This is a genomic window from Chryseobacterium sp. MMO-72, assembly GCF_037146035.1.
Lineage (GTDB): Bacteria > Bacteroidota > Bacteroidia > Flavobacteriales > Weeksellaceae > Chryseobacterium > Chryseobacterium indicum.
The window spans coordinates 57,672-114,234 of the sequence record NZ_JBBCWG010000012.1; the positions used below are offsets into that span (position 1 = coordinate 57,672).

The window sequence follows — 56,563 nt, forward strand, 5'->3', positions numbered from 1 at the left end:
ACACAAAATGCAGACCGAAAATGCGTTTTTTGTTTTGGATGAATTGGATGAAGAATTTTTAAACAATTATTCAGCACAGCTTTTAGAGTCAGGAAAGGCAGATAAAGTATTGTGCGGCTGGGTAGAACTATATCAGGAAAGTTACAAAGCTTTTGTATATTTGCTGACATTATAAATTTGATAATTTGAAAATGTGCTGATTTGAAAATGTAAAATCATATCAATAAGGCATAACATTTAATACATTTTCAAATTGTCTCATTAACATATTTTCAAATTAATTTTATGGAAAACTTAAGAGAAGAATTAAAACACAAAATCATCGAAGTTCTTAATTTAGAAGACGTTGCAGTAGAAGAAATCAAAGACACAGATCCTTTATTTGGAGGAGGTCTTGGTTTGGATTCTATTGACGCTCTGGAGCTGATCGTGCTTTTGGATAAAGAATACGGAATAAAATTAGCCGATCCGAAAAAAGGAAAGGAGATTTTTACGTCCATCGAAACCATGGCAAAATTCATTGAAGAAAACAGAACAAAATAATTCAATCTAACAATGTATCAATTTAGCAATGTACCAATATTGTTATGCTGTTAAACTGATACATTGATACATTTTGTAAAGATGGGTCAAAAAATTGCCATAACAGGAATGGGCATCATTTCCGCCATTGGAAACAATGTAGAGGAAAATCTGAGTTCGCTGACTTCCGGAAAGCACGGTATTTCAGACATTACTTTGTTTGAAACGCGCCATAAAGGAAATATCAAAACAGGCGAAATCAAATTGTCTAATAAGGAACTTGCCGCAAAACTTCAGCTTCAGGAAGATCATCATGCAACGAGAACCGCTCTTTTGGGGATGATGGCTGCGAAAGAAGCCGTAGAAAGTGCCGGAATTTCGGATATTAATGAATATAAAACGGGACTGATTTCTTCAACCAGTGTTGGCGGAATGGATGTTACCGAAAAATATTTCTATTCCTACGAAGATTTTCCTGAAAAGCAAAAATACATTGACTCACACGACGCAGGAAATTCATCCTTCCTAATTGCAGATTATCTTGGATTAAAAGGTATGATTTCCACCATCAGTACAGCCTGCTCATCGGCAGCAAACGCTATTATGATGGGGGCAAAACTGATTAAAAACGGCGTTTTAGACCGTGTAATTGTCGGCGGAACAGATTCTCTTTCAAAATTTACTTTGAACGGTTTCAATACGTTGATGATTCTTACAGATTCTTACAATACGCCTTTCGACAACGACAGAAAAGGTCTGAATCTGGGTGAAGCTGCCGCTTTTATCGTTCTGGAATCGGATGAAGTCGTAAAAAAAGAAAATAAAAAAATCTTAGGATATCTTTCAGGATACGGAAATGCCAATGATGCACATCACCAAACTGCTTCTTCGGAAAACGGACAGGGAGCTTATTTAGCGATGGAAAAGGCATTAAAAGTTTCGGGCTTAGATAAAGAAAACATCGATTACATCAACGTTCACGGAACGGCAACGCCCAATAACGATTTATCGGAAGGAATTGCGATGATCCGGATTTTCGGGGAAAACAATGTTCCGGAATTCAGTTCTACAAAAGCGTTTACCGGTCATACGCTCGCTGCGGCGGCAGGAATTGAAGCCGTGTATTCTCTTTTGGCGATTCAAAATAATATCATTTTCCCGAATCTGAACTTTAAAACAAAAATGGCAGAGTTTGATTTAACGCCTGTAACGGAGCTTAAAGAGAAAAACATCAATCACGTTCTTTCCAATTCGTTTGGTTTTGGAGGAAATTGTTCCACTTTAATTTTCTCAAAATCATGAGTGCCGTTTACATCAACAGTGCAGCCTGTATTTCAGCTCAGGACACTTTAAATGAAAATTTTTTCCGGAATCTCAAGCCTGAAAATTCAATTCAGGTTTTAAAAGCTATTGAACCCAATTACAAGGAATTCATTCCGCCAGCAGCAAGCAGAAGAATGTCTAAAACGGTAAAAATGAGTTCCGTAGCTTCTCAATACGCTTTAAAAGAAGCAGGAATTGAAAACCCAGATGCGATCATCACAGGAACCGGAATGGGCTGTTCTCAGGATTCGGAAAAGTTTCTGAAAAATGTTCTGGATAATCATGAAGAGTTTCTGACTCCGACTTATTTTATTCAGTCTACTCATAATACAGTTGCAGGACAAATCGCTCTAGGATTGCAGTGTCATGCGTACAATTTCACCTATGTGAATACTTCCTCATCTCTGGAATTTTCATTTTTGGATGGAAAATTACAAATCAATGATGGTGAAGCTGAAAACGTTTTGGTGGGTTCCACCGACGAACAGACCGAAAGAGTAATGGAACTGTACAAATTAAACAAAACCATTAAAAAAGAAGAAAATCTTCCCGTTGATTTTCTGAATTCTGAAACAGAAGGTGTCATTTGGGGAGAAGGTGCCAGTTTTTTTGTCTTAGGAAAGGAAAAAACAGAAAGCTCTTATGCTCAATTAACGGATATTCAGATCACTAACAAATTAGATTTAGAAGAAACTCAGCAGTTTATTGAAGATTTTCTGGCTAAAAATAATTTAACGAATAATGATATCGATGCGGTTATTTTAGGTTTCAGCGGAGATTCAGAATCGGATATTTATTATAAAAATGCAATGGGTCTGTTTGAAAATTCGGCTTTGCTGTATTACAAACATTTAAGCGGAGAATTTAATACGGCGAGTAGTTTTTCGACGTTTATGGCTTGTCATATTCTTAAAAATCAGGAGATTCCGGAAGTGATGATGATTAACGATCTTAAACAAGAAGAAATTAAAAATATTCTGCTTTACAATCATTTAGGAGGAAATGATCACAGTCTGGTTTTGTTGGGGAAAGCTTAAAATTAAAACCTCACAGGTTTTTAAAACCTGTGAGGTTTGGAACTTAAAAAAGTAGAACAAATCTTGCTTTACAAGTATTTAAAAGAAAATAATCGCTGTCTGATTTTGTTGGGAAAGCATAAAATTAAAACCTCACAGGTTTTTAAAACCTGTGAGGTTTAGAACTTAAAAAATAAAGTAGAACAAATATTGCTTTACAAGTATTGAAGAGGAAATAAACATAGCTTGGTTTCGTTGGGGAAAGCTTAAAATTAAAACCTCCCAGGTTTTAAAAACCTGGGAGGTTTAGAGTTAAAGCTCTTCATTCCGCTTAGCTTCATTCAGAATGACAGCATGGATACAGATTGTGAATATTTTAAACCAACAATTCAAAAACAATAAAAGATGAAACATTATTTATTTATCCTATTTTATCTTTTCTGCAACGTTTTTATTTTTGCGTTTCAAGGAAGTTTTTGGGTGTATCTGTTTTGTTTTTTGCTGTTTTCTGCCCTTGTAATCTGGGGTTCTTTCGATATTGAACTGGGATATTTTGTCAACAGCATTACCCATAAAAGAACGAAAATCAGAGAAGTAGCGCTGACTTTTGATGACGGTCCGACTGAATTCACCCCAAAATTTTTAGATCTTTTAAAAGAAAACGAGGTAAAAGCAACCTTTTTCTGTATCGGAAAACAGATTGAAAAATATCCTGAAACTTTTCAACGAATCATTGCGGAAGGTCATACCGTTGGAAATCATACTTTATCGCACTCCAACAACACCGGTTTTTTATCGACATCAAAAATGACGGAAGAAATTGAAAAATGTGATGAAGTCATGCTGAACACCGCAAATATAAAGACGAATTTGTACAGACCGCCTTTCGGAGTGACCAATCCGAATATTGCCAAAGCCATCAAAAAAACCGGCAAAAAAAGCATCGGATGGAACGTCCGTTCTCTTGATACGATTACGGAAGATGAAAAAAAAATATACCAGAAAGTAACGAAAAATTTAAAAAAAGGAAGCATTGTACTTCTTCACGATACTTCACAAAAAACGTACAATGTTTTGGAGGATTTATTAGTATTTTTGAAACAGAAAAATTATTCAACTTTTAAAATTGATAAATTTGAAAACCACTAAGTCCAAAAGGATTTCACCAGGAAGACAAAAATTATTAATAAATATTCTTTAATAGTCTCCTTTGTGAAACCCTTGTCATCCTTGTGGTTAAATTTAAAGACGTTAAACAATGACTAAAAATATAGCTTTAAGCACTCTTTTGTTAATTTCGACTTTTGTCTTTGCTCAAAACACGGCAATGTCATCAATGGAAGCGAAAGCATTTGTAACTAAAGTTTCATCGGAAACCAAAGAAATAAAAACGTTACAAGCAGATTTTACCCAAACAAAAAAGATGGATTTTTTGGATAAAAACATTGTCACCTACGGAAGAATGTCTCTGAAAACGCCGAATATGCTTGCATGGAAATATACAAAACCCTATCAATACAGCATTGTTTTTAAAGACAACAAAATATTGATTAATGATCAGGGTAAAAAATCTTCAGTGGATGCAAAAAGCAAAACATTTGAAAAAATCAACAAACTTATTGTCGGAAGCTCAAACGGACAGATGTTTAGCGATCAGGAATTCTCAGTTTCTTACCTGAAGAACGCGACTTCGAATATCGCCAAATTTACTCCGAAATCTGCTCAGCTTTTAAAATATATCAAGCAGATCGAGCTGCATTTTCCGAAAAATCAATCTACGGTTTCACAGGTTAATATGACGGAAGCTTCCGGAGATACCACGAATATTGTTTTCAAAAACACCAAGATCAATGCGCCTGTTGCAGCTTCGGAATTTAGCTTATAGTCTGATTTTCATCATTTTTGCTTCGTGCAAAACATACAGGCTTACTGATGCAAAACCGATTCCGTCTTCTGAAAAAACGGTGGAAAATTTATATTTTTCATCCAAAGAAGATTATGTGTATAAATGTCAGATGGATATTTATAAAAATCATGTGAGCGGAATTTTAATTATCAAAAAAATCAGCGAAACAACACATCGTGTGGTTCTGACTTCTGATTTTGGGAATAAACTGATTGATTTTGAGATTTCTGAGGATGATTTTAAGCTTAATTATGTTCTTCCGGATCTGGATAAGAAAATCGTAATTAATTTTTTGAGGAATGATTTTCAGCAGCTTCTGAAGCAGAAATATCCGGTAACAGAAAGTTTTGAAAACGAAAATTCAAAAATTTATCTTTCTAAAATGGACAAAAAAGGGTATTATTTATTCTTTAACAAAGAAAATAATCTGTTAAAACAAATCGTTTACACGAAAAACAAGAAGGAAAAGATCGATTTTACATTTGATGCAAAGAAAAATACGTTTGCAGACAGTCTTAATTTACAACATAAAGATTTTAAAATCAATATAAAACTATTCCAGATCACCGAAAACCAATAACCTTACATGAAAACAAAGATTTTTGCCTTGCTGGTTCTGATCTCCGGATTTTTATCAGCTCAGGTTACTTTCAATCCCGGAATAAGAGCGGGAATAAATTTTGCCAATCTTACGAACCGAAGCAATGAAACCTTTTATCTCCATGAAGATGAAAACCCGGAAAAAGTACTTCACACAAGTCTGAAAACGGTAACCGATTTTTATATTGGATTACAGGGAAACATTAGATTTACAGAACGTTATGCTTTGCAACCGGAAGTTAACTATTCCAGACAGGGAACCAATTTACAGTACACTACAGAAAACGGAGTTCTTCCGGAAAAAAGACTGCATTACAACTTTATCGGAGTACAGCTTACAAACAAAATTTATATCAAAAATTTCAGTGTTTTTGCCGGTCCGTTTCTGGATCTGGCTGTCGGCGAAAACAATTCCGGACTCGATCTTGGTTTTTCGGGGGGGCTTGGTTATGATATTTTTAAAAATCTGGGGGTTGAAGTAAGAATTAAAAAAGGTTTTGCATCAATGCTGGGTCACGAAAATTCCTCCTTCCTGTTTTCCAATTCCAATATGGTTTTTCAGATTGGCGGTTATTACACGTTCCATTTTAAGAAATAGAATTGATGTTGATGACCAAAACCATTTTCTTTTCCTTTCAAAAAAACATATCTTCGCGAAGGTTTAAATATTAATTTTTTTGAAATTTTAAAATTCAGAAAAAGATTTCAAACAACTGAAACAGAATACATCATGCAGACAATACTTACAGACTTTTATACGTTACAATCCTACGAAAAGACGGAAAACGGAAGCTTTACCGCTCAGATTTCCCTGAATAAAGATCACGATATTTTTAAGGGACATTTTCCGGGAAATCCTGTAACACCGGGAGTTTGTATGATGCAGATCGTGAAGGAACTTACGGAAGAATTCACCGGATCTTCATTATTTTTAAAAACAGCATCGAATGTAAAGTTTATGGCAATCATTAATCCTTTTGAAACGCCCGATCTTAAAATCCAGCTTGATATTACTGAAAATGAACAAGATGTAAAAGTAAAGAACACGACTTCTTTTGGCGAGACTATTGCATTAAAAATGTCGGTAAATTATCAAAAATTGACAAAATGAAATTAATTTTTTCGTTCATCACCGCTTTTATACTTTTTTTTCAGTCGGGTCTTGAATCTCTGAGAGAAAGTTATGCCAAAGCAAGCAGCTCTAATGCCAATACAGAAGCGTTCATCAGTTTAGCCGAAAAAACTTCGGGATCGGATGCGGCAATTCAGGGATATAAAGCGGCGGCGCAGATTATGGAGGCAAAAATTTCCAAAAACAACAGAAAAGCTTTGGTAAAATCCGGAGCAACCAACCTTGAAGCCGTTATTAAAAGCAATCCGAATAATGCTGAATTAAGACTGATCCGCATGAGTGTTCAGGAAAACATTCCGAAAATTGTAGGTTACAGAGGAAGTCTTAAAGATGATAAGGTATTTCTCATCAATAGTTACAGCAAACAAAATTCAGCTTTAAAAAGTTATATTAAAAAATTTGCAGCACAGTCTAAAACCATGACGGAGACTGAAAAGTCAAATTTTAAATAAAACATTATTAATCAATCATTTACATGAATCTTTCTGAAGTACGAAATGCAATCTCTGAAAAGAAAATTTGTGTTTTAATTCCTACTTATAACAATGAAAAAACTCTGAAAAGAGTAATCGACGGTGTTCTGGATTATACGGAAGACATTATTGTTGTAAATGACGGTTCTACAGATTCTACGAAAGAGATTTTAAGAAGTTATTCGCAGATCGAAGTTATTGATTTACTGGAGAACAAAGGAAAAGGAAATGGTTTAAAAATTGGCTTTAGAAAGGCTAAAGAACTGGGCTACAATTATGCAATCACGATTGATTCCGACGGACAGCATTATCCGGATGATATTCCTGTTTTTGTGGAGGCTTTGCTGAATGAAAAGGAAGATGTTTTATTGATTGGGAACCGAAATATGTCGCAGGACGGAATTCCCAAGAAAAGCAGTTTCGGAAACCGTTTCTCTAATTTCTGGTTCTGGTTTGAAACGGGAATCAAGCTTGAAGACACCCAATCCGGTTATCGATTATATCCTTTACACAAAATTCCCAAGAAATATTTTACACCAAAGTTTGAATTTGAAATTGAAATCATTGTGAGAACAGCGTGGAGACACGTTCCGGTTAAAAATGTTCCGGTGAAGGTTCTTTACGATCCCGCGGAAAGAGTTTCTCATTTCAGGCCGTTTAAAGATTTTACGAGGATCAGTATTCTGAATACTATTCTGGTTACCATTACTTTACTTTATATTATTCCGCGAAACTTCGTGAATAATTTCAAAAAAAAAAGCATTAAAAGATTCATAAAAGAAGATGTTCTGGAAAGTGACGGAAGCAACAGAATTAAAGCTTTTTCGATTGCTCTGGGCGTTTTTGTTGGCTTTTCTCCGTTCTGGGGATTTCATACGCTGATTGTAATTTCTCTGGCTGTATTATTCAAACTGAATAAAGTGCTTGCCTTTTTTGCATCCAATGTAAGTTTACCGCCTTTTATTCCGTTTATCATTGCGGCATCCCTGTTTTTAGGTTCTCCTTTTGTACATGGAGACAGCAATATTTTCAGTCAGGAATTAAATTTTGATTTGGTGAAAAATAATCTTTTGCAGTACGTTATCGGAAGTTTTATTCTGGCAACTTCAGCCTCTGCAATTTTAGGGGTAGCAACTTTTCTTTTCCTGAATAAAGTAAGTCCTGATACAGATTAAACTCTCTATTTCAGTTTTTTCACTGCCTTTCTCAGATATTTCTCCACATTTTCTCTATCCGGAACCGTGGTAATTTCTTTGGTTAAAGCCTTTTCAAATTCTGTTTTTGCTTTTGCATATTCTTTCTGACTATAATAATATTTCCCGGCATGATAATAAACAAGCCAGAAATCCGGATTTAGAGATTGATAACGGGGCAGAAAATCGTCGGTAAGCAAAACATCTCCTTCAATTCCCTTTTCCACTTCTTCACTCATCATTTTGTACTGTTCGTAATTTTTAAATTCCGGAGAGTTGAGGAAAGGATCTTTTGCAATATTCAGTTCAGATTTTGCAAACGCACCGCTTTTTAATCTTTTATCCGAAAAAATTTCATTAAGATCATAACAGACAAATTCTCCCAACTGATAAGGATTTGCAGAAACCCATACCAGTTTTTTCTGGAGTGCAAAAATTACAGCATGATGCGCAATAAGCTGATTGATGGCTTTTTCGTTTCCAAACCCGATCTTCTCTCCTTTCAAGCCGGATTTGTCCCTTAAAATCGCAGCCATTTTTTCGGGATTGAGCTTTTTATTTTCATCTAAAAGTTCCTGCAGCTTTTCGTAGCGGTATTCTGAATGGCTTTCCGCAATATGTTTTAGATTCCTTTTATCATTTTTATAAGCCTCCGACTGGAAATGATTGGTACAAAAAACACGGCTTGTATTTTTCACTTCATACACCCCGAAATTATTGGGTGAAACCTCAATAATCACTGCATTTTTATCATTCGCACTTCCGACCAGAATAGATTCCGAAACGAAAACTTTTCTCTTTTTTGCTATGACAATCGCTTCATCAATGGTTCTGGCATATTGTAAAATTTCCCTTGTTACCAATGAAATTGGTGTTTTTGCAGCCAATGGAATTTTAGATTTTCCGGCATTAATGGTAACGGTAATTCCCTCTTTGTTCATGCCCGAAACTACGCCGACCATTCCCGCCCATGTCACAGAAAGATACGGAATTCCGTCTTCCGGCTGAACGAATTCTATGATCTTATTTTTAGCAAAATCATCTCCTACGTAAAAGTCGAAATTTCTTCCAATCAATAAATCACCGTCCTCCGTATTTTCATTCCAGACCGCAAGAGAAGTGCAACCCACCATCATTAAATCCTGCATGGCATGACCAATGTCGTGCGCTCCGTGCAAATACATACTTCGCAGAAACTTTGGCGCGATGAAATTGTATTGATCCGAAGAATATTGAGACATTCCATAGATTTCTGCCTGAAAATCTTCCCTTACATTGAGATACATTTTCCGGTTATACCATTTCAGGAAACCTCTCAGTAAGTTTTGCTTAAACTTAGACGGGACAAATCCTTCAATTTTGGAAAAGAAAATTTCTTCCTGTTTCTGCATCAGACTTTGCGTTAAAGCTCCGTTATTGTACCCCAACTGCAAAGGATTTCCTTTGATATACAATTCCCAGAGCTGCTGCTTATTTTTTGTTAAATAATTCTGATTAAAACTAAAAGTGGAATCGTTGATTTTGTTAACCTTCGGAACATCAAGCGAATATTGTTTTATATCGGGAATATGTTTGATGGATTTTCTTATTCCGCAAGAGTTGAGGAAAAGGATAAGGTTTAGACTGAGAAAAATTAAGATTAGAGATCCGCTATTTCGAAAACATTGAATCTTGTCATTCTGGCGAAGGAAGAATCTCAAAAAAAACAATTTAGATTTTTCACTCCATTTCATTTCGTTCCGGATGACAACAAACGGTATATCATTTTCGCTATTTTTCACCTTTATTTTTATTAATCAGTTGTGTTAATCTTTCATCAATAAGCTCTTTTCCGAGAATTTCTGCACAGGTATTGAATGCGCCGATCGTACAGCCCAAAATTCCGTGCATATTGACGGATTGTCCCGTAAGAAAGAGATTGTCGATTTTTGTGCGTGGAGAAACCATTGTTTTCAGAGGATTTTCGGAACTTTTCATGTAGCCGTACATATTTCCGTTAAAACTTCCGATATAATCGCGATAAGACAGCGGTGAAGAGGTATAAAAACGCTTAACCGATTTTCTTAAATCAGGGAATTTCTTTTCTAAAGCATCGATCATTTTTTCAGCTTTTTCAAGCTTGAATTTTTCATACAACGCTCCTCTTTCGTTTTCGTCTGCAACAGTGTTAAAGGTTTCTTTCCACTCTTCCACTTCCTGAAAATCCATGTAGGAAATAGCGGTAAGACTTTCTGCAAAACCGGGATTATGTTTTGACTCTGTTGAAGAAAGCATATACGTTTCAGGCCATTTTTCTTTTTGATAACGATGGGCATTCCAGACCATTTCCTCATTGGCAAAATGGTAAATATTATAATTAAAATTCTGAAAAGATTGCGGTTTCATCACGAGATAAACACTGAAACATGACGGAACCGGTTCCCAGCTTACAATTCTGTTGACAAATGATTTTTTAAGCCTTTCTTCACCAAGAAGTTTCAGGGTTGTGCGAATTTCAATATTTGAGATGAATTTTTTCGCAAAATATTCCTTTCCTCCTGAAGTTTTTAATCCTGATAAAATATTGTTTTCATTAAAAATAAATTCGGAAACTTCAGCATGTTTGTGTACTTCTGCTCCATATTCACGAAGCCTGCGAATCAGCAGTTTTGAAATCTGGCTTCCTCCTTTTATGCATTTGTAAGCACTTTGAATATAAGAATTTACAGTAAGTGCATGGACATAAAACGGAACGTTTTCAGAATCTCCTGCGTATAAAAAATTAGAACCCAATAAAACTGACTGCAGCTTTTTATTCGAGGTTAAAGATTCAATAAATCTTTTGGTATTTAAGTGAAGAATTTCCTCGTTATAATTGTCTTTTCCCACAAGATTGTATCTGGGAAACTGACTGCAAACTCTCTGAATTTCTTCACAATAGTCTTCTAAATTGTCTTTTTCTTCGGGAAAGTATTTTGATAACTGTTCAACAAAATTCCTGTAGCCTTGTGCGTGAGGATATTCGGTTTCATCGTCTCCGAAAGTGATTTTGTCGTAGCCGTTCTCGTCCATCTTATGAAGCTGAAGTTCGTCCATAATTCCCAGATAGGAAAAATACTGATGAAGGTTCTGCCCTTTGGAAAGTCCGCCTAGATAGTGAACTCCGGTATCGAAGATGAGCTTGTCGCGGGAAAAGGTCTGTAAATTTCCACCATACTGATTATTTTTCTCCAAAACACATACCTTCAAGCCTTCCTTCGCCAGAACAAGCGCTGAAACAAGACCGCCCAATCCGCTGCCGATGACGAGTATGTCAAATTCTTTTTTCAAGGAGATTAATTTTATCAGTTTTTCGAAGCCTTGACAAGGCTTTATGTTGAATTATTTGCAGCCCGGCTTGAGCGGAAATCCTTTTTTTGCGAAAGCGAAAAAAGATTGAGAGCGGAAGACGGAAAAGCTGCCCTAAAAATATTTAAATTTAATTAATATCGTCCCAAAAATCAAAATAATTGAACCATTGAAGCGGATATTTTCGGATCATGGATTCGAGATTTTGGGTATAGGAATTCAAAAGTCCCTGTGCATCTCGTTTTTTGACGTTTTCGGCAACTCTTGCGTACAGGTGATAATGCAGATTTTTTTCTTTCATCACATACACATACACGACCGGAACGCCTAATCTGGAAGCAATGAGAAAAGGTCCTGCAGGAAATTTCGCTGTTTTACCCAGCAATTCGCCCTCTAAAAATTTAGAACCTTCAAAATAACGGTCTCCTGTAAAGCAAATGAGCTCGTTTTTAGACAAGGCTTCATTGATGTCGAAAATATGAGACATATCTTCTTTCACGTAGATGAATTTAATGCTGCTCGCTTTTACGGAAACACTTTCAAGGTATTCTTTGATGACTGTAACTTCCTGATCTGTTGTTACTAAGTTGATCTGACAGTCGAAATCGATATCGGCAAAGAAATGTTCGGCAATTTCAAAATTCCCGATGTGCGCACTGATGAGAACTCCTCCTTTTTTTTCGGCTAAAAGATTTCTGAGGTTTTCGATGCCATCAAATTCGTAGGTATATTTATCGCGCAATCCTGCTGAAATAGCAGTTTTATCAATAAGCACGGTTCCGAAAGTGAAATAGCTTTTGAATAAAGAAATTTTTGTTTTCCAGAAGCCATACTTCAGTCTTTCTGAAAAATAATAACGGTAGTACTTGTTGCTGTTTTTTTCGAACAAAAAATAATAGAACGCAACAAAGTAAAGCACCACATATGAACTTCTGATCCCGATATTTCTAATGCACCAGACGAAAATTTTATAGCCCAGAATCGTCCCTTTAGATTTACCTTTCCATTTGTTCATATTTTTTGTTCTTAACGCAAAGTTCGCAAGAATTTTTTAACTAGTACCTGTTTTTTAAGTTCGCAAGAGCGTTTTACTCAACAAAGAAGCAAAATCGATTATACACTTTTTTCAGTAATCTTATTTTCGATCACGGTATAAAAGTCGTCAAAAGTAACGATGTTCTTGAAATCTGCTTCGCCTAATTTCACTCCGAAATTAGATTCGATAACTACCACAAGATCAATATAATCTAAGCTGTCTAAGCCTAACGTTTTTTTAAAGTTTGCATCATTGCTTATTTCATCGCCGTCTACTTCAAATTCGTTGATTAAAAAGTCGTTGGCAACAGCAACAATTTTTTCCCTTTCCATGTTTTTAATTAAATTTTTTTACAATTAATGCGGAGTTGGTTCCCCCAAATCCGAAAGAATTCGACAAAAATACATCAATTTTTTGACTTTTTGTTTCAGCAACCAAATTTATCCTTTTCGCCTCATCATCAGGATTTTCCAGATTGATATTCGGGGCTACGAAATCATTCTGCATCATCAGAATAGAATAAATAACTTCACTCGCACCTGCCATCCAGCATTCGTGACCGGTCATGGATTTTGTTGAACTTACCGGAACTTCGCTTCCGAAAATTTCGTAAATTGCTTTTGCTTCATTGGCATCACCAATTGGTGTAGACGTCGCATGAGCATTAATATAATCAATATCTTTTGCCGATAATCCGGATTGTTTCAAAGCGCGATCCATTGCTAAAGCCGGTCCGTCTACATTTGGAGTGGAAATATGTCCTCCGTTGGAAGAAAATCCATACCCGACAATTTCCGCGATGATATTGGCTCCTCTTTTTTGGGCAGATTCTAAGCTTTCAACAATTAAAGTTGCGGCCCCTCCACTCGGAATTAATCCGTCTCTGTCTTTATCAAAAGGTCTTGATGCTTTTGTGGGTTCATTTTCCCGTACTGAGAAAACGCCCAAACCGTCAAAGCTCGCCATTGAATATTTATTGGTTTCCTGTGCTCCTCCGCAAATAATCATCTCCTGAAAACCGTTTTTAATCATCATGTAAGCCAGTCCCAAAGAGTGAGAACCGCTTGCACAGGCTGCACTGATGGTTAAATTGATTCCTCTCAGTTTAAAAATGGTCGAAAGGTTCATGGTAACGGTAGAGTTCATGGATTTAAAAATAGCTCCTGAACCCATTAACGTTGTATCTTTTTTCTCTCTCGCAATATCGATCGATTCTACTACCGCCTTGGAAACACTGTCGTTTCCGTATAAAATTCCGACTTCGTTCTTGTCTAAAAAATCCTGATCTATATTTGCCTGTTGTAAAGCATCAAGCGTTGCGATATAAGCATATTCGCTTTCTTCGCCCATGCTTACGCGCTGTCTGCGGCTGAGAAGATTTTTGAGATCCGGCTTCGGAACCACGCCCGTTAATCCCGATCTGAAACCAAATTCTTTTCTTTCGTCTACTAAATGAATTCCGGATTTTCCCTGAAATAAAGATTCTTTTACTTCTTCCAAAGAAGTTCCGATGCAGGAATAAATTCCCATTCCGGTAATGACAACCCTATTTTCCATGTAATGTTCAAGGTTTTAGGTTTTAGGTTTTGGGTTGCAGCTCACAACTGCTCCCTTTTATCTGCCACCTGATTTTATGAGTAGATTCCTCCGTTAATATTGATGACTTCGCCTGTAATGTACGATGACTTTTTAGAGGTTAAAAATGCGACTAAATCTGCCACTTCTTCCGCTTCCCCGAATCGGTTTGCAGGGATCATTGCTTTTAATTCGTCTTCATTGAATTCCTGCGTCATGTCTGTTTTTATGAATCCCGGTGCAACCGCGTTTACGGTAATATTTCTTTTCGCCACTTCCTGAGCCAGCGCTTTTGTAGCTCCTACCAAAGCACCTTTCGCCGCAGAATAATTGGTCTGTCCTGCCGTTCCTTTCACTCCGGAAACAGAAACCATATTGATGATTCTGCCGTATTTATTGCGCAGCAGTTTCTGGATAAAGAAATTCGTCACGTTGAAAAACCCATTTAAACTGGTGTTAATCACCGCGTTCCAGTCTTCACTCGGCATCCACATGAACAATCCGTCTCTTGTAATTCCGGCATTGTTTACGATCACCTCAACAACGGATTTAGGATTATTTTCCTGCCATTCTGTTAAAACTTTTTGGGTTTCTTCGGCATTTCCTACATCAAATTTCAAAATTTCTCCGGTAGATCCCAGTTCTTCCACTTTAGCTAACGTTTCTTTAGCTGCCGCTTCGTTTGAAGTGTAGTTGATTAAGATATGATAGTTTTTTTCTTCAGCCAGTTTTATACAGATCGCTCTTCCGATTCCTCTTGAGCCTCCTGTGACGATTGCACATTTCATGTGTTGCTTATGTAGTTTTAGTTTTTTGTGTATATTTTCCTTTCCTTAAGTATGACAATTAATTTCCTTAAAAAATTACATTGCCTTTAAATATTTCTTCACTTCTTCCAGATAAGGATACATTACCATATCATCAGAAAACGCAGGAATAATCTTTCTTATTTCATCGTACAGTTCTTTGGTTGCTGATGAAATTTTATCCTGAAAACCAAGATATTCTATTGCCTGAACAATGGTAATCGCTTCAATCGTCAATACCTCGAATGCATTTTCGATTACTTTTCTGCAAATTACCGCTGCATTGGTTCCCATGCTTACAATATCCTGATTGTCATTATTATTAGGAATACTGTGAACATACATCGGGTTTGATAACATCTGGCTTTCTGCCGTCGTAGAAGTTGCTGTAAACTGAACACCCTGCATCCCGAAATTGAATCCTAATTTACCTAAATTGACAAAAGGAGGCAGAATTTCGTTGATTTTAGAATTCAGTAAATAATTCAATTGTCTTTCTGCCAACATTGTTAATTTGGTAACCACAATTTTCAGCTTGTCCATTTCAAGGGAAATGTAATCGCCGTGGAAATTTCCGCCGTGGTAAACGTGCTGATCTTCCACATTGATGATCGGATTATCGTTCGCCGAATTAATCTCGTTTTCCAATACTTTTTCCGTATATTCCAACGTATCTAAAACAGGTCCCAAAATCTGAGGAACACATCGTAAAGAATAATATTCCTGAACTTTTTCTTTGAAAACCTTTTCCTGCTCTTCAAAGTGAGTATATAAATGATCTGCTCTTTTTCTGATCAATTTACTGTCGGACAAATGAGCACGCATTTTTTGTGCAATTTTCTGCTGTCCTTCATGAAGTTTGGTTCCGTTCAGTACTTCAGATAAATGATCGTCGTACGCCTGAACAATTTCGTTGATCGCACAAGATAATTTGATTGAAATATCAGTTAACTGATTCGCTTTATGCGCATTAACGACTCCAATTCCGGACATCACGGAAGTTCCGTTCATCAAAGCCAAACCTTCACGGATTTCTACCTGAATCGGCTGTAAGTTTTCTGTTTCAAAAACTTCCTTTGTTGATTTTCTTTCTCCTTTGTAGAAAACTTCTCCTTCCCCAATTAACACCAACGCAAGATGCGCCAACTGAACCAGATCTCCGCTTGCTCCAACTCCTCCATGTTCAAAAATAAGCGGCGTAATATCTCTGTTTATTAATTCTTTAAGTAAATTTACTACAGAATGATGAACGCCCGATTTTCCTAATGATAAGGTATTCAGTCTTGCCAGCATACAGGCTTTTGCTTCGTCTGCGGGAAGCGGATTTCCGATCCCCGAAGAATGGCTTCTGATTAAGTTATACTGAAGCTGATGGGTATCTTCATCGCTGATCTTGAACTGCGCCATCGGTCCGAAACCCGTGTTCACCCCATATATTACTTTATTTTTTGAAAATTCTTTTAGAAACTGAAAACTCTCATCCACTCTGGCAAGAAGTGTATCATCCAGTTCTATTTTCTCATTGTTGATGATGACTTTCTTAAAGTCACTCAGTTCTAAAAAGTTATTTATTTTCATTAATTAAAAAGTAATAAATAGATAATTTTGTAATTATTAATTAATTGTCATTAATTTTGCGGCAAAGATAGAAGTTATTATTAAAATAAAAAATCAAAGATGAGTAAAGAATTTGTTGACGTTCTTGTAATCGGCGCCGGACCGTCCGGCTGCGTATCTTCTTCATATTTAAAGAAGAACAACGTCAACGTGAAAGTTGTTGAAAAAACGAAATTTCCAAGACTGGTGGTCGGCGAAAGCCTGATTCCGCGTGTGATGGATCATTTTGATGAAGCCGGACTGTTTCCTGCTCTTGATAAAATGGGCTTTGAGAAGAAACTGGGAGCACGTTTTTTAAGAGGCAACGAGGTCTGCATTTTTGATTTCAGTAATAAATTCGGGGAAGGATGGGACTGGACGTGGCAGGTTCCGAGAGCTGATTTTGATAATGTTTTAGCTCAGGAAGTCATTAATAAAGGAATTGACCTTGAATTCGAAACGGAAGTGATCGGCATTGAGTTCAACGGAACAGATTCTGTAACGACTGTAAAAAATAAGAACGGCGAAATAAAAGAAATTCATGCCAAATTTGTGATCGATTCCAGCGGTTACGGAAGAGTTTTACCGAGACTTTTGGATTTAGAAAAACCTTCAAAACTTTCTCCTCATTCTGCGATTTTCTCTCACGTAAAAGATATTAACAGGGAAGAAGGTACGGAAGGAACTTTAATTTCTTTTGATATTATCGAAACGGAAGTCTGGCTTTGGGTAATTCCTTTCTCCAACGGAAACACGAGCGTAGGAATTGTAGGACCAACCGATTTTATTGATAAACTTTCTGAAAACGGCAATACAGCAGAAGCTCTGAGAAAAGCCATTTCCCTTTCGGATTATTATGTAAAACGTTTCGGGGATGTAGATTTTCTTTTTGAACCTCAACATCTGAAAGATTATTCGTGCTCGGTAAAAAAATTATTCGGAGACGGTTTTGCGCTTACAGGAAATGCTTCGGAATTCTTAGATCCTGTTTTCTCTTCAGGAATGGCTTTTGCCACAGAAGGCGGAATGACCGCAGCAAAATTAGCCTTACGACAACTGAACGGCGAACAAGTAGACTGGCAAAAGGAATTTGCAGACTATATTTTATACGGCGTTGATGTTTTCACAACGTATGTAAAAGAATGGTACACCGGAAATCTTCAGGAATTATTTTTCCACCAGCCGGAAAATCCTGATGTGAAGAGAAAAATCTGCGCGGTTTTAGCGGGTTATGTCTGGAATAAGAAGAATACTTTTGTGAGAATTCATGATACAGCGATTAAAAATCTGGCGGAATTTATTAAGACAGAAAAGCAACAAGCATAAAAAAACCGCTTCTGAAATGTGAAGCGGTTTTGTATTATTTTTATTTTACCTGAGTTCGGGATAAGAAATAAATTTAAATAATTGATTTATAGCATTAGATTAATTTATCGCAAAGAAAAACAAAAAATTTTTCTACTTATTTAAAGTTTGCAAGCTAAACAAAGGCACTTCGTTTATTTAAAAAACACAAAAATGGTATTACTTTGATAAGTTTTACGCCTTTGTATATCTTAAAAGCTGAATCCTTGATAATTGAATCTCTTTGTTTATCATTGCGGTTAAGAAGACTTATCCCGACTCAGATTATTTAATCTTTTTTTCAATCATATGAGCCAAAGTCTTTGCTGTTTTGGCGTATCCTTCCGAAATTCTGTCATTATTATTTGGAAGTCCCACAAAATTATCACCGGGAGCATTCTTACCTTCGATTTCCAGTAAAACATGAGAAGGATTTTCTGTTTCTACAAATTTTAAAAGGGTACTCAGTTTTGAAGGCTGGTTCATAATTCCTCCGAACCATCCCGGATAAATCCAGACAGTTTCTACAATGAGAGTATATTTTGCAGATGAATTGTTCACAGAAGTTTTAATATCTGTATTTTTATTCATGGAAGCTAAAAATTTGTCTACAAACTGGGTATTTTTAGAATATTCCCAGTCTTTCTTCCACTTTTCAAATTCTTCAGGACTTTTACCTGCTTTTTGGATCGCTTTTTCCTGTTTGGCAATGTAGCCTGCCTCATCTATGTTTTCTTTATAAAATGTTATGTGGCTGTAATCCATCTTAAGATTCAGTTCAGTCTGCCCTTTCAGGAAATCAAAATTTCCGGAAATCACTTTCATCTTTTGTGCATGTAGAACACAGGCTAAAAAAACCAGAAAGGATAAGAATGTTTTTTTCATCGTTTATTTAAATTTTAAAATCTATTTTTTGTTAATATAATGATCTACTTTTAACGCCAACATTTTAGACGTTTTTGCGTAACATTCTGCAATTCGATCATTATTATTTGGAATTCCAATCCCATTATCTCCGGTTGCTTTTATTCCTTCAACAATCATTAAAATATTCGTGGGATTATCTGATTCTACAAAGGTCATTTTAGAATTCATTTCTGCAGGAATACTGCCAATTCCTCCAAAAATACCTTGAGAAATCCATGTCGGTTCAACAATTAGAGTGTATTTTGTTCTTTTGAAACCAGTAGATGCTTCAATTTTGGTATTCTTATTCCATGAAGCTAAAAACTTATCCTGAAAAGTTTTAGATTTTGAAAATTCCCAGTCATTTTTCCATTTTTCTGCTTCTTTTTTTCCTGCCCTCTTTTCAATCTCCTGCATTCTCTCATTGATATATTGTTCTTCTGTAATTTTCTTTTTAGCAAAAGTAACACCTTCAAATTTGAAAACAACTTTAATGAATTTTTGATCTTTTAAAAAATTATAATCTCCAGTAATGAGCTTTACTCTTTGTGCCATTAAGCATGACGAGAAAGCTACTAAAAATAGAAATATCGTTTTTTTCATGGTTATTTTATTTATCCTTTATCTTAAATCCGCAAACGTTATCGGCTTTCTGCTGTTCGGGTTAAATACCGTTTTAGATAAAACATCAAAATCGACCAGTTCAATTTTCGGACTCACTCTTAGTTTTGCTCTGAAATGATCTCTTACTTCATTTACAAAACCCTCGGAATCGCTGTCTGTGCTTATTTTAATGATAATTTCATCCAACCCGATTTCGTTTGACTGAATAACAATCTGATAACAGAGAATCTTATTGAAATCATTTAAAATATCATTCATCGCAGGCGGATATAAGGTGGTTCCTTTGTATTTGATCATCTGCTGCTTTCTTCCAATGACAGGTCCGAGTCTCATCGTATTTCTTCCGCATTTACAAGGCTCATAATGTGCTTTTACAATATCTCCTGTTTTAAATCTCAACAACGGAATCGCTTCAACGCCCAAAGTAGTGATCGTTAATTCTCCGCTTTCGCCTTCTTTCGCAGGATTTCCTTCATCATCAAGAATTTCGGTGATAATTAATTCCGGATGATGATGTCCGCCGATCTGTTCTTCGCATTCTGTAAAAGCGGTGCTCATTTCCGTCGAAGCATAGGTTGAGAAAAGTTTAATATTCCACTTTTCTTTAATTTTCTGTGAAAGAATATTATCCGTAAAATCCTGATTTTTGATGCTTTCTCCGATGCACACAGCTCCATAAACACTTGAATTTTTATAATCTATCCCATGTTTTTCGGCATAATCGATCATCTTTAGCAAAAAAGACGGAACAGTGATTAAATATTTAGGCTTGTATCTGAAAATAGAATCCCATTGAAGTTCGGGAATTCCAGGACCCATTCTTACCACGCTTGCTCCCATTTTTCTGAGTCCTAAAAAGTAGGCAAGTCCCGCCATGAATCTTTTATCGATGGTGGTAATCATCTGTACTACATCCCCTTTTTTTATTCCTGCACACGCAAAAGAAATGGCTTCGTTGTAGGCTAATCTTTCAAGATCGTTATCTGATAATCCGAATGTTACAGGATCTCCCAACGTTCCTGATGTTGTGCTGTAATCCACAATTTTATCGGGTGTTACACAGAAAAAATCATCATTATGCTGCTGAATATCGTTCTTCGTGGTGGTCGGAATTTTTTGCAGATCTTCCAAAGTCTGAATATCAGCAATATTGATATTGTTTTCCTTAAATAATCTTTGATAAAATGGCGAGTAAGTTTCAAGATAAGCCAAAAGCTCCTGAAGTTTTCGCTCCTGAAACTTTTTTATTTCCTGAATGTCTGATCTTTCGATGGATGGATAAAAGTCCAATGGTTTTTATTTTTAAAGGACAAATTTATTAGTTTATTTTAATTTGCAGCAGCTTTTGCTGATTATGCAGATTTATTTTGCTGTGGATTTTGATGATGACTTGTTTTTATTATTCGTGAAAAGCATTTTGCGATAAGTGCTAACGCAAAGTTCCTGTTCTGTATTTTTTTTATTTTAGAAGGTAAAGGCAAATAATTTGCTTCGCGAAGCCTGAAAATATCGCTTATTAAATAAATTTTGCGTTTAAATTTATAACCGAAAATGTAAGTTTCGGTTAAAACCAATTTGAAATACTACTATTGAAGCGGGCTAAAGCCCGCCTCAACTTCTACATCCATGAGAAATCCACGGTATTTGTGAAAACATTCGTCCTATTTGTGTTTAAAAACCTCTTCAAAAGTTTATAATCAACCCCTGATTGTTCACAAAAAATTAATCTTTTCATTTATTTTTCTGAAACAGAAGTTTTTAATAGGAAATATCAAAATAAAACATATATTATAAACCGACAAATTTTAGTAAATTTGCCAACTTAATTAATCAACGATATTGATATATTACAATGAGCCAATTTAAAGAGTACAAAAACCTCAACCTTATTGACGTAGCCGAGAACATCGCAGAATTCTGGAAGCAGAATAAAACTTTCAATAAGAGTGTTGAGATTCGTGAGGGGCAACCTGAGTTTGTGTTTTATGAAGGTCCGCCTTCAGCAAACGGTATGCCCGGAATTCACCACGTAATGGCCAGAGCGTTGAAGGATATTTTCTGTCGTTATCAGACCCAGAACGGAAAGCAGGTTTTCCGTAAAGCGGGTTGGGATACGCACGGACTTCCGGTAGAGCTTGGTGTGGAAAAAGAATTAGGAATCACTAAAGAAGATATTGGCAGAAAAATTTCGATTGAAGATTACAACAAAGCGTGTCGTGAAGCGGTAATGCGTTATACAGATGTATGGAATAACCTTACTGAAAAAATCGGATATTGGGTAGATCTTGATGATCCGTACATCACGTACAAATCAAAATACATGGAAACGGTTTGGTGGCTTCTGAAACAATTGTACAACAAAGATCTGCTGTATAAAGGTTACACGATTCAGCCGTATTCACCAAAAGCAGGAACCGGACTTTCTTCAGCGGAGTTAAATATGCCGGGAACCTATCATGACGTTTCCGATACTACGATTGTTGCGCAGTTTAAAGTAAAAAAAGAATCTACCGATCTGTTTAATGATGTTGAAGGAGACGTAAACATTCTTGCATGGACGACAACACCATGGACTTTGCCTTCCAACACGGCTTTGGCTGTAGGAAGAGATATTGAATATGTTGTGGTTAAAACTTTTAACCAGTATACTTTTCAGCCGGTAACTGTAGTTCTGGCAAAAGTTCTTCTGAATAAAAACTTCGGAAAAAAATATGCGGAAGGAACAGATGAAGATTTCGCGAACTATACTTCGGAAAGCAAAACCATTCCTTACCAGATTTTAAAAGAATTTACGGGAGAAAAATTAACAGGAACTCAATACGAGCAGTTGGTTCCGTGGTTTACTCCAAACGACACTCCTGAAAAAGCTTTCAGAGTGATCTTGGGAGATTTTGTAACCACTGAAGACGGAACAGGTATTGTTCACATCGCGCCTACTTTTGGTGCAGATGATGCGAAAGCGGCAAAAGAAGCCGGAGTTCCGCCCATGTTGGTAAAAGATGAAAATGATAATCTTGTTCCGCTGGTAGATTTACAGGGAAGATTTATCAAAGGAGAGAATGTTCCTGAATTATTCTCAGGAAAATACATCAAGAACGAATATTACGATGAAGGAACTGCACCCGAAAAATCATGGGATGTAGAACTGGCAATTTTGCTGAAAACTGAAAACAAAGCCTTCAAAGTAGAAAAATATGTTCACAGCTATCCACATTGCTGGAGAACAGACAAGCCTGTATTGTATTATCCGCTGGATTCATGGTTTGTGAAAATGACGGCTGTAAAAGACCGTTTGGTAGATTTAAACAAAGAAATCAACTGGAAGCCGAAATCTACAGGAGAAGGACGTTTTGCGAACTGGATTGAAAATGTAAACGACTGGAATCTTTCGCGTTCAAGATATTGGGGAATTCCTTTGCCAATCTGGAGAACAGAAGATCTGAAGGAAGAAAAGATCATCGGATCTGTAGAAGAATTATACAACGAGATTGAAAAATCTGTAGAAGCAGGATTAATGACTGAAAATCCGTTTAAGGATTTCATCATCGGAGATATGTCTGAGAATAATTATGCGTCTGTGGATCTGCATAAAAACATTGTAGACAAAATCGTTCTGGTTTCAGATTCAGGAAAAGCAATGAAGCGTGAGAGCGACCTGATCGACGTTTGGTTCGATTCCGGTTCAATGCCTTATGCGCAATTGCATTATCCTTTTGAAAATAAAGAATTAATTGATAATAATAAAGCGTTCCCTGCAGATTTCATTGCGGAAGGTGTTGACCAGACAAGAGGATGGTTCTACACGCTTCATGCGATCGGAACAGCGGTTTTTGATTCTGTTGCTTATAAAAATGTAATGAGTAACGGTCTTGTTTTGGATAAAAACGGGCTGAAAATGTCAAAATCCAAAGGAAATGCAGTAGATCCGTTTGAAACTTTAGCGGTTTACGGTCCGGATGCAACACGTTGGTACATGATTTCCAATGCGAATCCTTGGGAAAACCTGAAATTCGATATCGAAGGAATTGATGAAGTGAGAAGAAAATTCTTCGGAACGTTGTACAATACGTATTCATTCTTTGCATTGTATGCGAATGTGGACGGATTTAATTATTCTGAAAAAGAAGTTGAGAACAGACCGGAAATCGACCGATGGATTCTTTCTGAACTGAATTTGTTAATTAAAGAAGTTAAAGCATTCTACGAAGATTACGAACCGACAAGAGTAGCAAGAGCGATCAATACTTTTGTAAATGACAATTTATCCAACTGGTACGTAAGACTTTGCAGAAGACGTTTCTGGAAAGGAGATTATTCGGAAGATAAAATCTCTGCTTACCAGACTTTATATACGTGTCTTGAAACGGTTGCGAAATTATCTGCACCAATCGCTCCGTTCTTTATGGATCAGTTGTATCAGGATTTAAATAAAGTAACCGGAAAAGAAACTGCGGAATCGATCCACTTAACAGATTTCCCTGTTGCTGATGAAAGTTTAATCGATCAGGATCTGGTTGAAAAAACGCACTTGGCGCAAACAATAACGAGTTTAGTTCTTTCCATCAGACGTGCAGAAAGTTTAAAAGTAAGACAGCCTCTTCAAAGAGTGTTGATTCCTGTTTTGGATAAGAAAACGGAAGAGCAGATTTCAGCGGTTGCAGATTTAATTAAGCAGGAAGTAAACGTTAAAGAATTACAGTTAATTAATGCTGAAGAAGCATCGCATTTAATTGTAAAACAGATCAAACCGAACTTCAAAGCTTTAGGTCCAAAATTAGGAAAAGACATGAAAACGGTGGGTGGAGAAATTACCAATTTCACCGCAGAACAGATCTCCACTTTGGAAAAAGAAGGAAAAATTGACGTGCAGGGTTACGAAATTACACCGGAAGATGTGGAAATCTCTACAAAAGATATTCCGGGATGGACGGTAACTTCCGACGGAAAAACCACTGTGGCATTAGATTTGACGCTAACAGATGAATTAAAATCTGAAGGTATCGCAAGAGAATTCATCAACAGAGTTCAGAATCTGCGAAAAGAGAAAGATTTCGATTTGACGGACAGAATTACGATCTCTCTGGAAGAAAATGCTCCTTTCATTGATGATATCAAGAAGAATGAAGAATATATTTCATCCGAAGTCTTGTCAAATAAAATAGAAATTGTATCTTCACTTTCAAATTTTAACGAAATCGAAATAGATGAGGTTAATTTTAAGATAAATGTTGAAAAAATTTAACTTATAGTTATTGTTTTTCAAATTCCATTTCATAATTTTATTAAAAAAGAGAAACGAACATGTCAGACGAAAGAGTAAGATACAGTGATGCTGATTTACAAGAATTTAAAGCAGTTATTAAGGAAAAAATAGAAAAAGCTGAAAAAGATTTACAACTGATCAGAGAAAGTTTTATCAACGATCAGAATAACGGGACGGATGATACTTCCCCTACTTTCAAAGCATTTGAGGAAGGCGCTGAAACGTTAAGTAAAGAACAGAATTCTATTTTAGCCGGAAGACAGGAAAAATTCGTACGTGACCTGAAGAACGCTTTGATAAGAATTGAAAACAAAACTTACGGTGTATGCAGAGTAACGGGTAAACTTATTCCGAAGGAAAGACTGTTGGCTGTTCCTCACGCTACGCTGAGCATCGAAGCGAAAAATATGCAGAAATAACCACAAGGTTAGCTACAATAAATTTGGGTTTATATCGTATTTCAAGGAATACTTTATAAACCTAATTTTTAATATCTACCCATGAGCGAATTATTAATTTTAGCAATTATCGTTGCCGTCGTATTGGCATTTTTCAACAGAGACCGGATCAAAAACAGGTTCTTTCCGGATGAAAAACGCAATTATACGATTGACGATCAGTTTAATTCTGATAAACGGGAAAGGGAAAAAGAAATCGACCGTCTTCTGAGTAAGATGGGAAAAAATGGAGTGAATGATCTGTCGGCAAAAGACAGAAAAAGACTCGATGAACTGTCTAAAAAGTAAAATTTAAATTTAAAAAAATGGAATCTATAATAGTCCACACCAAAAACGCAATGGAGCTTACTGCCCTGAAAAGTGTTTTGAAAGAAATGAACATTAAGTTCGAAAAATTCCATACCAAGAATACCCATCACAACGAGAAAACCGTAAAGAAGATCGTTGAGAAAAAGAACGAAAAAATAGGAAAACCTTACAAACCAAAAGGATTATAATGAAGAAGATAGCATTTGTAACCTTGCTTATTTTATTGATAGATCAGGCTTCAAAAATTTATGTAAAAACGCATTTTAATCTTGATGACAGTATTTCTGTGCTTCCGGGATTTAAATTAACGTTTGTTGAAAATCCGGGAATGGCTTACGGACTGCATTTCGGAGGCATTATCGGGAAATATTTTCTGGTTCTGGTAAGAATTATCCTGATCGGCGGAATGATCTATTTATTTAAAAAATGGTTACAGAAAGGAGAATCCAACTATCTTCTGATTCCCATGGCAATGATTTTTGCCGGAGCAATCGGAAATTTAATAGACGGAATGTTTTACGGACTTATTTTTGACAGCGGAACGGTTTATGATGAGAGCATCAACAGATGGATCGGATACGGAGGAATTTCGAAATTCACCAGTTTCGGGGAAGGATATTCTACTTTCATGAAAGGCTGTGTAGTCGATATGCTGCATTTTCCGCTGGTAGACTGGAATGTTCCTGAAAGCTGGCCTTTAATCGGAGGAAAACATATAGAATTTTTTAAATATATTTTCAACGTAGCCGATTCGGCGATTACAGTGGGAGCTGCTTTATTATTGATTTTCAGAAAGAAAGCATTTCCGAACGGTCTGGAATTTTAAAAGAATGTACACTTGATGAAAAAATTAATTAAAAACATTTTTAAAATTTTCCTGCTTCTTTTTGTTGCAGGAATTATTTTTATTGCATGGGCGAATTACAGTATTAAAAAAGACACTGAAGCTAATGTTTCTTATCAAATTTCTGATGTTCCCAAAATGAAAACTGCGCTGCTTCTCGGAACAGGAAAAACGCTGAGCAACGGGCAGCCCAATGCTTATTTTTATAACAGAATTCAGGCTGCTGCCGATCTTTATAAAAGCGGAAAGGTGAAATATATTATTGTAAGCGGAGACAACAGCCAGAAAAACTATAATGAACCCGAAGATATGCAGATGGCATTGATTGAGTATGGCGTTCCAAAGGACAGCATTTTTCTTGATTTTGCCGGATTCAGAACACTGGATTCTGTTGTACGCGCAAAGGAGATTTTCGGGCAAAATCAATTAATCATTGTTTCACAGAAATTCCATAATGAAAGGGCGGTATTTTTGGCTAAACAAAACGGAATGCAAGCTTTCGGTTACAATGCTCCCGATGTGAATAAATATGCCGGTCTGAAGACGAATCTGAGAGAATATCTTGCGAAAGCAAAAGCCTATCTTGATCTTCTTTTAGGAGTTGAACCGAAATTTGGAGGAGATAAGGTTTTGATTCCTTAATATTTTTTTCTTGCAGATTTACAATCAACAATTCCAAAAAGCGCGAAGCCCCTTTCGAAACTGCCGAGAAAAATATAAACCCAAAGATATAAAAAAGCAGCCACTTATTGGTGGCTGTCTTCATATCCGATCATTAACAGATCCGGTCGATATATATCTTTGACATTGGTGTCCGGTTCGAATGTACTAAACCTTTTGTCCTGCGGAGTCCTTTTGATCACGCCATTTAAAATGTCATTAAGGGCTGATTCAAAGAGTTTCACTCCCATGGGGAGCAATGTATCGCGCCAGAGTCTTGCAGCGGATTTTTGAGGGCTTAAAAAGTATTCCGGAGGAATCCAGCACCAATCCTGATAAGCAATGTCCCCTCTGTCAATCCCTGCATTAAGCCAGAATATCGTCCCTCCGGTAATTGGTTCTTTCATTCTGATTGCCCATTCAATAGAGCTGCGCCCGCGATGCCTTGGCAATAATGACGGGTGATATCCCAGCCAACCCAAACGCGGAATATATCTTGTTTTCTTGCCGATATAGTCAAACGAATGGGCGGTAATGCCTAAATCACACTCCGGCATATTGCCGGCGTTTAAACTACCTGCGGGAATAATGGGAATATTCCAACGGCGGGCAGCCTTTCCGATATACTGATCATCTAAAGGGCAAGAAACCCCGACAATTTCAATGTCTAATTTTTGACAAAGCCTGAAAACTTCTTCGGCAAAGAACTTCTGACCTGATATAAAAACTTTAAATTTTTTCATTTCCAATATATTTAAAACCCTGTACTGCCCTGAAATGCCCCCCGAAGCCTCCGGTTGTTTTCTTTTTGCCCCCGTCAAAACCTTTGCCCGTTTCGTGCATTGTTTTAATACTTCGTGCTTTGTTGTCTCCGGTAAGCTTTGCCGACACCTGTTTCCATTTTGGGGAATGTCTGAGGTATCCGCAAAGCTGCGGGTGTGAGGTATGAAAATAGGTCGGATATTTGTGGTTACACCTTCCTTTACCCTCCAGATGATACTGCATGATTTCATTTAAAAAGGCAGTTCCGACTCCCGCTCCCTGCCATTCCGGCATCACAACCAAGCGCGTCGCCCTGTACCCTTTTATTTGAAAATTTGGGCAAACGGCAACGTGGCACACCAATTCTCCGTCTACGGTTCCGATAAAATATTCGGCACAGGGCGGGTGTTTTAAATCTAAATAATAATGTGGTTTAAAAAACTTCCAGTAACTTCCGTTGACCTTCCAAATGTCGAGTTTAACAGGCGGTCGTTTTGAGGCTTTTTTTTTACTTCACCTGTCCGGGTGTCATAGACCCAGTCCGGTTGCAGCCATTCAACAATATCATAATGGCATGATAAGAGTACAATTTGTTTTCCTTTTGTTTTCCGCCAGGCTTTTGAAAAGGCAGAGGCTCCAATTTTGGCAATCTGCCTGTCTACGACCGAGGTAAATTCATCAATCACCACTTTGTCCGGGGCTTCACAAATAAGTCGTGCAAGCCCCGCGCGGAACTGTTCCCCGTTACTAAGAACCTTAAAAGGACGGAGCCAAGCCGGAACGTCCCCCAACCCAACGGCGGACAATGCACTCGTTACAGTATTCATATCTGAGCCGGGCGCAATGTCCTCAATGATCGGCAGGTCAGGGTTCCAGCCTTCGGCAAGGTTTACAATCCCATTTTCCCAAATTTGGCTGCCTATTGACGTTTTGCCACTTCCTGAAGCACCGACAATAAGCCCGATCTGCCACCCTTGCTCCTCAATCGGAAGTTCGGCAGTATGCTGCCATGTATGACCGCTTTCAGCGTTAAATAAACTTTTCACTTTTTCTGATCTGAACGAATTAAAATTTTCGCAGGTGTGTTTTACTTCAATTTTCATTTGATTTCTATTATTATATTAATTGACCAATGGAACCTAAAGATTTTATACGGATACAACTTTTAAATTTTTAAATCCCATTTTCTTTAGTTTGTCGAACAATTCTTTTTGTTCTTTTTCGCTGTCTGCCTTTATGATGACCGCGTGCTGCTCTTTGTATTTAAAATCTGCCATGTTCTTTGTTTTTATGAGGTTATGGTAATCCCATTTTCTTTTAATTTTGTTTTGAGTATCGTATTTTCTGCCTTTAACAGATTATTTTCCGCTTTCAGCTGTTCGTTGATCTGTTTCTGAAAATCGATCTGCTCCTGAAGCATCAGTACTTTTTTATCCGATAAATCCGAAAATTCCCTGAATTTGGCTTCGTAGCGGATGCCCAGATCATCCAAAGCTTCCTTGTATAGCTTAACCAGTTTATCGGCGTTTTCAATTTCCTTTCCTTCATTGTCGGCATTCATCCCGGCAACTTCCGCCCTGAGCTTTCTCTTTCCGAATATAAATCCTGCCAGTCCTGTCAAAAGGGCTCCGAGAAAGGCAATCACGGGTTCCGTTATCAATTCTTTCATTGTTATATTTCGTTAATTTCTTTATTAAAGAGTTCTGTATACAGCCCCATAAACTGCTGTAAAATATCCACCAGATGGGCGGCTTTTGTTTTGATCAGAAAGCGGATATACTGTACAGACGGAGCTTTTAGTATGGCTTCTTTTTCTTCGGTAACCTTTCCGTCATCATCCGTTGTCCTGTAAATGCCCTTTAAAAAGCCGTCCTTTCCCATGACCTGTTCCACATTTCCTTCATGGATCATCCAGTCGGGCATTTTTAACTGCTTATGGATGATATTACCGTCCTTTATGATCAGGTACTGGCGGACATTGACGTAAATACGGTCTTCCCCGCCTTCCATATCGGGCGTATTAAAACCTGTTACCACTAATTTCCTTGCAAACTGCGGATACATCGGATGATCCGGAAGCATCATTTCATGCCATGATTTACCGGTGTTTTTTATGGCGTCTAATACTGCCTGCACTTCAGGCGTTACTATTAATTCAGTATTCATGATCTTATTTATTAAAATTTATAACCTTCAATGAAACTTACACTGGATGTACACGCCGTGGGAGGTGTAATCCCGTCAATATCTGCCGCGCTGAATCCGTAATACAACAAAGACAAAGCTCCGTTTGAACCACTTTTTACAAAAGTTGCCGATACTGAACCGGTGGAAACGATAATGGTATAAATGCCCTGGTTTCTCATAATCATCACTTCGTAGGGTATGGATTGGAATTGTCCTATATTGAAGCCTCCCGATATCAAAGATGACGACATATCCGCCCAGCCATATTTCACTGAACTGGAGTCATTATTTTGTTTTATTTTAGAAAATGCCTGACTGCTGTTTATCAAAGTCAGAGGATTGGAAGAAAGACCGACACCGATGATATTCCCCCAGCTTGTTAAACGTCCTGAACCTACCGTAACAGAAGCTTTCAAATAAAAATTTTCATTATCTGAAATTATTGTACCCGACTTGGCTGCACATACAACCGTTTCAAATTGCGTGTACGGTGCATTGCCTGAATTTGGATAATGGCTTACCGTGGTACCGGAGGCATTGATGGTGTTGTTGACCTGTGCCGGAGTGGTTGACGCTTTCTCCCACGTCATCCCTGAAAAATCAATCGGGGTCACATTAGAAATCAGGGTAATGGTAACACTTGCCCCGGTTGTATAAGAAGCCGCGCCGTTCCAGAGCTTAACCTTATAGGTTCCCAAAGCAAGATCTTTAAAATTATACCAGAAGGAAAGGTCTAAACCGCTGGTATATAATTGCACCTGACTGTTGGGAACCTGAAACTCAGTACCTCCTGCATCTACCAGATATACGGCAAAACTGGCGGGATTCAGATTCAGATTGGCACCCCTCATTACAAACCACTGTGCTGTATCCTGTTTCGCCGCAATTGGCGGGGTTATAATGGCGACACTCATGGTATTGGTCGTCCAGCCACCGTTTGCGATCGTTTTTATTTCATTTTTCTGTGCGTCGGTAAAGCCTTCCCAAAGTGCTTTATAGTCTGCGTAATCCCTGTACATAAACATTCTGGCTGCTCCGGTTAAATCCGAGCCATAATAACGCCTGTTTGAGTGCGTGATCTGATACGGCAGGGTTTCTGCATTTTCATCAAAAACCACTGCTTTACTCCGGATCCTTCCATTGCTGAGATGCAGCATTTCAGCAGGTGCCGTTGTACCGATGCCGAATTTCGTGCCGTCTGTATAAATGCGGGATCCTGTAAAATCATTTCCGTTCCAGAACAGCAGGTAACCGGAAGCAGGATTAATGGCAGCCCATGAAACCTGCCCGAGAAAATACCGCGCGTAATAATTTCCGCTTGCGGTCGGCTTATTCATTTTGCTGTCCAAAGCTGCCTGTAAGCCCTGAACCATTGCAATGGTGAGATTCGTTAATCCGGTGGGAATATAATTATCAGTCGAAGTTTTGCTGCCTCCTTTATAGATGTATAAAGAATAATTTCCTGCTCCGTCAGGAATGGCAATGATATCATTTTTTTCATAGGTATAACTGGTATGATCAGCCATGAAAGAAGCTAACGAAGTCTGTGTTACCGTAATAAGCTCGGTTAAACCTAACGCCTCAATCATTCCGGACATAATTTTCCCGTCGCTGTTAACATAGTTTTCCAGCAGCATACAAAGGGAATTGATCTGCTCTTTATTGTATACCGACTGGCTCTGTCCCATATCCACCAGAGCGGTATTGGCAGGAATCTCATCTACGCCCAGCCTGTTTTTCCATGCATTGACATGGGCGGCGGTCAGGTTCGAAGCGTCCAGTTTTGCAAGGTATCCGGCGTGCGCATTCGAATCATTGAGATGGCTGCTGAGGGCTTGTGCGCTTGCCGTCTGTTCAAAAAGCCCGGCAAGCCCGCTAATCTGCGACATGGGGATGGACTCATCCTTATGCCAGAATGAAGACCATGAAGCCTGAAATTGTGCCTGTGTGGGAAAATCCCCGGTTTCAAACCAGCTTAAAAGTGTATTTAAAGGTGTTGCCATGAGGTGTAAAAATATTATTGAAAATCAGGTTCTATAAAATCGACAATGACCCCGCGGTTCAGGACATCCATCGGCATTCCCTTTCCCCCGGAATTGATCCCGTAGGTATGGTCATAGAATCCGTCCGGGGCTTTCCCGTTCCATTTGATAACGGAAAGGTCATTCCCCACGGCGGTCTGCCCGCTGTTGGTGGCTCCGTAAAAAGGGATCACATAATCCGGGATATTATTCTGGGTGATGGTTTTACTGTGGCTGCCGACCGTGGTTCCCAGGGTTGAAAAAACAGGATCGTTGGGATCAAGCCCGAAAATGGTCTTTCCTTTAAAATCCGTGCAGGGTTTCCAACCCGCCGGAATCTCAGAAAGGGGCTTGCGCCAGAACCATGCAATTCCCCCGTTAACAATGGGAGCGGTCTTGAGCTCTACTTTGTCAAGTCTTGTTTTAATATCGTTCAGGTCGGCTTGCGTCGCGGCAGCACTGATTTTTTCCATCATGACTTTTAACGTGTCCAGTCTTGTAAAGTCGCCCCAGTTCCACATATTGCCGGGAGCGGACAGCCCGAATTTCACCGTTTTCTTTTCGATGAGTATTTTATCGGTCTGATCCTGGAACGTTTTGGTGATCTGCGCCGTATGGATGTACACCGAAGCGGTGACCAGCCCGCCCTCAAAATAGAGGACGTCCCCGTTGATCACCACAATACCGGGGCTTACGCTCTGCCCGGTAGGCGTACAGCCCGAGAGAATCGTCAAATGTCCCGCTACATCCCCCAGAACATTGAAGATGGTATATGCTTCCTGAAGCACGTCCATTAAATCGTTGGTGAGGGGAACACCGCCGGTCTGAAGAAATTGGATATTAATTCTCATTATGGTATGATTTCTATGCTGTAGCGTTTGCTTATTAATTTGTAAAAGTCAATCTCGGCTCTGAGCTGATGCATATTGATCGGCGTACCCGGAATCCTGACGATAAAATCGTACTCTGAATACAATTCCGCTTCCGTTCGCAGGTACAGAGGATTTTCATCCCCGTAAAGCCACCGGGTTTTGGAAAAATAGAGATTGTCCTCGGCTTCCGTATACAAATAAACCCCTTCATACTGCACGGCATTTACAATCCGAATCCTTCTTTCCAATGGATCAAAAGCATCATTAAGCCTTCTTTCCATGGAGAATTTCTGATAATTGAAATTCATTTTAATTAAATTCTGTTTTCTTCTTTTCAGAAACTCAATGTATAAAGCTTCAAGAGGAAAAATCAGGCACCACAAAAAATGAAGGGTTACCGGTTTTCTCCTGAAAGCAGGCAGCCACCATAGGGCTAACTGCTTATAACTGATGTTAAATAATTCATCTTTCATTACTCGGCAGGCTGATAATTAATGTATTCTATTCCGCTCCAGTCTTCAATTTTAAACCGCCCTGATTTGGGGATCCTGCTGATCTCAACAGGCTGGAATAATCCATATCCGGTTCCGGGTTCAATCCATTGGCTTGAGACCTCTAATTTTTGCAGGTCTCTTACGCCGTCCACCTCCTGAATAACATTTTCCAGGGCTTCGACAGAAAGCTCACCGTTAAATGGCAGGTTTTTTAAAAAATTCTCAATGGCGATTTTAACAGGATACTCCGCCGTCAGAATGCTCATGCCGTCCGGATGCAGGAGCAAGGGATCAAAACAGATCCTGTATTTTAATAAAAGAATATCCGGCAGGAAATTCACCACCACAATATTGTCCCCGGTCGCCTGTATTCTTTCGATATACGATTTAAAAGCAAGGGCTTTTTCATCTGAAATCACCTCGTCCATATTTTCACCGGCAATTTTCATGGATATTTTTTTTACCCCGTTTCCGCTGATATTGGCAGTAACCGAAGCATATTTTATAATTTTTGAATCTTCGATCTCCTGCTGCGTCGCGGTAATGACATTTCCGTTTCCGTCTTCATAGGTTGGGAGAAACGCTCCGGTGTAGGAAAGCGGATCCAGTTCAAACCCATACTGAAACCGGAGCGCCTGCTCGCGGTACCATTTTTCATTGGGAACTTTCTGGGCAGCGATTTTATCGTCAATTTCTTTCATGTGCAATCTGAGGGCTTCCTGAAAATTAAAAATCATAAAAGCCACCGTTTCCAGCATATTGCGCCAGACCGCTGTTTTAGAATGGGAGGTCAGCCCCTGTAAAAAAGGGTTTGCCTCTTTTAATGTGAGAATCATGGCAATGAGTTCCTGTAGTGTACTGTTCATATTAGCTTACTTTAAAACCGTTTGCAATCTGCATATATCCGATCCCTTTTAATGTTGGTATTTCGCCGTCCTGTTCGGCTGCCCAGCCCGTTGCAGGCTGTATGTTCTTGGCATTGTAATAATTCAGGATGTCCGTATTTTTAAATACATCCTCAGGAATTTCAAGGGGTAATCCTGCAGATAATACGTCCGAAACCGACAAGCCATTAGCAACGGCGATGGCAAAGCAGTTTTCTACGGTTCCTGTGTATTGAATTGCAATGTCCAGAATAGTCTGATGAGTTAAAACAATTGTTTTCATTATGTTACTTTTCCCTGCGTTAAAGAACTTCCGGCACCGCCGCAAATTCCGGTCACTGTTCCGCTTTTTACATATTCCTCGATGGCATCCGCCAGTTCCTGAGCCGCGGTTTCTACATTACCTGTCGTTGATGGCTTATGTAACATCGTAATAAGCCTTTGGATGAGCTGGGCTTTATTAAGGGGCATCTCTTTGGGCGTTTACGGTGAAATTTTCAGCATCTTCAATTTTAAAATCAATGCGGGTAAAGCCGTCATATTTTAGCTGTTCGTTGACCTCACGGGTAATCCCCTGGCGGGTATTTCTTGCCTTGAGCATTCGGGGCAGTTCCGCGCCCAGAAGCGGGGTATTTTTAAATTCCCCTTTAAAGGCAATGAGCAGGCTTTCAATTTCCTGCTGTCCGGATTCTCCAATATGAAAATCACCGTTTACAATGGAAATATCGTTGTCTTCATTCAGTAGAATATCATTCATAATTTTTAGGTTAAAATTTTGTTTAATGCCTGTTTATTGGTGTTGACAATATCATTTTTAATCTGCATGATTGCCGGAACATCAGGGGTTACCCCGATAGAAACCACCACTTTTGCCAGCTCATCACAGAGTTTTCCGAACCCGTCCTGAAACCCGTTAAGTACTTCTTTTAAATTTTCACCGTCCCGGTTGAACTGAAAACCGGAGCCATCGAAAGTGAATTCTGATTTTTCGTTCCTGAAATAAATCTTTTCAACTTCGCTTAAGGAAAGGACTACTGCCTTATTATTTTTTTGGTAAATACCAATTGTTACTAAGCTTCCTAACTTTGGTATGATAACAAGTTTGTCTGTTTTGTTTTCAACAACCGCATTAAAAGAGCAATCAAAAAATTCTTTTTTATTATCAATGGTTACAACCTGACAATAGTCATTCTCAACCTTGATTACTTTTGCCGTATCTAAAATCACCGGAAACCTGTTAAGTAATTGTTTTAAACTCTCCATCCCTGTACGTTTTTCCTATGTCAATTATTCTTCTGTAACCGCCGGTTGCGCTCATTGTGATCTCCACTTCATCCACGAAATTTTTGGTATTCCTTTCTTCATACTTTTTATCCCGTACCTGTACCACTTGTCCGTGTTCCACCCGCGACCAACCGAAAGAGGTTATAGTACCTTTATACCCGCCTCTTGTTTTAAGGTTCTTAAATCTGTTATCGGTTCGCTCTTTAAGTTCCTCTTTGGTAAGTCCATCTCTATCAGTCCAGTGTTCAATATCGCCGCCTTCTTCACCCGTTTCATAAGTTGTAACCTGACCGCTTTTATTAATACTTTTCGCATAAATTTTCACTTTAGCTTCATCCGGGAATATATATTGCAGGTTGTGATCAATAATATTCTCGCCGTATTCAAACACCGGCTGAGCCTTTGAAACTTTTTCGTCCGAATAGATTTTACCACACACCAGTCGTCCGTCCCTGAAAAAGGTATAAATGCCCGCTTTTTCCTGAAGCTCATTAAAAACCTTGACGGCGGTGGTCTGCTTCATCGAAAAATCTCCGTAGACTTCATCGATACAATCGAGTTCATACCCCGGAGCTACCGCCTGAATAATCTGCTGTACCGTCGCGTTTTCAATGGACACGCTTGTTTCTTTTCGTTTGAGCTGCCACATTTCATCCTCGCAAATCAGTTCATAGGGAATATTAATCCTTGGTGACCGTGCCACATAGCCGGTAAACTCTGTAAACAGCTGCCGGTTGTATCCCAGTCTGATTTCTACCTTATCACCGACTTTTATGAAATTGCCGAGATGCTCCACGGGTTTTAAAATGCCGTTACCGTCATAATAATAGATGGCTTTCGGAAGTTTAATGGTTGCCGTATCGGTAAAGGTTCGCCAGCTTTTTTTAATAGTAATTTCCGTGGCTGCCGTGAACTTTAATGTTCCGATTAGTATTTCAACACAGGGTACCATTACGGGGAGATGATAAAAGGGGTTTTACTTTTTGCCTCCAATTCAAAAGCCTGAATATGCGAGTAGCCGATCGACGGGGTCAAGGTCAGCCTGTGAATGCTCATATAATGAATACCGAGCATCGTTAACAAAGTTCCTTCACATTCAAGTAATGAGGTTTTAAGCTCACAAACCCGTTGTAATTCCTTCACCTGCTGTTCCGGGTAATCGGTACTTTCATAATTGATAATAAGCCCTCTGATGGTCAATTGCCAGTCATCCAGAGCGATTAGCTCCTCTACATTCCCGTCACGCCCGAAAATATCGGTTTCGACAATCTTTTTAGGTCTTATGGGTTCAATGGTTGTTTCCAGTGGAAAAGAATACCCGCCGAAGCGTTCACCGGTTCCTTCAATATAAGAAGGCTTCAGGTCTATAAAATCCCAAACCGGTGTTCCCATGACGGAAACTTTGGCAGGTTCATTATTAGTTGGCAGCACCTGTATATCATCAAAACCGTTAAAAAGTGCATCTGCGACGGTCTGAGTGGCAAACCCAAGTTTAAATGGAAAGTGCTGTTTGATCAGTTCTTTAACATTAATATTATAACTCGACATTTTCTCCTTCTTTTGCATTAGCTCTTTTGTTCTCAAAAAACAGTACCCATTTCAGCTGTTCCCATTTATTCCAGAAGGTCTGGTCGTCCAGTTCCTCCGGGAAAGGAATTTTAAAATGATAGCTTATCAGGGCACTTACTTTTCGGATGAAGTCAAATCCGGCTTCCTTATTGATCGGAAGCCCTAAACTTCCCCCAGTTCCGCTTCTAAAAACTTAATGATTCCCGAAGCCTGTATTGCCGCCGTATCGGCAATATCGCCGCTCATTTTCAGTCGTTCGTCACCGCCAAGCCAGCAGTTATCCCGGATAAATTCCCCGCATTCCAGTATTTTATTCTGCGAATACATGGAAAGGGCGGTGGCTTTGATTTCCCTTCCGGGTGGTTTCAGATAGCCGACAATAGGGTTTCCGTCTTTATCTTTTACCGTCAGCTTGTGGAGCTTATCGGTTTTAAACTTTTTCTTCCACTCTGTGATCTGTTCTGCGGTGATATGACCTTCCTGTGTTTCGTTTTTCATTTCTTTAAGTCTTATTTTTTCAGTTAATTGATTGTTGGTGTCTTTTGATGTAAAGGGGATGCCCATTTCCCGGCATTTGTCCCTTAATTCCTGCCGGCTCATCAGGCTGCAAAGTCTATATCGTGAATGTATAACGGGCTTTCCACCACCAGCGCATCATTGCTTCCCGCTTCCGCCGACCTTCCGTTCTCTTTGAACTTACAGCCGTACAGAACATGACAGACCTGTAACCCGGCATCATCCACATAGGAAACCGTGATCGGGAAAGGCGGGATGTCCTGCAGGGTTTTTCCTTTGGGCAGTTTTGCCTGAATCGCGTCTACCGTTTCACTCAAAAGCCCGATGCTTCCTTCGCAGATTTCATCGCCCTGTGTATATCCGACCGATTTGGTGGTTCCCACGACCTTTACCGGATCAATGGCATCGGTTCTTTTGTATTCTATTTTGGTAACGCCCATGAAGGTCGCCCCCAAAGCGGTAATACGGACATTTCCGTAATTCCTGTATTTTCCGTTGATTCTTGTCTGAGTCACCATTTTATTGAGTATTTAAAGGGTTTCTGAAACCCACTTTCAGGGTAATCCTTCTTCCGATAGCCACCGGAATAAAGGTCAGCAGCACGATAAATTCACTTGTAGCCAGTACGTTTTGCTGCGGGTTGATGTAGGCATCCACACCGCCGCTGATATCTCCGGCTGCCACCATCGGATCAAGTGAAACCTTGGTAATGGTTTCTAAGTCCTTCACCGTTTCAGGAGCCATAAACCCGGTGCTTTCATCGACGTATATACGTCCCTTTACTTTCAGGGTTAATGCTGCCTTGGCGAGCTTGATCGCCTTTTTGATCGTCCTGTTATTTTCCCCATAAGCAAAATCCGAGGTAATTTTAGCACAGGTATGGGTATCGTTGATATAGATTCCCGCGGTGGAAGAAATCCCGCCCAGGTTAACAATGGGCGCAAAATAGATGTACCCTCTATCATCGAGATTATCCAGATCCGTATCCGAATAATCGCTCAGTTTGTTACCGGAACTCAGTCCCGGAATGATAAAGGTTTTCTCATCCACATGGGTTAAGTTAAAATCATTGATCTGTTCCCCCGCGTTCTGTGAAACATCCGCCTTAGAAACCATGGCAGCATAATCCTCCACCGCGGCATAGCCTTTATAGAGGTCGTCCCGGCTGGAAACCTGATAATCGGCACCGATCACCACGGAAATGTCCGGGCATTCGCTTAAAAGCGTTCTCAGATTAAGAGCTGCCGCCGATGTTCCTGAAAAGCTTCTGCCTTCAATATAGATTTCACAGTAGCGGTCTTTTGCCCATTCGGCATCCGCCAGAGCCTGCGCTTTATAGATGGCATCGATACTGTCCTTATCAAGTCCCGTTTCGATAATCGGCGAATGATTTTTATCCGGGTTTAAGGAAACACAAGCCTGAACGACTTCTCCGGCTTTATCACGGAGTAATCTGGCTAAATATTGATTGTCTTTATCCACCATCTGCGTCAGGGTTACGCCCTGAGCCACGGGCATAAAATACACCGTTATGGATGGGTTGTGAACAAAAAAACGTCTCAGCCTTTCATACACCAGTACCTTATTGGTCTGGTCATATTCCTCACTAAGCCCCAATGATTCGACCTCCTGAATATTTTTCAGGGTGTAGATATTTCCCAGTACCATTTCGGAAGTGGCAACGGCATTCATCACGCTGCCGGTTATCATGTCGGCGGAGGGATTCCTTCTCCCAAGCCCGCCGTTAAGCTTTTGTACGATCAGTCTGGGACGCATCTTTCCTGTTTTTTTGGATTGTTGTTTTATTCAAAGTTTCCATCTGTTGATTGGCGGCTTCCAGTTGTTGTTTCAGATTTTCGTTTTCCGCCGCAACATTTGAAAGTTCCTCCAGCCTGGCACCCATTTCGGTCAGCAGGCGGTCTTTTTCTGCGTATTTTTCACGAAGGGAGATAACAGCCGTAACGGTTTCATCCGTGTCAGCGTTTGCCGGTTCGTAGTCCCGGTCAAGATCACAAACCGCCGCCACATCTTCGATAATTCCTTCTAAGACTTTTCGTGCCAGTTCAGAATTGTGCAGAGCCGCCTGCAGATCCGAATCGTCCTCGTCCTCAAACCCTTCACGAAAAAAGACTTCCGGCTCACTTTCAAACCCTCTTAAACCGTGATAATCCTTAGCCGCCTTTTCTTCAAAAAAACACTGTCCGTTTTCTGAAATAAAAATTTTATTAGCCTCCGGGTATTTTTCAAAAAGCGCATTGGCTTTTTCCTGAAATTTCTTTTTATCAGACATGAAGTGAATTTTTAATGGTAATAATGATGACAGACCCAACAAGGAGAAGAAAGATCCCGCCTGCCAGCATCAATATTTTATGATACCATGCAAAGGGCTTTTTGATCTCAACCGGTTGGATACGTTCTTTCAGCCGTGATTCGTAATAAGCCGTAAGCTTTGCTTTGAGCCGTTCTGCTTCTTTACGGCATTCAACGGTCAGCTTTCCGCTTTCGTCCAGGATAACGTCAGGCTTTTGTAACGCCTTACTGTGGTCGTGGTTGTTCGCTCTTTTTTCTCTGTTCTCCTGCTTCGGCTCCCTTAGAACCGGCTTGCCGTTAATGCATTCGATCCATGCATGGTAATACGTAGAATCTGCCTGAACCTCCAGCACCGTATCCCGGATGACCTGTTTTACCACCCGGGTGTCGGTGACTGTTTCCGGCGGCAGTGGTTTCCTGCTTCCACAGGAAACCAACAGCGCCAGACAAAATAAAATAGATATAGCGTTAAAAAAAGATTTCATTTTAGTAGTTTAAATAACCTTTAATCGTCGTTCGCAGGCGTTTTTTCCTGCATACTTTAATCCCCTCACGGCTACCGGCGTCATTGGTATTTCCTTCTATGGTATAAATAAATTCTTTGTCGAAATTTTCAACGAGACCGGTATGCCCTTGCCCTTTGCCAAAATCCATAATAAACACGGATCCGATGGCGGGATTAGAGGATTTTATTTTTTGAGCGGCTTGATTCCAGGCGGCTAAGACACCGCCTGTTTTGATTGCCGTATTATTAACATTCATTGTTTCGGAAGCCTGTCGGAAACACCAATACACGAAAGCCATGCACCACGGGGCGGCAAATCCGAGCCCCACACTGGAGAGGTAGCTTTTAACCGGTTCGCCCCAGTTGGATCCGGGCGGGTTTTCCTGTTTCCCGATCTGTGTAGCCGCAACTTCCAGGGCTTTAATAGATAATTTCATGGTGAGTGTTTTTAACCGTTATCAGAAATGATGGCTCCAAAACCGTACTCCTGCTTTTTATCACAAAGCCCGTATCCCTGCAGTCTGAATTCAGACTCCGGATCTGCATTGGTGGTATCCTGATATTCCGGTTTGTAAAGGATTTTGAGCTTCTCCAAATGCCAAACCGTATTGGGTGAATAGAAAAAGGTAGAGGCATACTGGTCGCCATCTTCTTTAATGGATCCCCTTGCCTTCAGTTCCCCTGTCGGCGAATACAGGGGAGCCGCGTTATTTTCCCACATCCTTATTTTATAGAACCTTTTAAACTCCCCGGTGTCTTTGTCAAATTCCAGATTATCCCTGTGGTTAGCAGTTCCGGCTTTATCAATTTTAAGGTCTGAGCGGTGTTCCGGGTTCAGGATCATATTCCAGAAATTGGGGGATTCCGAGGTATCGTCATCAATAAGGTTCAGCACTTCAATTTCATTGTAAAAATTGATCAGATCCTGAAACGTCAGCCTTTTTCTTCCGTTGAATACGGCTCCTGTGGTTCTTAATACCGGCATGGCTCCTGAAACATGATGAGCCGGTGCCAGTTTGTTTAAAACATAATCACGAACTCCGATTCTAAACCCTTGTGAATGCTTAACACGGACTTCCGATCTCTTATCAAATGCCAACGCCCTGATCTCGGCATCGTTGACTTTTGTCGGGTCGGTATCCAGTTTGTCCCAGGGAATAATGCTGTTTTTACCGCTCATGGACTTTGCCGTAAACGGAGCCGTATTATTGACATAAAAACCCACATTATTGATGAGTTTATTCTGGCGAAGACCGTCCGCTGTTTTCGCTCCCTCCGGTGCCGGCTCCAGTGCCGCCAGAAATTTATCGTTATAGTTTCTGAACTCTTTCAGTAATTGGGGAGCTACAAATTTGTTCAGGTATAACCCGTCTATTAATTCTGCCATTTTTTAGTCTTCAAATTCGGCGTTAAACAATTTTTCAAATTCTTCTCCGGCTTCTTCATTAAGCCTTTCCAGACCTTTCGGGTCTTTTTCCTGCCACTCGGAGAACGTCCATTTTTCACGTCCGTTGAACAGTTCGTGTCTGTCTCCGTCCACCACTGATTTTTGTCTTTCTAACCCCGCATTGGGATCCGGTTTGCCGGACATTCTTTCGAGTGATTTTGCTACGAGGGCATAATTTTGGGTGGCATCCTTGATCCATTCGTCCTTTTCGGCACCCGTGATCTTACCGGATTTTAAGGCTGCGGAAATCAAAACTTCCGCCTGTGTTTCCTTAAATTCCTTTAGTTCATTTTCGAGCGTATCGGTTCTTTTTGCCTTGCTGAACAGTTCTTCCAGATGCTGCTCAAATTCTTTATCCGAAGATGAAGCGGTTAATTTTCCCGCCAATCCTGCCGCAGCTAAAGCGGCGAAAATTGCTTCCTTTTTCATTTCAGTATGTTGATTAATATTATTGTCCTCAGGGGGTTCAGGATACAGGTTAAAGCATTCAAAGGCTTCTTCCGGAGTTTTGTTTGTGATATTTTCGGCTTCCTGCCCAGTTTTTCTTTTTTTGGTAGGCTTAACCACCCGGTCACAAATTCCCAGTTCTAAGCACTTATCGGAACTCAGCCAGTGATCCTGCCCGGAATCGAACCAGTTTTTAATGGTCTTTTCATCCGCTTTTGTTCTTTCGCCAAAGATTTTCCCGAGCCTTTCCTCGCAGTTTTCAATCTGCTGAATCCCGTTTTTAAAATCATTTTTATTTCCGAAACATCCTGCGGTTACCGCGTGCATCATAAAGAATGCGTTATCGTTCATCTCGATTTCGTCACCGGCAAGGGCGATCACTCCGCCCATGGATGCTGCCATCCCTTCCACAATGACTTTGGTATGTCCTTCTGAATTCAGGATCAGGTCATAAATGGCGAGCCCCTCATACACAGAACCGCCCCCGCAGTGCATTCTTATGGTTAAATCACTATTGTTTTGCAGTGCATCCCTGAAAACCTGTTGGAACCTTTTATAGTCGAACTCATCATATTTTCCGATGTACCCGTACATCCTGATTTCGGCACTGCCGGAAACCTGATTTTTGAGTTCATAATGAAAGGGCTTTTTAGACATTTCTTTGATTTTGATAAGGCAAAGATTGGCTGAAAAACACCCCGAAAAAAGCTGACGGTTAGCGGCTGAATATTTTCATACAGTGGTTGTATATTTTCATACAGCCACTAACAGCCGGCTTCGGTAAAGTCCTTATATAAAGCAATTTTGCTTCATATATAGAAGGAATGAAACCGAAAATTGAGGTTGCATCCGACCGAATTAAAAATTAAATACCTACGGATGAATGAAAAGAAAAAGCTGACCAATGACGAGAAATATTCTATAGCTCAGGACTTGTTTCTGGAAACGGACAAAACACAGAAAGAAATCGCAGAAATCATTCACGTCACAGAAAAAACGCTGGGTAAATGGAAAACCGAGGGCGAATGGGATTTGCTTAAAAGCGCATCAACGGTTACCGCCCGAAAGATCATCGAAAACCTGTATAAAAAGGCGCACGCCCTGAGTGAAGATCCCAAAAGCAAACCCAATGATATCATTCAGATTGCCAACAGCATTGAAAAGCTGTCGAATAAAAAGGTAACCATCAGCCAGATCATTAATGTATTTAAGGATTTCACGACATACGCCTTTACTCAAAACGCAGAACTGGCAAAGGAAATCAACCTTTTGCAAAAAAAATACGTGGACTATAAAATCGGGGAAAAGTAATGTCGGCAATCACCATCACGAAAAGGGATTATAACGAATGGCTGGAGTTCTGTTCACAGGTTCAGAACAGTGCCGCCGTTGCCTTTAATGATACCGAGGAAACACAAAAATTACGAATTAAAAGGGCATTAACCGATTATAATTATTTTGTTAAAACCTATTTTGAATTGTATGCCGATGCGGACTGCGCAGACTTCCATATAGATTTTGCCAACGCCTGCCTTGCGGATCCGAACTTTTTCGGAGTTGCCGAATGGGCGCGGGAACACGCCAAATCTGTTCACCTGACGATTATTATTCCGATGTGGCTTATCGCCCATAAGCAATTAACAGGAATGCTTTTGATGGGGAAAAATGAGGACGACGCGTGTAACCTGTTATCCGATCTTCAGGCACAGCTGCAATACAATAAACTTTTTGCCCACGATTTTGGGGAGCAGTATAATTTCGGGTCATGGGAGGACGGGGATTTTACCACAAAAGAAGGAATCCGGTTTCTTGCCTTTGGTCGTGACCAGTCCCCGCGTGGGGCAAGGGAAAACGAAAAACGTCCCAATTACGGTGTGGTGGATGACGTGGACGATGACGACATTGTCCACAATCCAAAAAGGGTGGATAAAGTGGTGAAAAAGATTTTAGGAGCCATGTATTTTGCCCTCAGCATCAAAGGGGCGCGTTTCGCGATGGGCGGGAACCGTATTCATCATAATTCTATCCTTGCCAATATCGTGGGAGATACCAAACCCGGAGCGAAAAAAAGAGAGGACATTTACCATTCCAAAGTAAAAGCCATCGAAAACGGAAAGCCCGCATGGTGGCAGCGGTATTCATTGCAGGAACTCCTGCGGAAGATCGCCAAGGCGGGAACCGTTCTTGCCAAGCAGGAATTTTTCCATGAAACGGATATTGAAGGCAAAATCTTTAAAAACAAATATTTCCGTTTTGCCAAACTTCCGCACCTCTCCAAAATGGATATCATCATCGGATATTTTGATCCGAGTTTTGAAAACAGCCAGACTTCGGACTTTAAAGCCGTATCGGTTTGGGGACAGGACAGGTTCAAACGCTACTGTATTAAAAGGTTTACCCGTAGATGTGAACTCGAGGACGTTTTCGAGTGGATGATCAAAGTTGAGAAAAACCTGCCCCCCGGGGTGGGGATCATCTGGTATATGGAAAAACAATTTTATACCCGACCGGTAAAGAAAGCCCTTAGACGTGCCTGTAAAAAATACAAATACCCGCTTAGTGTCCTGACCGACGAAAGACAAAAACCCAATAAATATACCCGTATGGTAAGAATGGAGCCGGAATACTCCTCCGGAAATGTGGTCTACAATGTAGAGGAAGAAAACGATCCGGATATGGTGGAAGGGAATTTACAGGTCAAAGGAATAGAACCGGGATATAATACCGCGGACGACGCTCCGGATGCCGACGAAGGCGCGTGGTTCTTTCTGGATCAGTTTGTTGTTTCTGATTCGGAAGACTGGAACGAAGACGCTCTCGGTATAGGAAAACACGAAAGAAACAACGATAACGCTTATTAAGAATTATAACAATGCCTTTTTTAACAGAAACCGACTACGAAGTACAGATCCGGAACTGGATCAGACAAATTATTATCCAAAGGAAAGAAGATGTTCAGCACCAGGCGGAGCTTGCCGCTCAGGCGGAAATGGAAAGCTACCTGAGACAGCGGTATAATGTAGCAGCAATTTTTTCCGCTGCCGGAGCCGACAGGAACGCGCTTATTATTATGTATATGGTAGATATTGCCATTTACCACCTCCATGCCAATGCCGCCGCGGATGTCATTCCTGAACTGAGGATCATGCGTTACAACGCCGCTAAAGACTGGCTCAAAGCCGTTGCCAAAGGGGATATTTCGCCGGATTTGCCGGAAAAACCCAACGAGGAAGAAGGCGGCGAAGGAACCGGAAACCAGGTGATCGAATTCGGAAGCAACCCTAAATATTCAGAGCGCTATTAATTACCCTTTACATACGATACAAATGAAATTTAAAATACAGGCAGTCACTGATTTTTTACACAATGCCTTCGGTGGCGGTAAAGATAAAGACTACGAAAGAGCCGTCACCCGGATGGTGGATGCGATCAAACGTCAGCGTACCTTATATAATAAGGAAATCAAAGACTGGAAACTGGCAAAGGCGGCGGCAATAGATCCCATGCTTCCACGCCGTAAAATGCTTATTGACATTATGGAGGAAGTGTTGGACGATCCTTTTATTTACGGGCGCAGCGAAACCCGTAAGCTCAGGGTTTCCAATAAATCGGTTGCCATTGTCGATAAAACCGGGGAAGTTAACGAAGAAAAAACCAGGCTCATCCAAAAACTGTGGTTTAAAAACCTGATCAAATATACCCTTGACAGTATTTATTTTTCTTATACACTTATGTACCCGAAGGAACTGGACGAAAATGGATTCATTAAAAAACTGTCTTTTGTGTACCGGGATCATATCGTACCGGAAACCACCGAGCTGCTTATTAATCCTTATGATCTGCAGGGCGAAAACTTTAGCGAAGGAAACCTTAAAAAATGGACGCTATGGGTACATCATGAGCATTCCATAGGACTTTTAAACAAGGCAATCCCGTTATGGATTTTTAAAAAGCATTCATGGCAAAACTGGGATGAGTTCGAGGAAATGTTCGGAATTCCGATGCGTACGGCAAAGGTGGCTTCCACGGATCCACGCGTAAAAAAGGAAGTGGATAAATGGTTAAAAGATTTGGGTTCTGCAGGATGGGCAAGATTCCCCGAAGGGGTGGAAATCGATATTAAAGAATCCAACAGCCGGGACAGCTTTAATGTATTTAATGAAAAAAGAAAAGCCTGTAACGAGGAGCTTGCCAATCTTTTTGACGGAAATTCCGAAACGGCAAAAGACACCGGAAGCCGGGCTAAAACCGGGGAAATCATTAACGGCACTCAAAAGCTCATCACCATGGATGATGAAACCTTTGTGATGTTTTTTATCAATGATGATGTCCTGCCGTGGCTCCGCGGGCTGGGTTATCCTTTTGACGAAAACGACACCTGTATTTGGAATGACAATGAAAAATTAACGCCGAAGGAAAGACTCGAAATTTTCAAGGGAGTTAAAGATTTGGGGTACAAAATCAAAAAGGAACAGATCGAAACCGAGCTGGATGTTGAAATTGTCGGAGAAGTTTCCGATGGTGAGCCCCCGCAGCCTATTCCACAAAACAGGTATATAAATTTTAATACGGGGCGGGCAGCCCCGGCAGGGATGAATGATTCCGTTTCTCATTTTCCGGAAAATATTCGGGATATAACACCTGCGGAAGAAAAATTTTTGCGGCAGCTGTATGAAAACCCCGGAACCATCAATTGGAGCTACAACGAATTTAAGGCATCGCATACCCCTTTGTTAGAGGCAATAAAGCAGGGATTCGGGAAAATGAACTTTGATTTTGACAGTACCGACCACCGCCGGATGAGGGCTTGGATGAATAATATACACCGGTTCGGAGTAGACAAAACACAGGCGGAAGTCTACGAGCTTAATGAGATGTTAAAGGATCCGGAAGTAAAAAGTTTTAATGATTTCAGAAATAAGGCAAAATCAGTATTTCCGAACTATAAGGAATTGTATCTGAAAACGGAATGGGATCACGCCAGCGCCACATCTAATATGGCGGCTCGGTATCTGGAAATGATGGACGATGTAGAAATTGCGCCTTACTGGAGATTGAACGCCATTATCGATGACGGAACGACGGTGATTTGTCGGAGTCTGGACGGGAAAGTCTTTGACAAAAGGGATCCTGATTCATGGAAATTCCTGCCCCCGCTTCATTGGAAATGCCGCACCGACGCTGAGGACGTTTTCGATGATTACGACGGGGAAATTACAAGCTTTGGCGATGCAGTACAAATTGATCCTGACGGCTGGGAACGGATGCAGAAACAGGGCTTTGATGTCAACTGGGGAGACAGTGATCAGGTCTTTACCCGCGCCCAAAGCTATTTAAAAAAGCTGCCGCAAGATACCAAACCTATTGATGTGGACGATTTGGGCATTACGGATTACGGGCTTTCAGAATGGGCAAAAGTCAGAAAAAATACCTACCCCGAAAAAGCGGTTACCATAAAAAGCCATATCGACAAAACAGGAATGGCAAGGGTCATCACAGCGGAGAACCTCCCTGTGTGGATTGATGCCATGACCGTGCAGTCCGATGATATGCTCTTCACGCAGATCCGCGAAACGCTCATCAGTCCCGACGAAGTCTACTGGAGTGATTCAACGGCAGTTCCGCAGACAGTTTTCTTACGGTTTTATAGGGACGGAGCCCTGAAAGTAACCACGGAGTCTGTCCGGGTTACGGCATATGAGTGGATCAGTGATCCCGATACTGTCCGCAGAGGGCTGCTGGTAGGACAAAAATAAAACCTCCGCAAGGGAGGTTTATACTCTTAATGAGTTGAAGAAATGAATGAATAAATGAGATAATAAGCGAAGGATTATAATTTCACTTGTTATAAATCATGGATAAAAATAAGAAAATAATCCGGAATACCACCGGCACAACGAACATTTTTATTACCTGTTATGAACGGTTTACAATATGCACTGGATCTGATTGACCGCTCGTTTTCCAACGGGATCAGCCGCGCACGAAATGAAACAAGGGGGCTTGACAATGCCGTCAATACTGCCAACAGCGGGATCGGGAGGTTAAGAAATACCGGACAAAGCACTTTTAGCAGTCTCGCGCAGTATGCAAAGAGTGCCGGGATTGCCATTCTTGCCGCCTTGTCGGTGGGTGCGGTAATCAACTTCGGAAAAGAGATCACCGGGATTACTTCCAAATTCGAGGGAATGGAAAATGCCATTGTCTTTGCCTCCGGGCAGCAGGGAGCAAAAAATATAGCATTTCTTGATACAACGATAAAAGACCTTAGCCTTAATATGGAATCTTCTTACAAGGGATTTCAGACCTTAACGGGATCCCTCAAAGGGACTGCCCTCGAAGGACAGGCAACGCGGGATATTTTCGAGGCGGTCGGAATTGCCGCGTCGGTGATGAACCTCTCGGCGGAGCAGAGCGAAGGGGCATTTTTAGCACTTTCACAAATGGCTTCCAAAGGGAAAGTTTCTGCCGAGGAACTCAGGGGACAGTTGGGGGAAAGGATTCCGGGCGCGTTGGGGATTGCCGCCCGTGCTATGGGAATGACGCAGGCACAGTTTAACGAAATGTTAGACAGTGGTAAAATTATGGCGGAGGATTTTCTGCCCAAATTTTCAAAAGAATTAAAAAATACTTTTGAGGGGGGCTTACCTGCTGCCATGAACTCGATGCAATCCGCCATCAACAGGCAGGAAAATGCCTTAACACAGTTTAAGCTTAAAACCGGAGAAACATTCCGTCCGCTAATCATTGGTGTATTGGATGCCGGAAATTACCTGTTCGGGTTCCTCTCGGAGATGATGAACTACACCGAGCCGGTTAAAAATGCCCTTTCAGGGGTAGCGGATGCTTTTCAGCCTGTGATTGACGCAATCCGAAATAGTGGCTTTCCCAAGCTTTCGGGGGAAACCAACTTTGCGAAATTGGCAATGGAAGGTATCGCCGGGGTGATCAGGTTTTTAACCCCGCTTCTTGAATTGCTTTTTAAAATTATCGGCGGGGTTGAAACTGCATTTAATGATGTCCGGAAAGCTTTAATGGAAAACATTACGGCAATGTATGAGTCAGGAAATGCGGCGCAGCTTCTTTCCAACGTTATAGGAGTGCTGACGCGGGTTTGGGAGCTTATTGCTCCGGCAGTTCAGTATGCCGGTGAAATACTGGGGGCAGCTATTGGGGTTATACTAAAGGCTGTTGATGCCATTTTCGGAATTATCAACGCCTTATATGCATGGGAGAAAAAAATTACCGTCATTCAAAGAGTATTAAACGCATTTACCGGAAATGTGCATTCTGTTTTTAAAAGCATCCGGGATATTGCGGTTAATATTTTAGGAGGTGTAGGCGATTTACTGGTGGGTATTTTTACCCTTGATACCGATAAAATAAAATCAGCACTCTCCAAAGGTTTTAATGTTATAAAAGAAACCGGGATTTTAATTCCTAATGCGATGAAAGGAGCTTATGAAGGATGGAATAAAGAACTGGAAAAGCCGGTTAAAAAAGCCGTTAAGATCACCACCCAAAACAAAATAACTGCAGCAGCCAGTATTCCGCCGCCTTCCGGCTTGGTGCCACCGGGTGGAAAACCTGCCGCGGCTTTAGATCCGCAAAACGGAGGTAACGCGAAAGGTAAAAAGGACAAAGCCAAAAATTCCCTGTCCGGTGCCGGAACCGGCGGGGACGGAAAAAAAATGATTTTCAATATTCAGTCTTTTGTTAAGGAATTGACCATTAAGACCACCAACATTAAAGAGAACCCGCAGGAGATCAGAAAAGTATTGGAACAGATATTTAATGAAATGATCGCCGATATAGAAATCAGAGCCAATGCGTAGGGAGAATAATGCCCAGGAGTTCGACAGGCTCCGCGCAAAATACAGGAATTTTAAAAGAACCATTCCGCAGAAAGCCGCCATTACCATGGTGAATTTCTTTAAACGAAATTTTAACGTTGGCGGCTTTGTGGATGTTCCTTTCCAGAAATGGAAAAAAAGCAGCTATCCCGGAGCTAGAACCACAATGGTACGTTCCGGGAATACGCGCAGGGAAATTAAAAAAATACAGGTCTCGGAATCGCGCGTGGTCGTGGGAATAGGGAACCATAACCATTATGCCAAAATCCATAATGAAGGGGGAAAAATTTTGATCACTCCCAAGATGCGCAGGTTCTTCTGGGCAAAATATAAGGAATCAGAAAAAGAATACTGGAAATGGCTCGCCCTCACCACAAAAACACATATTGAGATCCCGCAGAGAAAATTTATTGGTGACTCAAAAGCACTCGAAAAAACACTGGATCGAATGATACTGTCAGAACTTAAAAAAATAATCTCATGAGTATAAAAGGAATGGTATTTAAAGAAATATCCGACCATCTCGAAGCTCAGGTGGAGGAATTGATCTATATTGATAAAGACCGCGGGCAGATTGAAAAGGAAAATATTGTCATGGTTCCCAAACCCGCTGTTTTAATCGCTTTTATGCGTTTCGATTGGTCAGACATGGGAAATGGAATTAAAGTGGGAAAAGGCATTGTCCGTGTGCGTGTAATTTGTGAGAATTATGCTGAAAGCTATACGGGGAGTATAGATCAGGAACTGGCACTGGCTTTTTTTGATCTTAATGAAAAAGTGGATGCCGCACTGGAAGGATTGAGCGGTACAAAATTCAGTGAATTAAAAAAGGTGGCTGACGAGGACGACCTGGATCATAACAATGTTATTGTAACGGTTTACGAATATGAAGCAACGATTACCGACGATACGAAGGCGGACTGTTCCAAAATGATAAAGGTCGATGCCAAGCCGATTGTGAAATATACTGCAAAAGAAAACCTGCCGGAAAAGCAGGTTAATATTCAGTCTGATTTTATTGTTAAAATGTAATTATTTATAATAATCTTTTGCCGTGGTAACGACTATTTTTGACTGTCCGTTGGTTCCTACTGAGAGGGCAGCGACATCGGATAAAAAACGAGTCGTCACCGTCTCACCCGGCTTGGTATCTTTAAAATTGACAGCTCGGCTCCAAAAGTTTACATAAAATTTAATGATATATTCAGTGTCACCCCAGATTTCCATTTTAGTAATAATGGGATACTTGTGACTTGATACCTTCTTGTAATATTCCTTGATGTAGATTAGTGACTGCTTTTCGTTTCCTGATATTATGTTTTTTATATATCGTCTTTGCCAAAATATACCTGAAGCGTTACTTTTATATTTATCATCGAAGACAAACCCCATTCTGGTTAAAAGCCCTTCATAACCATAGCCACCTTTGTTAGAGGTATCTACATTTGTCATCAGCCATTCAAAATCATTCCCCGCAGCCGCATAAATATCGTCGTTGGTTAAAGAAGTCTGAGAATAAAAAATAATTGGAAATAGTAAAAGGATTATTAGTTTTTTCATCATTACAGGTTTTTATAATGTCCGGTTTTTCTGATAATAAGCCAGATGGTATCTCGTTCCAGTGATCCTATATATTCCTCTTCCAGTAATCCCAGCGCATAATCACTGTCGTAATGTTTCGTATCGGTATAATAAGCGAAGCGTCTGCGAATACGGTCGTTTCGCTTGATTATTTTGTCCTGTTTTGTAAGTTTTACTTCTGCCATAATTACAAATGTAAAAAGTATTCTCTTTCTATGCAAGCCGGCTTTTTTTTCGGTCAGGTGATTTTTAAACCTGAAATTACCGTAAAAATATGGTGATTCTGTTTTAAGAAATATTACTTACATTTGAAGCATAATTTTAACGAAACAAGCGTAAGCTATCATTTAGGTATTAGAAAACTGCGAATCTTCTATAATATCCCTAAAAATGATAGACTTACGCCCGTGTACCTATATCGGGCGCGGGCGGAGTCTTTCTGGGATATTGGGTTCTTCGCAGTACCTCTAATACGGATTGACTTTTGCTCCGCGCCTTTCTTTATTATTACACCTAAAGATTTTTTTTGCAGTTGAAATGCATTTCAATAAAATACGACACGTTCTGCCGTTCTGCGAATATATCTTTGCTGCCAGGAAAAAAAACAACATTTAAAACAAGCAAAATGGAAATAAACAACCGGTCAGGATAAAATGATTCTGATAAATCCAAACCCAAAATATGGGGTTTTTACGGATTGCAAGTAACACACAATTAAAAATATATTAGCAACTTAAAATTTGATATTCACAATGAAAAAAGATTATGCAGGCGCACTTCTTTTGTGCGCACTCCTGGGAGGTTTTTCGTCTGCCCAGGAAGTGGTCTGGCAGAAAGACATACCGTCTTCCACGCAGGAGTTCCTATCACAAATTACCACCACGATTGACCAGCAGTATTTAATAACCGGCAGCAGCATCCGTCCTTCGACAAGCTCAGGAACCACACAAAACAGAGGGTATGACCTTCGTCTGATGAAACTGAATCAGCAGGGAGAAACTGTGTGGGAAAAATATTTCTCGGGTAACAACCACGATTTTGCGGCTTCCACGGTCAGCACCCAGGATGGAGGTTTCGCAGTACTTGTTACGTCCAGTTCTTCAAAAGGGTTTGATAAAAAGGAGGATTCCAAAGGCGGATCAGATTTCTGGCTTATCAGAATCAACGAATTTGGGGATGAATTATGGCAGAAAACCATAGGCAGTACTGCGGATGAAGAAGCAAGGGCGGTGATTCAGACTACGGATTTGGGATTCTTTGTCGCCGGCAATGTGCAGAACTCACCGAAAGGCTATGGCTCGAAAGATGTACTGGTGGTACGGCTGGATAAAAGCGGAAAAGAACTCTCCCAATTAATTTTAGGCGGAAAAGGATTGGATGAAGTGGAAAAAATGATTCCCACCAAAGACGGTGGAGCCTTGTTAGGGATCTATTCCAGAAGCAACCTGGGCGGTTTAAAAAAGACGGAAAACTATGGCGAGGGGGACTATTATATTGTAAAACTCAGTAATACAGGACAGATCCAGTGGGAAAAGAATTTCGGAGGAAAGGGCGACGATCATGTAAGAACACTGGCACTGACTTCAACAGGCTACCTGCTCGGAGGGGAATCCAGATCGGAAAGATCGGGAAATAAATCCGTTGGTATTGAAGAAGGAACCGATTTATGGTTGGTGGCTATTGATTTAAACGGAAATGAGCAGTGGCAGAAATCCTACAACTTTAAAAACAGGGATGTTCTGATGGGAATGAGTGTCATTGCCGGGAAGCAGGAAGACGGAGGCGGGAAGTCTAAAGGCATTCTCTTAGGCGGTTACACACAGGCGGAAGGCAGGATTGAAAATGATGACGAGACTTTCTGGATGCTGTATCTCGACCAGAATGGAAACGAGCAGTGGAGAAAGCATGTGAAGGGAGAATCCCGAAAAAAAGAGGAACGGTTATCTGATATTAAGCTGAACCGTGACGGATCAATTGTACTCGCAGGCACAAGCGCAGAAGAGCTGGGGAAAGAAAACTGGAAGATTATGAAGCTTGGGGACAGACAGGTTGACCAGCTGATCGAAAAGCAGGATATCAGGATCTACCCGAACCCGGTAACGGATTATGTGTACGTGGAGCTTGGGTTTGAGGGCTTGAGAGAAGGAGCGTTTGAAGCGGAGATTGCGGTATATGATATGGGCGGAAGAAAGCTTGAAACGGTAAAAACAAAAAATAAGATCACCAGGATCAACACCCAGCCTTTGATTCAGGGGGCGTATCTGGTGGTGGTGAAAACCAATGACAAAACGGCGAATGCCAAATTGATTAAAAAATAAGACAAATGAAGAACAATAAAACTTTCACATTACTATTTTGTTCTGTAATTTTATTTGTTAATGCACAACAAAATAATTTACTCACAAACCCTACCAATATAAACAAGAGCACAAATGTAGTTCCGCCCACTCCACAGGCTGATGAAATGACACGCTATGGAAATCAGCCGTTAAATGAATATAAAGGAATGGCACAGATTAATATTCCATTAGCTGAAATAAAAGAAAAAAATATATTTAATGCCATTGAACTAAGATATTCAAAATTAGGAGTGAAGGTGAATGATCTATCAAATAATGTTGGGGTAAGCTGGTTGCTCGATGCAGGAGGTGTAATTAGCAGAACGATTAATGATCTTCCTGATGAAATGCAGCCCGCTTCAAACAGATTGATATTTAGTACGTCATCCCAAATTGAGAATTTAGTGAATATTCCGGACGGGTCATCCAATTCCTCTTTGATCAAATCATATTTTACAGACGATTCTTATGATAATGAAATAGACATTTTCAGTATATCGGTTAATGGATTATCCGGAAAATTCTATCTTGATAAAAATTTAAATCCCGTATTAACTACGGATAGCCATCAATTTAAATTAGAGACTATTGGAGATTTTAAAGTAACCCATCAGTTTGTACTGACAACCAATGATGGAATAAAATACTATTTCGGAGGAGAGAATGCAATAGAAAAAACATGGATACGCGAAGCGCCTGCATTTTCCGGATACACAAGCTTTTACCTTACGAAAATTAATGATCCTGAAAATAATGAAATTACTTTTGAATATCAGGATATAGGTGGAAAATCGTTTTTAAACTCAACGATAGAGAAGAAAATACTGCGCTCTCTGGAGCTAAATGGTACTGTTTGTCAGGGATTTGGATCCGGTTCTGTACCAAGCTATGTCAACGAAAACAATATTCTAAGAATCAATGGTGCAAAAGTGTTGGTGAAAATAAAAGGAAAAGAAAAAACGATTCTTTTCAATTACAATAATTTAAACGGTTCTTTTTATAATAAAATCTCGTCAATTGATATTGTTAATAATTTTTCTGATAAAAAATCTAAACGTATAAGTTTTGAATATCTTGATCAGTATTCAACAGCAAATCCTTCATTACTCGAACGATTTTTTTTAACAAAAGTAAAGCAGTATAATTTTCAAGGTGATAATCCTGTATTTGACAATGAATATTCCTTCACGTATGATGACCCGACCGGTCTTCCTGATAAATACAGCAAAAGTGTTGACGTTTTCGGATATTTTAACAGTAAATCCAACTCTACATTAATTCCGGACTTAAGATTATTAGGGAATACCAGCTTTTCTTATCCAACTACGGATCTTTTTAGTTACGCAGATCGAACTTCCGATTTTACATCTGCAAAAAAGGGGACTCTTACATCCATTATCTATCCGACAAAAGGAGCCACTTTTTTTGAGTACGAAGCCAGACCTCAAAAATATCCTGTTTTGCAGTATAAGTACGGTGAAGTCGAAAATACACCCTACAATACTCCCTTAACAGAGTACACTGCAACATTAAATGGAAATAATATAATGAATAATAATATTACGGTAGATCTTACGATAACACAAAATGAAATTTATTCTTTAACCGGTTATCTTGAGGTGAGTTTCAAAATTATAGAAGAGAGTACAGGGGCTGTGTTAAAGAATGAAATCATTTCATTACCCCAGACTACCCAAGAGGATATAGACAATAATTACAGAACAAAAAGTGGAAATTTTGGTTTTCAAACAGATCCAGGTAAGAACTACATTTTGAAATTGTCTTTGGTACCCAAACCAAATGTTAACTATCGGGGCGAGTTTACGGTTTCATACAGTGATGGATATGCAAGCCAGAATATAACCGGCTTAAGATTAAAAAGGACATATGATGTTGATGAAAACAATACTGTTACGAACATTAAAAGAATATATTACTCTTCTTTTCAGGATATAGGCAATATAAATATTTTGCCCACAACCCTTTATCCAAATAGCTATATCACATCACAATATACAGCAGAATTTTGTAGTGGAGGAATGGTCTTAATTCCATTAGCTTATTATCATGAATTTGAATCCTCAGAACCTGCAGGTTCTTTTTCTGATTATTTTTTTAACCCCACTTACCCTAGCGTTACCATTAGTTATGGAGGAGATAATTTTGAAAAAGGTGGAGAGCAAAAAAAATTTGCTGATAATTACCATCAGGATCAGTTCGTTGTGAGAACACCTTTAATGCCTGTATTTGGTGATGGAAGTTATCAGAACTTTTTCGGTGGTATGGGGTATCTTGGAAGTCTGACTTCAAACTCAATTAATATACTGGATAAAAGCTTTTCTTATGATGATTTTAATGGAAAAATACTTGAGAACAGAGTTTTTTCAAGATTATCTTCCGGGCAGCTCTCTCTTGTGAAAAGAACTTCAAATACATATGACCTAAAGACTCTGAAAACTGCATATGATTTACGGGGAAAAGAAGTCTATACTCTGTTGTCTTCACATCAAAATTTACCGCTGGAATCAATTCTATCAAACTACAGCATGGTTTCATTGCCTAAGGAAAGCTATTATTCA

63 protein-coding genes (2 of these 63 only partly in view) are annotated in these 56,563 nt (G+C 39.7%); 27 read left to right on the plus strand and 36 right to left on the minus strand.

What is annotated here, in order from left to right:
• The 11 genes from WFH39_RS15635 to WFH39_RS15685 form a co-directional block, all read left to right on the plus strand.
• Positions 1–175, plus strand: the final stretch of a protein-coding gene (locus WFH39_RS15635) for a 3-oxoacyl-ACP synthase (protein WP_336690543.1). It extends 365 nt beyond the left edge of the window; 175 of the gene's 540 nt are visible here — the last part of the coding sequence; the start codon falls outside the window, past its left edge; it ends in the stop codon at positions 173–175.
• A 110-nt stretch (positions 176–285) separates the two neighbouring features.
• Entirely contained in the window at positions 286–543 is a 258-nt protein-coding gene (locus WFH39_RS15640) for a phosphopantetheine-binding protein (RefSeq protein WP_076396292.1), read from the plus strand.
• A gap of 81 nt (positions 544–624) precedes the next feature.
• Entirely contained in the window at positions 625–1,824 is a 1,200-nt protein-coding gene (locus WFH39_RS15645) for a beta-ketoacyl-[acyl-carrier-protein] synthase family protein (protein ID WP_336690544.1), read from the plus strand.
• The gene (locus tag WFH39_RS15650; RefSeq protein WP_336690545.1) at positions 1,821–2,882 is read left to right on the plus strand and encodes a beta-ketoacyl synthase N-terminal-like domain-containing protein; all 1,062 of its coding nucleotides are present in this window, start codon (positions 1,821–1,823) and stop codon (positions 2,880–2,882) included. Before WFH39_RS15645 ends, WFH39_RS15650 begins: the two co-directional genes overlap by 4 nt.
• A 384-nt stretch (positions 2,883–3,266) precedes the next feature.
• The gene (locus WFH39_RS15655) at positions 3,267–4,010 is read left to right on the plus strand and encodes a polysaccharide deacetylase family protein (RefSeq protein ID WP_336690546.1); all 744 of its coding nucleotides are present in this window, start codon (positions 3,267–3,269) and stop codon (positions 4,008–4,010) included.
• A 109-nt stretch (positions 4,011–4,119) separates the two neighbouring features.
• The gene (locus tag WFH39_RS15660) at positions 4,120–4,746 is read left to right on the plus strand and encodes a LolA family protein (protein WP_336690547.1); all 627 of its coding nucleotides are present in this window, start codon (positions 4,120–4,122) and stop codon (positions 4,744–4,746) included.
• Positions 4,712–5,347, plus strand: a complete 636-nt coding sequence (locus WFH39_RS15665) for a hypothetical protein (protein WP_336690548.1) — start codon at positions 4,712–4,714, stop codon at positions 5,345–5,347. Before WFH39_RS15660 ends, WFH39_RS15665 begins: the two co-directional genes overlap by 35 nt.
• Before the next feature lie 6 nt (positions 5,348–5,353).
• A complete protein-coding gene (locus WFH39_RS15670; protein ID WP_336690549.1) occupies positions 5,354–5,965 on the plus strand; it encodes a porin family protein in 612 nt (203 codons plus the stop codon).
• A 132-nt stretch (positions 5,966–6,097) separates the two neighbouring features.
• Positions 6,098–6,478: a 3-hydroxyacyl-ACP dehydratase gene (locus tag WFH39_RS15675; RefSeq protein WP_214587525.1), complete on the plus strand. Its 381-nt coding sequence runs from the start codon at positions 6,098–6,100 to the stop codon at positions 6,476–6,478.
• Entirely contained in the window at positions 6,475–6,951 is a 477-nt protein-coding gene (locus tag WFH39_RS15680) for a hypothetical protein (RefSeq protein ID WP_336690550.1), read from the plus strand. Before WFH39_RS15675 ends, WFH39_RS15680 begins: the two co-directional genes overlap by 4 nt.
• Before the next feature lie 23 nt (positions 6,952–6,974).
• Entirely contained in the window at positions 6,975–8,147 is a 1,173-nt protein-coding gene (locus tag WFH39_RS15685; protein ID WP_336690551.1) for a DUF2062 domain-containing protein, read from the plus strand.
• Between the two features lie 5 nt (positions 8,148–8,152).
• Here WFH39_RS15685 and WFH39_RS15690 read toward each other — a convergent pair whose 3' ends face one another.
• The 7 genes from WFH39_RS15690 to WFH39_RS15720 all read right to left on the minus strand — a co-directional run bounded on the left by WFH39_RS15690 (position 8,153) and on the right by WFH39_RS15720 (position 16,487).
• The gene (locus WFH39_RS15690) at positions 8,153–9,946 is read right to left on the minus strand and encodes a C45 family autoproteolytic acyltransferase/hydolase (RefSeq protein ID WP_336690552.1); all 1,794 of its coding nucleotides are present in this window, start codon (positions 9,944–9,946) and stop codon (positions 8,153–8,155) included.
• Entirely contained in the window at positions 9,936–11,474 is a 1,539-nt protein-coding gene (locus tag WFH39_RS15695; RefSeq protein ID WP_336690553.1) for a phytoene desaturase family protein, read from the minus strand. The genes WFH39_RS15690 and WFH39_RS15695 overlap by 11 nt, the downstream gene beginning before the upstream one ends.
• A 148-nt stretch (positions 11,475–11,622) precedes the next feature.
• Positions 11,623–12,507, minus strand: a complete 885-nt coding sequence (locus tag WFH39_RS15700) for an LpxL/LpxP family acyltransferase (protein ID WP_336690554.1) — start codon at positions 12,505–12,507, stop codon at positions 11,623–11,625.
• A 98-nt stretch (positions 12,508–12,605) separates the two neighbouring features.
• A complete protein-coding gene (locus tag WFH39_RS15705; RefSeq protein ID WP_336690555.1) occupies positions 12,606–12,860 on the minus strand; it encodes an acyl carrier protein in 255 nt (84 codons plus the stop codon).
• A 4-nt stretch (positions 12,861–12,864) separates the two neighbouring features.
• Positions 12,865–14,085 (minus strand): beta-ketoacyl-[acyl-carrier-protein] synthase family protein, encoded by a 1,221-nt coding sequence (locus WFH39_RS15710; RefSeq protein WP_336690557.1) that lies wholly within the window; start codon positions 14,083–14,085, stop codon positions 12,865–12,867.
• Positions 14,086–14,159: 74 nt separating this feature from the next.
• Positions 14,160–14,891 (minus strand): 3-oxoacyl-ACP reductase FabG, encoded by a 732-nt coding sequence (fabG, locus tag WFH39_RS15715; protein ID WP_336690558.1) that lies wholly within the window; start codon positions 14,889–14,891, stop codon positions 14,160–14,162.
• A gap of 75 nt (positions 14,892–14,966) precedes the next feature.
• Positions 14,967–16,487 carry an HAL/PAL/TAL family ammonia-lyase gene (locus tag WFH39_RS15720; RefSeq protein WP_336690559.1) on the minus strand — a complete coding sequence of 507 codons (1,521 nt, stop codon included), beginning with the start codon at positions 16,485–16,487 and terminating at the stop codon, positions 14,967–14,969.
• 99 nt (positions 16,488–16,586) lie between these two features.
• Here WFH39_RS15720 and WFH39_RS15725 point away from each other — a divergent pair, with 99 nt between their 5' ends.
• On the plus strand, positions 16,587–17,831 hold the full coding sequence (locus WFH39_RS15725) for an NAD(P)/FAD-dependent oxidoreductase (protein WP_214587533.1): 1,245 nt from the start codon (positions 16,587–16,589) through the stop codon (positions 17,829–17,831).
• A 303-nt stretch (positions 17,832–18,134) separates the two neighbouring features.
• Here WFH39_RS15725 and WFH39_RS15730 read toward each other — a convergent pair whose 3' ends face one another.
• Genes WFH39_RS15730 through WFH39_RS15740 form a run of 3 tightly spaced genes read right to left on the minus strand, consistent with a single transcriptional unit; the run spans position 18,135 to position 20,669 of the window.
• Positions 18,135–18,734, minus strand: a complete 600-nt coding sequence (locus WFH39_RS15730; protein ID WP_336690560.1) for a hypothetical protein — start codon at positions 18,732–18,734, stop codon at positions 18,135–18,137.
• 21 nt (positions 18,735–18,755) lie between these two features.
• Complete coding sequence (locus WFH39_RS15735) at positions 18,756–19,358, minus strand: hypothetical protein (protein WP_336690561.1); 603 nt, start codon at positions 19,356–19,358, stop codon at positions 18,756–18,758.
• An 18-nt stretch (positions 19,359–19,376) separates the two neighbouring features.
• Complete coding sequence (locus WFH39_RS15740) at positions 19,377–20,669, minus strand: phenylacetate--CoA ligase family protein (protein WP_336690562.1); 1,293 nt, start codon at positions 20,667–20,669, stop codon at positions 19,377–19,379.
• Positions 20,670–21,231: 562 nt separating this feature from the next.
• Between WFH39_RS15740 and ileS the strand changes: the two genes are divergently transcribed.
• From ileS to WFH39_RS15770, 6 genes are all read left to right on the plus strand, one after another.
• Entirely contained in the window at positions 21,232–24,621 is a 3,390-nt protein-coding gene (ileS, locus tag WFH39_RS15745; RefSeq protein WP_336690563.1) for an isoleucine--tRNA ligase, read from the plus strand.
• Between the two features lie 59 nt (positions 24,622–24,680).
• Positions 24,681–25,061, plus strand: a complete 381-nt coding sequence (locus WFH39_RS15750) for a TraR/DksA family transcriptional regulator (RefSeq protein ID WP_050019754.1) — start codon at positions 24,681–24,683, stop codon at positions 25,059–25,061.
• An 81-nt stretch (positions 25,062–25,142) separates the two neighbouring features.
• On the plus strand, positions 25,143–25,388 hold the full coding sequence (locus WFH39_RS15755; protein WP_336690565.1) for a DUF6576 domain-containing protein: 246 nt from the start codon (positions 25,143–25,145) through the stop codon (positions 25,386–25,388).
• Between the two features lie 17 nt (positions 25,389–25,405).
• Complete coding sequence (locus WFH39_RS15760) at positions 25,406–25,597, plus strand: DUF2683 family protein (protein WP_235131599.1); 192 nt, start codon at positions 25,406–25,408, stop codon at positions 25,595–25,597.
• Positions 25,597–26,235, plus strand: coding sequence for a lipoprotein signal peptidase (locus tag WFH39_RS15765; protein WP_235131598.1), 639 nt, complete (start codon positions 25,597–25,599; stop codon positions 26,233–26,235). Before WFH39_RS15760 ends, WFH39_RS15765 begins: the two co-directional genes overlap by 1 nt.
• Positions 26,236–26,250: 15 nt before the next feature.
• On the plus strand, positions 26,251–26,895 hold the full coding sequence (locus tag WFH39_RS15770) for a SanA/YdcF family protein (protein WP_336690566.1): 645 nt from the start codon (positions 26,251–26,253) through the stop codon (positions 26,893–26,895).
• 104 nt (positions 26,896–26,999) lie between these two features.
• Here the strand turns inward: WFH39_RS15770 and WFH39_RS15775 are convergent, their stop codons facing one another.
• The 24 genes from WFH39_RS15775 to WFH39_RS15890 all read right to left on the minus strand — a co-directional run bounded on the left by WFH39_RS15775 (position 27,000) and on the right by WFH39_RS15890 (position 42,868).
• Positions 27,000–27,656 carry a formyltransferase family protein gene (locus WFH39_RS15775; RefSeq protein WP_336690568.1) on the minus strand — a complete coding sequence of 219 codons (657 nt, stop codon included), beginning with the start codon at positions 27,654–27,656 and terminating at the stop codon, positions 27,000–27,002.
• Complete coding sequence (locus tag WFH39_RS15780) at positions 27,643–28,146, minus strand: GNAT family N-acetyltransferase (RefSeq protein ID WP_336690631.1); 504 nt, start codon at positions 28,144–28,146, stop codon at positions 27,643–27,645. The genes WFH39_RS15775 and WFH39_RS15780 overlap by 14 nt, the downstream gene beginning before the upstream one ends.
• Positions 28,092–28,778, minus strand: coding sequence for a hypothetical protein (locus WFH39_RS15785; RefSeq protein WP_336690569.1), 687 nt, complete (start codon positions 28,776–28,778; stop codon positions 28,092–28,094). The genes WFH39_RS15780 and WFH39_RS15785 overlap by 55 nt, the downstream gene beginning before the upstream one ends.
• Before the next feature lie 45 nt (positions 28,779–28,823).
• Complete coding sequence (locus tag WFH39_RS15790) at positions 28,824–28,952, minus strand: hypothetical protein (protein WP_256038289.1); 129 nt, start codon at positions 28,950–28,952, stop codon at positions 28,824–28,826.
• 11 nt (positions 28,953–28,963) lie between these two features.
• Positions 28,964–29,344, minus strand: a complete 381-nt coding sequence (locus tag WFH39_RS15795) for a hypothetical protein (protein WP_336690571.1) — start codon at positions 29,342–29,344, stop codon at positions 28,964–28,966.
• Positions 29,345–29,346: 2 nt separating this feature from the next.
• Complete coding sequence (locus WFH39_RS15800) at positions 29,347–29,841, minus strand: hypothetical protein (protein WP_336690572.1); 495 nt, start codon at positions 29,839–29,841, stop codon at positions 29,347–29,349.
• Between the two features lie 11 nt (positions 29,842–29,852).
• Entirely contained in the window at positions 29,853–31,865 is a 2,013-nt protein-coding gene (locus tag WFH39_RS15805; RefSeq protein ID WP_336690573.1) for a hypothetical protein, read from the minus strand.
• 14 nt (positions 31,866–31,879) lie between these two features.
• Positions 31,880–32,734: a hypothetical protein gene (locus tag WFH39_RS15810; RefSeq protein WP_336690574.1), complete on the minus strand. Its 855-nt coding sequence runs from the start codon at positions 32,732–32,734 to the stop codon at positions 31,880–31,882.
• Positions 32,734–33,228 (minus strand): hypothetical protein, encoded by a 495-nt coding sequence (locus tag WFH39_RS15815; RefSeq protein ID WP_336690575.1) that lies wholly within the window; start codon positions 33,226–33,228, stop codon positions 32,734–32,736. The genes WFH39_RS15810 and WFH39_RS15815 overlap by 1 nt, the downstream gene beginning before the upstream one ends.
• Positions 33,228–34,115 (minus strand): hypothetical protein, encoded by an 888-nt coding sequence (locus tag WFH39_RS15820; protein ID WP_336690576.1) that lies wholly within the window; start codon positions 34,113–34,115, stop codon positions 33,228–33,230. Before WFH39_RS15820 ends, WFH39_RS15815 begins: the two co-directional genes overlap by 1 nt.
• A gap of 1 nt (position 34,116) precedes the next feature.
• Positions 34,117–34,416 carry a hypothetical protein gene (locus WFH39_RS15825; RefSeq protein ID WP_336690577.1) on the minus strand — a complete coding sequence of 100 codons (300 nt, stop codon included), beginning with the start codon at positions 34,414–34,416 and terminating at the stop codon, positions 34,117–34,119.
• Positions 34,416–34,604, minus strand: a complete 189-nt coding sequence (locus WFH39_RS15830) for a hypothetical protein (RefSeq protein ID WP_076396820.1) — start codon at positions 34,602–34,604, stop codon at positions 34,416–34,418. Before WFH39_RS15830 ends, WFH39_RS15825 begins: the two co-directional genes overlap by 1 nt.
• A complete protein-coding gene (locus WFH39_RS15835; RefSeq protein ID WP_336690578.1) occupies positions 34,594–34,890 on the minus strand; it encodes an oxidase in 297 nt (98 codons plus the stop codon). Before WFH39_RS15835 ends, WFH39_RS15830 begins: the two co-directional genes overlap by 11 nt.
• A gap of 5 nt (positions 34,891–34,895) precedes the next feature.
• The gene (locus tag WFH39_RS15840) at positions 34,896–35,396 is read right to left on the minus strand and encodes a hypothetical protein (protein ID WP_336690579.1); all 501 of its coding nucleotides are present in this window, start codon (positions 35,394–35,396) and stop codon (positions 34,896–34,898) included.
• Positions 35,371–36,369 carry a hypothetical protein gene (locus WFH39_RS15845; RefSeq protein ID WP_336690580.1) on the minus strand — a complete coding sequence of 333 codons (999 nt, stop codon included), beginning with the start codon at positions 36,367–36,369 and terminating at the stop codon, positions 35,371–35,373. Before WFH39_RS15845 ends, WFH39_RS15840 begins: the two co-directional genes overlap by 26 nt.
• A complete protein-coding gene (locus WFH39_RS15850; RefSeq protein ID WP_336690581.1) occupies positions 36,369–36,983 on the minus strand; it encodes a DUF6046 domain-containing protein in 615 nt (204 codons plus the stop codon). Before WFH39_RS15850 ends, WFH39_RS15845 begins: the two co-directional genes overlap by 1 nt.
• 165 nt (positions 36,984–37,148) lie before the next feature.
• Positions 37,149–37,484 carry a hypothetical protein gene (locus WFH39_RS15855; protein WP_336690582.1) on the minus strand — a complete coding sequence of 112 codons (336 nt, stop codon included), beginning with the start codon at positions 37,482–37,484 and terminating at the stop codon, positions 37,149–37,151.
• 101 nt (positions 37,485–37,585) lie between these two features.
• Complete coding sequence (locus WFH39_RS15860; protein ID WP_108409266.1) at positions 37,586–38,020, minus strand: hypothetical protein; 435 nt, start codon at positions 38,018–38,020, stop codon at positions 37,586–37,588.
• Between the two features lies 1 nt (position 38,021).
• Positions 38,022–39,278: a DUF2586 family protein gene (locus tag WFH39_RS15865; protein WP_336690583.1), complete on the minus strand. Its 1,257-nt coding sequence runs from the start codon at positions 39,276–39,278 to the stop codon at positions 38,022–38,024.
• Positions 39,247–39,792 carry a hypothetical protein gene (locus WFH39_RS15870; protein WP_336690584.1) on the minus strand — a complete coding sequence of 182 codons (546 nt, stop codon included), beginning with the start codon at positions 39,790–39,792 and terminating at the stop codon, positions 39,247–39,249. Before WFH39_RS15870 ends, WFH39_RS15865 begins: the two co-directional genes overlap by 32 nt.
• Positions 39,785–40,297, minus strand: a complete 513-nt coding sequence (locus tag WFH39_RS15875) for a hypothetical protein (protein ID WP_336690585.1) — start codon at positions 40,295–40,297, stop codon at positions 39,785–39,787. The genes WFH39_RS15870 and WFH39_RS15875 overlap by 8 nt, the downstream gene beginning before the upstream one ends.
• Before the next feature lies 1 nt (position 40,298).
• Positions 40,299–40,754, minus strand: a complete 456-nt coding sequence (locus tag WFH39_RS15880; RefSeq protein ID WP_336690586.1) for a CHAP domain-containing protein — start codon at positions 40,752–40,754, stop codon at positions 40,299–40,301.
• Between the two features lie 11 nt (positions 40,755–40,765).
• Positions 40,766–41,704, minus strand: a complete 939-nt coding sequence (locus tag WFH39_RS15885; RefSeq protein WP_108409261.1) for a hypothetical protein — start codon at positions 41,702–41,704, stop codon at positions 40,766–40,768.
• Positions 41,705–41,707: 3 nt separating this feature from the next.
• Positions 41,708–42,868, minus strand: coding sequence for a head maturation protease, ClpP-related (locus WFH39_RS15890; protein WP_336690587.1), 1,161 nt, complete (start codon positions 42,866–42,868; stop codon positions 41,708–41,710).
• 222 nt (positions 42,869–43,090) lie between these two features.
• On the opposite strand from WFH39_RS15890, the gene WFH39_RS15895 reads away from it, so the two are divergent.
• The 7 genes from WFH39_RS15895 (at position 43,091) to WFH39_RS15925 (ending at position 51,096) form a co-directional block, all read left to right on the plus strand.
• Positions 43,091–43,522 carry a hypothetical protein gene (locus tag WFH39_RS15895; RefSeq protein WP_076396850.1) on the plus strand — a complete coding sequence of 144 codons (432 nt, stop codon included), beginning with the start codon at positions 43,091–43,093 and terminating at the stop codon, positions 43,520–43,522.
• On the plus strand, positions 43,522–45,072 hold the full coding sequence (locus tag WFH39_RS15900; protein ID WP_336690588.1) for a hypothetical protein: 1,551 nt from the start codon (positions 43,522–43,524) through the stop codon (positions 45,070–45,072). The genes WFH39_RS15895 and WFH39_RS15900 overlap by 1 nt, the downstream gene beginning before the upstream one ends.
• Before the next feature lie 11 nt (positions 45,073–45,083).
• Positions 45,084–45,515 (plus strand): phage protein Gp36 family protein, encoded by a 432-nt coding sequence (locus WFH39_RS15905; RefSeq protein ID WP_336690589.1) that lies wholly within the window; start codon positions 45,084–45,086, stop codon positions 45,513–45,515.
• A 22-nt stretch (positions 45,516–45,537) separates the two neighbouring features.
• Positions 45,538–47,967, plus strand: coding sequence for a phage portal protein family protein (locus WFH39_RS15910; RefSeq protein WP_336690590.1), 2,430 nt, complete (start codon positions 45,538–45,540; stop codon positions 47,965–47,967).
• A gap of 162 nt (positions 47,968–48,129) precedes the next feature.
• Complete coding sequence (locus WFH39_RS15915; RefSeq protein ID WP_336690591.1) at positions 48,130–50,046, plus strand: tape measure protein; 1,917 nt, start codon at positions 48,130–48,132, stop codon at positions 50,044–50,046.
• Entirely contained in the window at positions 50,039–50,548 is a 510-nt protein-coding gene (locus WFH39_RS15920) for a phage virion morphogenesis protein (RefSeq protein ID WP_336690592.1), read from the plus strand. The genes WFH39_RS15915 and WFH39_RS15920 overlap by 8 nt, the downstream gene beginning before the upstream one ends.
• A complete protein-coding gene (locus WFH39_RS15925) occupies positions 50,545–51,096 on the plus strand; it encodes a hypothetical protein (protein ID WP_336690593.1) in 552 nt (183 codons plus the stop codon). The genes WFH39_RS15920 and WFH39_RS15925 overlap by 4 nt, the downstream gene beginning before the upstream one ends.
• Here the strand turns inward: WFH39_RS15925 and WFH39_RS15930 are convergent, their stop codons facing one another.
• Positions 51,097–51,624 (minus strand): hypothetical protein, encoded by a 528-nt coding sequence (locus tag WFH39_RS15930; protein WP_336690594.1) that lies wholly within the window; start codon positions 51,622–51,624, stop codon positions 51,097–51,099.
• A gap of 2 nt (positions 51,625–51,626) precedes the next feature.
• Positions 51,627–51,830 carry a hypothetical protein gene (locus WFH39_RS15935; protein ID WP_108409253.1) on the minus strand — a complete coding sequence of 68 codons (204 nt, stop codon included), beginning with the start codon at positions 51,828–51,830 and terminating at the stop codon, positions 51,627–51,629.
• Between the two features lie 567 nt (positions 51,831–52,397).
• Here WFH39_RS15935 and WFH39_RS15940 point away from each other — a divergent pair.
• The gene (locus WFH39_RS15940) at positions 52,398–53,963 is read left to right on the plus strand and encodes a T9SS type A sorting domain-containing protein (protein ID WP_336690595.1); all 1,566 of its coding nucleotides are present in this window, start codon (positions 52,398–52,400) and stop codon (positions 53,961–53,963) included.
• Positions 53,964–53,968: 5 nt separating this feature from the next.
• Positions 53,969–56,563 carry the 5' portion of a hypothetical protein gene (locus WFH39_RS15945; protein WP_336690596.1) on the plus strand. The gene runs 855 nt beyond the window's last position, so only the first 2,595 of its 3,450 coding nucleotides appear in the window; its start codon is at positions 53,969–53,971; its stop codon lies beyond the right edge, outside the window.

Bases quoted from the DNA above. Each gene is read 5' to 3' on its own strand.
- WFH39_RS15675 (WP_214587525.1), top strand. From the start codon at position 6,098: ATGCAGACAATACTTACAGACTTTTATACGTTACAATCCTACGAAAAG.
- WFH39_RS15930 (WP_336690594.1), bottom strand. From the start codon at position 51,624: ATGAAAAAACTAATAATCCTTTTACTATTTCCAATTATTTTTTATTCT.
- WFH39_RS15920 (WP_336690592.1), top strand. From the start codon at position 50,039: ATGCGTAGGGAGAATAATGCCCAGGAGTTCGACAGGCTCCGCGCAAAA.
- WFH39_RS15900 (WP_336690588.1), top strand. From the start codon at position 43,522: ATGTCGGCAATCACCATCACGAAAAGGGATTATAACGAATGGCTGGAG.
- WFH39_RS15905 (WP_336690589.1), top strand. From the start codon at position 45,084: ATGCCTTTTTTAACAGAAACCGACTACGAAGTACAGATCCGGAACTGG.
- WFH39_RS15775 (WP_336690568.1), bottom strand. From the start codon at position 27,656: ATGAAAAAATTTAAAGTTTTTATATCAGGTCAGAAGTTCTTTGCCGAA.
- WFH39_RS15650 (WP_336690545.1), top strand. From the start codon at position 1,821: ATGAGTGCCGTTTACATCAACAGTGCAGCCTGTATTTCAGCTCAGGAC.
- WFH39_RS15750 (WP_050019754.1), top strand. From the start codon at position 24,681: ATGTCAGACGAAAGAGTAAGATACAGTGATGCTGATTTACAAGAATTT.
- WFH39_RS15830 (WP_076396820.1), bottom strand. From the start codon at position 34,604: ATGCCCCTTAATAAAGCCCAGCTCATCCAAAGGCTTATTACGATGTTA.
- WFH39_RS15810 (WP_336690574.1), bottom strand. From the start codon at position 32,734: ATGAGAATTAATATCCAATTTCTTCAGACCGGCGGTGTTCCCCTCACC.
- WFH39_RS15910 (WP_336690590.1), top strand. From the start codon at position 45,538: ATGAAATTTAAAATACAGGCAGTCACTGATTTTTTACACAATGCCTTC.
- WFH39_RS15725 (WP_214587533.1), top strand. From the start codon at position 16,587: ATGAGTAAAGAATTTGTTGACGTTCTTGTAATCGGCGCCGGACCGTCC.
- WFH39_RS15785 (WP_336690569.1), bottom strand. From the start codon at position 28,778: ATGAAAATTGAAGTAAAACACACCTGCGAAAATTTTAATTCGTTCAGA.
- WFH39_RS15840 (WP_336690579.1), bottom strand. From the start codon at position 35,396: ATGGAGAGTTTAAAACAATTACTTAACAGGTTTCCGGTGATTTTAGAT.
- WFH39_RS15640 (WP_076396292.1), top strand. From the start codon at position 286: ATGGAAAACTTAAGAGAAGAATTAAAACACAAAATCATCGAAGTTCTT.
- WFH39_RS15815 (WP_336690575.1), bottom strand. From the start codon at position 33,228: ATGAAAGATGAATTATTTAACATCAGTTATAAGCAGTTAGCCCTATGG.
- WFH39_RS15835 (WP_336690578.1), bottom strand. From the start codon at position 34,890: ATGAATGATATTCTACTGAATGAAGACAACGATATTTCCATTGTAAAC.
- WFH39_RS15660 (WP_336690547.1), top strand. From the start codon at position 4,120: ATGACTAAAAATATAGCTTTAAGCACTCTTTTGTTAATTTCGACTTTT.
- WFH39_RS15710 (WP_336690557.1), bottom strand. From the start codon at position 14,085: ATGGAAAATAGGGTTGTCATTACCGGAATGGGAATTTATTCCTGCATC.
- WFH39_RS15720 (WP_336690559.1), bottom strand. From the start codon at position 16,487: ATGAAAATAAATAACTTTTTAGAACTGAGTGACTTTAAGAAAGTCATC.
- WFH39_RS15805 (WP_336690573.1), bottom strand. From the start codon at position 31,865: ATGGCAACACCTTTAAATACACTTTTAAGCTGGTTTGAAACCGGGGAT.
- WFH39_RS15865 (WP_336690583.1), bottom strand. From the start codon at position 39,278: ATGCGTCCCAGACTGATCGTACAAAAGCTTAACGGCGGGCTTGGGAGA.
- WFH39_RS15680 (WP_336690550.1), top strand. From the start codon at position 6,475: ATGAAATTAATTTTTTCGTTCATCACCGCTTTTATACTTTTTTTTCAG.
- WFH39_RS15925 (WP_336690593.1), top strand. From the start codon at position 50,545: ATGAGTATAAAAGGAATGGTATTTAAAGAAATATCCGACCATCTCGAA.
- WFH39_RS15870 (WP_336690584.1), bottom strand. From the start codon at position 39,792: ATGTCTGATAAAAAGAAATTTCAGGAAAAAGCCAATGCGCTTTTTGAA.
- WFH39_RS15820 (WP_336690576.1), bottom strand. From the start codon at position 34,115: ATGAACAGTACACTACAGGAACTCATTGCCATGATTCTCACATTAAAA.
- WFH39_RS15845 (WP_336690580.1), bottom strand. From the start codon at position 36,369: ATGGTACCCTGTGTTGAAATACTAATCGGAACATTAAAGTTCACGGCA.
- WFH39_RS15760 (WP_235131599.1), top strand. From the start codon at position 25,406: ATGGAATCTATAATAGTCCACACCAAAAACGCAATGGAGCTTACTGCC.
- WFH39_RS15735 (WP_336690561.1), bottom strand. From the start codon at position 19,358: ATGAAAAAAACGATATTTCTATTTTTAGTAGCTTTCTCGTCATGCTTA.
- WFH39_RS15670 (WP_336690549.1), top strand. From the start codon at position 5,354: ATGAAAACAAAGATTTTTGCCTTGCTGGTTCTGATCTCCGGATTTTTA.
- WFH39_RS15875 (WP_336690585.1), bottom strand. From the start codon at position 40,297: ATGAAATCTTTTTTTAACGCTATATCTATTTTATTTTGTCTGGCGCTG.
- WFH39_RS15755 (WP_336690565.1), top strand. From the start codon at position 25,143: ATGAGCGAATTATTAATTTTAGCAATTATCGTTGCCGTCGTATTGGCA.
- WFH39_RS15885 (WP_108409261.1), bottom strand. From the start codon at position 41,704: ATGGCAGAATTAATAGACGGGTTATACCTGAACAAATTTGTAGCTCCC.
- WFH39_RS15895 (WP_076396850.1), top strand. From the start codon at position 43,091: ATGAATGAAAAGAAAAAGCTGACCAATGACGAGAAATATTCTATAGCT.
- WFH39_RS15790 (WP_256038289.1), bottom strand. From the start codon at position 28,952: ATGGCAGATTTTAAATACAAAGAGCAGCACGCGGTCATCATAAAGGCA.
- WFH39_RS15665 (WP_336690548.1), top strand. From the start codon at position 4,712: ATGCGCCTGTTGCAGCTTCGGAATTTAGCTTATAGTCTGATTTTCATC.
- ileS (WP_336690563.1), top strand. From the start codon at position 21,232: ATGAGCCAATTTAAAGAGTACAAAAACCTCAACCTTATTGACGTAGCC.
- WFH39_RS15915 (WP_336690591.1), top strand. From the start codon at position 48,130: ATGAACGGTTTACAATATGCACTGGATCTGATTGACCGCTCGTTTTCC.
- WFH39_RS15890 (WP_336690587.1), bottom strand. From the start codon at position 42,868: ATGTCTAAAAAGCCCTTTCATTATGAACTCAAAAATCAGGTTTCCGGC.
- WFH39_RS15685 (WP_336690551.1), top strand. From the start codon at position 6,975: ATGAATCTTTCTGAAGTACGAAATGCAATCTCTGAAAAGAAAATTTGT.
- WFH39_RS15795 (WP_336690571.1), bottom strand. From the start codon at position 29,344: ATGAAAGAATTGATAACGGAACCCGTGATTGCCTTTCTCGGAGCCCTT.
- WFH39_RS15825 (WP_336690577.1), bottom strand. From the start codon at position 34,416: ATGAAAACAATTGTTTTAACTCATCAGACTATTCTGGACATTGCAATT.
- WFH39_RS15940 (WP_336690595.1), top strand. From the start codon at position 52,398: ATGAAAAAAGATTATGCAGGCGCACTTCTTTTGTGCGCACTCCTGGGA.
- WFH39_RS15730 (WP_336690560.1), bottom strand. From the start codon at position 18,734: ATGAAAAAAACATTCTTATCCTTTCTGGTTTTTTTAGCCTGTGTTCTA.
- WFH39_RS15850 (WP_336690581.1), bottom strand. From the start codon at position 36,983: ATGCAAAAGAAGGAGAAAATGTCGAGTTATAATATTAATGTTAAAGAA.
- WFH39_RS15765 (WP_235131598.1), top strand. From the start codon at position 25,597: ATGAAGAAGATAGCATTTGTAACCTTGCTTATTTTATTGATAGATCAG.
- WFH39_RS15860 (WP_108409266.1), bottom strand. From the start codon at position 38,020: ATGGTGACTCAGACAAGAATCAACGGAAAATACAGGAATTACGGAAAT.
- WFH39_RS15855 (WP_336690582.1), bottom strand. From the start codon at position 37,484: ATGAAAAACGAAACACAGGAAGGTCATATCACCGCAGAACAGATCACA.
- WFH39_RS15700 (WP_336690554.1), bottom strand. From the start codon at position 12,507: ATGAACAAATGGAAAGGTAAATCTAAAGGGACGATTCTGGGCTATAAA.
- WFH39_RS15645 (WP_336690544.1), top strand. From the start codon at position 625: ATGGGTCAAAAAATTGCCATAACAGGAATGGGCATCATTTCCGCCATT.
- WFH39_RS15705 (WP_336690555.1), bottom strand. From the start codon at position 12,860: ATGGAAAGGGAAAAAATTGTTGCTGTTGCCAACGACTTTTTAATCAAC.
- WFH39_RS15770 (WP_336690566.1), top strand. From the start codon at position 26,251: ATGAAAAAATTAATTAAAAACATTTTTAAAATTTTCCTGCTTCTTTTT.
- WFH39_RS15935 (WP_108409253.1), bottom strand. From the start codon at position 51,830: ATGGCAGAAGTAAAACTTACAAAACAGGACAAAATAATCAAGCGAAAC.
- WFH39_RS15655 (WP_336690546.1), top strand. From the start codon at position 3,267: ATGAAACATTATTTATTTATCCTATTTTATCTTTTCTGCAACGTTTTT.
- WFH39_RS15880 (WP_336690586.1), bottom strand. From the start codon at position 40,754: ATGAAATTATCTATTAAAGCCCTGGAAGTTGCGGCTACACAGATCGGG.
- fabG (WP_336690558.1), bottom strand. From the start codon at position 14,891: ATGAAATGTGCAATCGTCACAGGAGGCTCAAGAGGAATCGGAAGAGCG.
- WFH39_RS15800 (WP_336690572.1), bottom strand. From the start codon at position 29,841: ATGAATACTGAATTAATAGTAACGCCTGAAGTGCAGGCAGTATTAGAC.